The 55,565-nt window shown below is 66.8% G+C and carries 50 protein-coding genes and 12 tRNA genes (2 of these 62 running past the window's edge); 11 read left to right on the top strand and 51 right to left on the bottom strand.

Annotated features, from left to right (window positions below; translation table 11 throughout):
• From fabV to ACVCMG_RS01390, 9 genes are all read right to left on the bottom strand, one after another.
• Positions 1–745 carry the 5' portion of an enoyl-ACP reductase FabV gene (gene fabV, locus ACVCMG_RS01430; protein ID WP_447114711.1) on the bottom strand. It extends 458 nt beyond the left edge of the window, so the window shows 745 of its 1,203 coding nt (coding positions 1–745); its start codon is at positions 743–745; its stop codon lies off the left edge, out of view.
• A 222-nt stretch (positions 746–967) separates the two neighbouring features.
• Positions 968–1,171: a cold-shock protein gene (locus ACVCMG_RS01425; protein ID WP_136259031.1), complete on the bottom strand. Its 204-nt coding sequence runs from the start codon at positions 1,169–1,171 to the stop codon at positions 968–970.
• Positions 1,172–1,322: 151 nt separating this feature from the next.
• Positions 1,323–2,084 (bottom strand): S-methyl-5'-thioinosine phosphorylase, encoded by a 762-nt coding sequence (locus ACVCMG_RS01420; protein WP_447114710.1) that lies wholly within the window; start codon positions 2,082–2,084, stop codon positions 1,323–1,325.
• Between the two features lie 138 nt (positions 2,085–2,222).
• Entirely contained in the window at positions 2,223–2,786 is a 564-nt protein-coding gene (locus ACVCMG_RS01415; RefSeq protein ID WP_447114709.1) for a hypoxanthine-guanine phosphoribosyltransferase, read from the bottom strand.
• A complete protein-coding gene (gene nagZ, locus ACVCMG_RS01410) occupies positions 2,783–3,796 on the bottom strand; it encodes a beta-N-acetylhexosaminidase (protein WP_447114708.1) in 1,014 nt (337 codons plus the stop codon). The genes ACVCMG_RS01415 and nagZ overlap by 4 nt, the downstream gene beginning before the upstream one ends.
• Positions 3,790–4,311 (bottom strand): CYTH domain-containing protein, encoded by a 522-nt coding sequence (locus ACVCMG_RS01405; RefSeq protein WP_447098759.1) that lies wholly within the window; start codon positions 4,309–4,311, stop codon positions 3,790–3,792. Before ACVCMG_RS01405 ends, nagZ begins: the two co-directional genes overlap by 7 nt.
• A 114-nt stretch (positions 4,312–4,425) precedes the next feature.
• Complete coding sequence (gene rlmD / locus ACVCMG_RS01400; protein ID WP_447114707.1) at positions 4,426–5,763, bottom strand: 23S rRNA (uracil(1939)-C(5))-methyltransferase RlmD; 1,338 nt, start codon at positions 5,761–5,763, stop codon at positions 4,426–4,428.
• A gap of 148 nt (positions 5,764–5,911) precedes the next feature.
• The gene (locus ACVCMG_RS01395; protein WP_447114706.1) at positions 5,912–6,520 is read right to left on the bottom strand and encodes a YdbL family protein; all 609 of its coding nucleotides are present in this window, start codon (positions 6,518–6,520) and stop codon (positions 5,912–5,914) included.
• A gap of 97 nt (positions 6,521–6,617) precedes the next feature.
• The gene (locus ACVCMG_RS01390) at positions 6,618–8,651 is read right to left on the bottom strand and encodes a hypothetical protein (RefSeq protein ID WP_447114705.1); all 2,034 of its coding nucleotides are present in this window, start codon (positions 8,649–8,651) and stop codon (positions 6,618–6,620) included.
• Positions 8,652–8,675: 24 nt separating this feature from the next.
• Between ACVCMG_RS01390 and ACVCMG_RS01385 the strand changes: the two genes are divergently transcribed.
• Positions 8,676–9,428 carry a response regulator gene (locus ACVCMG_RS01385; protein WP_447114704.1) on the top strand — a complete coding sequence of 251 codons (753 nt, stop codon included), beginning with the start codon at positions 8,676–8,678 and terminating at the stop codon, positions 9,426–9,428.
• 170 nt (positions 9,429–9,598) lie between these two features.
• Here the strand turns inward: ACVCMG_RS01385 and recO are convergent, their stop codons facing one another.
• From recO to ACVCMG_RS01330, 11 genes are all read right to left on the bottom strand, one after another.
• Positions 9,599–10,348, bottom strand: coding sequence for a DNA repair protein RecO (gene recO / locus ACVCMG_RS01380; protein WP_447114703.1), 750 nt, complete (start codon positions 10,346–10,348; stop codon positions 9,599–9,601).
• 94 nt (positions 10,349–10,442) lie between these two features.
• Positions 10,443–11,375: a GTPase Era gene (gene era / locus ACVCMG_RS01375; RefSeq protein WP_395118821.1), complete on the bottom strand. Its 933-nt coding sequence runs from the start codon at positions 11,373–11,375 to the stop codon at positions 10,443–10,445.
• Positions 11,376–11,453: 78 nt separating this feature from the next.
• Positions 11,454–12,113: a ribonuclease III gene (gene rnc, locus ACVCMG_RS01370; protein WP_447114702.1), complete on the bottom strand. Its 660-nt coding sequence runs from the start codon at positions 12,111–12,113 to the stop codon at positions 11,454–11,456.
• Between the two features lie 3 nt (positions 12,114–12,116).
• Entirely contained in the window at positions 12,117–12,500 is a 384-nt protein-coding gene (locus ACVCMG_RS01365; protein WP_395118825.1) for a DUF4845 domain-containing protein, read from the bottom strand.
• Positions 12,501–12,688: 188 nt separating this feature from the next.
• Positions 12,689–13,579, bottom strand: coding sequence for a signal peptidase I (gene lepB, locus ACVCMG_RS01360; protein ID WP_395118827.1), 891 nt, complete (start codon positions 13,577–13,579; stop codon positions 12,689–12,691).
• 103 nt (positions 13,580–13,682) lie between these two features.
• Positions 13,683–15,476, bottom strand: coding sequence for a translation elongation factor 4 (gene lepA, locus ACVCMG_RS01355; protein WP_395118829.1), 1,794 nt, complete (start codon positions 15,474–15,476; stop codon positions 13,683–13,685).
• A gap of 176 nt (positions 15,477–15,652) precedes the next feature.
• Complete coding sequence (locus ACVCMG_RS01350) at positions 15,653–17,122, bottom strand: Do family serine endopeptidase (protein ID WP_447114701.1); 1,470 nt, start codon at positions 17,120–17,122, stop codon at positions 15,653–15,655.
• Positions 17,123–17,289: 167 nt separating this feature from the next.
• Complete coding sequence (locus ACVCMG_RS01345; RefSeq protein ID WP_447114700.1) at positions 17,290–17,949, bottom strand: sigma-E factor negative regulatory protein; 660 nt, start codon at positions 17,947–17,949, stop codon at positions 17,290–17,292.
• Complete coding sequence (rpoE, locus tag ACVCMG_RS01340) at positions 17,946–18,539, bottom strand: RNA polymerase sigma factor RpoE (RefSeq protein ID WP_395121396.1); 594 nt, start codon at positions 18,537–18,539, stop codon at positions 17,946–17,948. The genes ACVCMG_RS01345 and rpoE overlap by 4 nt, the downstream gene beginning before the upstream one ends.
• Positions 18,540–18,684: 145 nt before the next feature.
• Positions 18,685–21,240: a putative bifunctional diguanylate cyclase/phosphodiesterase gene (locus tag ACVCMG_RS01335; RefSeq protein WP_447114699.1), complete on the bottom strand. Its 2,556-nt coding sequence runs from the start codon at positions 21,238–21,240 to the stop codon at positions 18,685–18,687.
• Positions 21,241–21,250: 10 nt separating this feature from the next.
• Positions 21,251–21,745 carry a hypothetical protein gene (locus ACVCMG_RS01330; RefSeq protein ID WP_395118837.1) on the bottom strand — a complete coding sequence of 165 codons (495 nt, stop codon included), beginning with the start codon at positions 21,743–21,745 and terminating at the stop codon, positions 21,251–21,253.
• Between the two features lie 285 nt (positions 21,746–22,030).
• Here ACVCMG_RS01330 and ACVCMG_RS01325 point away from each other — a divergent pair, with 285 nt between their 5' ends.
• Positions 22,031–24,088, top strand: a complete 2,058-nt coding sequence (locus ACVCMG_RS01325; protein WP_447114698.1) for a 3-hydroxyacyl-CoA dehydrogenase NAD-binding domain-containing protein — start codon at positions 22,031–22,033, stop codon at positions 24,086–24,088.
• Positions 24,089–24,154: 66 nt separating this feature from the next.
• On the opposite strand, the gene ACVCMG_RS01320 is transcribed toward ACVCMG_RS01325, so the two are convergent.
• The 5 genes from ACVCMG_RS01320 to ACVCMG_RS01300 form a co-directional block, all read right to left on the bottom strand.
• Entirely contained in the window at positions 24,155–24,724 is a 570-nt protein-coding gene (locus ACVCMG_RS01320; RefSeq protein ID WP_395118841.1) for a DUF2058 domain-containing protein, read from the bottom strand.
• Positions 24,725–24,762: 38 nt separating this feature from the next.
• Positions 24,763–24,987 carry a SlyX family protein gene (locus ACVCMG_RS01315; RefSeq protein ID WP_395118843.1) on the bottom strand — a complete coding sequence of 75 codons (225 nt, stop codon included), beginning with the start codon at positions 24,985–24,987 and terminating at the stop codon, positions 24,763–24,765.
• On the bottom strand, positions 24,987–26,327 hold the full coding sequence (locus ACVCMG_RS01310; protein ID WP_395121397.1) for a UDP-glucose dehydrogenase family protein: 1,341 nt from the start codon (positions 26,325–26,327) through the stop codon (positions 24,987–24,989). The genes ACVCMG_RS01315 and ACVCMG_RS01310 overlap by 1 nt, the downstream gene beginning before the upstream one ends.
• 131 nt (positions 26,328–26,458) lie before the next feature.
• Positions 26,459–27,217 carry an FKBP-type peptidyl-prolyl cis-trans isomerase gene (locus ACVCMG_RS01305; RefSeq protein WP_395118845.1) on the bottom strand — a complete coding sequence of 253 codons (759 nt, stop codon included), beginning with the start codon at positions 27,215–27,217 and terminating at the stop codon, positions 26,459–26,461.
• A gap of 195 nt (positions 27,218–27,412) precedes the next feature.
• Positions 27,413–29,179: a cation:proton antiporter gene (locus tag ACVCMG_RS01300; RefSeq protein ID WP_395118847.1), complete on the bottom strand. Its 1,767-nt coding sequence runs from the start codon at positions 29,177–29,179 to the stop codon at positions 27,413–27,415.
• A gap of 170 nt (positions 29,180–29,349) precedes the next feature.
• Here ACVCMG_RS01300 and ACVCMG_RS01295 point away from each other — a divergent pair.
• The 3 genes from ACVCMG_RS01295 (at position 29,350) to ACVCMG_RS01285 (ending at position 29,683) form a co-directional block, all read left to right on the top strand.
• Positions 29,350–29,425, top strand: a tRNA-Ala gene (locus ACVCMG_RS01295).
• 69 nt (positions 29,426–29,494) lie between these two features.
• Positions 29,495–29,570, top strand: a tRNA-Glu gene (locus ACVCMG_RS01290).
• Positions 29,571–29,606: 36 nt separating this feature from the next.
• Positions 29,607–29,683: transfer RNA gene (locus ACVCMG_RS01285), tRNA-Asp, on the top strand.
• 111 nt (positions 29,684–29,794) lie between these two features.
• Here the strand turns inward: ACVCMG_RS01285 and ACVCMG_RS01280 are convergent.
• On the bottom strand, positions 29,795–30,223 hold the full coding sequence (locus ACVCMG_RS01280) for a DUF1249 domain-containing protein (RefSeq protein WP_395121398.1): 429 nt from the start codon (positions 30,221–30,223) through the stop codon (positions 29,795–29,797).
• Between the two features lie 84 nt (positions 30,224–30,307).
• Complete coding sequence (gene ppsR, locus ACVCMG_RS01275; RefSeq protein ID WP_395118849.1) at positions 30,308–31,123, bottom strand: posphoenolpyruvate synthetase regulatory kinase/phosphorylase PpsR; 816 nt, start codon at positions 31,121–31,123, stop codon at positions 30,308–30,310.
• Positions 31,124–31,348: 225 nt separating this feature from the next.
• On the opposite strand from ppsR, the gene ppsA reads away from it, so the two are divergent.
• Positions 31,349–33,721, top strand: coding sequence for a phosphoenolpyruvate synthase (gene ppsA, locus ACVCMG_RS01270; RefSeq protein WP_447100229.1), 2,373 nt, complete (start codon positions 31,349–31,351; stop codon positions 33,719–33,721).
• A gap of 256 nt (positions 33,722–33,977) precedes the next feature.
• Here ppsA and ACVCMG_RS01265 read toward each other — a convergent pair.
• Positions 33,978–34,067, bottom strand: a tRNA-Ser gene (locus tag ACVCMG_RS01265).
• A gap of 108 nt (positions 34,068–34,175) precedes the next feature.
• Here ACVCMG_RS01265 and ACVCMG_RS01260 point away from each other — a divergent pair.
• Positions 34,176–34,877 carry a PP2C family protein-serine/threonine phosphatase gene (locus ACVCMG_RS01260; protein ID WP_447106206.1) on the top strand — a complete coding sequence of 234 codons (702 nt, stop codon included), beginning with the start codon at positions 34,176–34,178 and terminating at the stop codon, positions 34,875–34,877.
• An 18-nt stretch (positions 34,878–34,895) separates the two neighbouring features.
• Here the strand turns inward: ACVCMG_RS01260 and dnaQ are convergent, their stop codons facing one another.
• From dnaQ to ACVCMG_RS01245, 3 genes are read right to left on the bottom strand one after another with little or no spacing between them, the layout of a single operon-like run.
• Positions 34,896–35,600, bottom strand: a complete 705-nt coding sequence (gene dnaQ / locus ACVCMG_RS01255) for a DNA polymerase III subunit epsilon (protein ID WP_395118855.1) — start codon at positions 35,598–35,600, stop codon at positions 34,896–34,898.
• Complete coding sequence (gene rnhA / locus ACVCMG_RS01250; protein ID WP_395118857.1) at positions 35,597–36,040, bottom strand: ribonuclease HI; 444 nt, start codon at positions 36,038–36,040, stop codon at positions 35,597–35,599. The genes dnaQ and rnhA overlap by 4 nt, the downstream gene beginning before the upstream one ends.
• Before the next feature lie 6 nt (positions 36,041–36,046).
• Positions 36,047–36,748, bottom strand: coding sequence for a class I SAM-dependent methyltransferase (locus ACVCMG_RS01245; RefSeq protein WP_395118859.1), 702 nt, complete (start codon positions 36,746–36,748; stop codon positions 36,047–36,049).
• 238 nt (positions 36,749–36,986) lie between these two features.
• Between ACVCMG_RS01245 and gloB the strand changes: the two genes are divergently transcribed.
• Together gloB and ACVCMG_RS01235 are read left to right on the top strand one after the other, a co-directional pair.
• Positions 36,987–37,751 carry a hydroxyacylglutathione hydrolase gene (gene gloB, locus ACVCMG_RS01240; RefSeq protein WP_447106207.1) on the top strand — a complete coding sequence of 255 codons (765 nt, stop codon included), beginning with the start codon at positions 36,987–36,989 and terminating at the stop codon, positions 37,749–37,751.
• Positions 37,748–38,917, top strand: coding sequence for a transglycosylase SLT domain-containing protein (locus tag ACVCMG_RS01235; protein WP_447114697.1), 1,170 nt, complete (start codon positions 37,748–37,750; stop codon positions 38,915–38,917). The genes gloB and ACVCMG_RS01235 overlap by 4 nt, the downstream gene beginning before the upstream one ends.
• Before the next feature lie 117 nt (positions 38,918–39,034).
• On the opposite strand, the gene ACVCMG_RS01230 is transcribed toward ACVCMG_RS01235, so the two are convergent.
• The 16 genes from ACVCMG_RS01230 to rlmE all read right to left on the bottom strand — a co-directional run bounded on the left by ACVCMG_RS01230 (position 39,035) and on the right by rlmE (position 51,735).
• The gene (locus ACVCMG_RS01230; RefSeq protein WP_447106209.1) at positions 39,035–40,945 is read right to left on the bottom strand and encodes a SurA N-terminal domain-containing protein; all 1,911 of its coding nucleotides are present in this window, start codon (positions 40,943–40,945) and stop codon (positions 39,035–39,037) included.
• A 155-nt stretch (positions 40,946–41,100) separates the two neighbouring features.
• Positions 41,101–41,177 (bottom strand) — tRNA-Asp (locus tag ACVCMG_RS01225).
• Positions 41,178–41,185: 8 nt separating this feature from the next.
• Positions 41,186–41,260, bottom strand: a tRNA-Val gene (locus ACVCMG_RS01220).
• Positions 41,261–41,280: 20 nt separating this feature from the next.
• Positions 41,281–41,553: an HU family DNA-binding protein gene (locus ACVCMG_RS01215; protein ID WP_136258998.1), complete on the bottom strand. Its 273-nt coding sequence runs from the start codon at positions 41,551–41,553 to the stop codon at positions 41,281–41,283.
• A 333-nt stretch (positions 41,554–41,886) separates the two neighbouring features.
• On the bottom strand, positions 41,887–44,367 hold the full coding sequence (gene lon, locus ACVCMG_RS01210; protein ID WP_395118865.1) for an endopeptidase La: 2,481 nt from the start codon (positions 44,365–44,367) through the stop codon (positions 41,887–41,889).
• Positions 44,368–44,536: 169 nt separating this feature from the next.
• On the bottom strand, positions 44,537–45,832 hold the full coding sequence (gene clpX, locus ACVCMG_RS01205) for an ATP-dependent Clp protease ATP-binding subunit ClpX (protein ID WP_136258996.1): 1,296 nt from the start codon (positions 45,830–45,832) through the stop codon (positions 44,537–44,539).
• Between the two features lie 109 nt (positions 45,833–45,941).
• Positions 45,942–46,571, bottom strand: coding sequence for an ATP-dependent Clp endopeptidase proteolytic subunit ClpP (gene clpP, locus ACVCMG_RS01200; RefSeq protein ID WP_395118867.1), 630 nt, complete (start codon positions 46,569–46,571; stop codon positions 45,942–45,944).
• Positions 46,572–46,606: 35 nt separating this feature from the next.
• Positions 46,607–47,899 carry a trigger factor gene (gene tig, locus ACVCMG_RS01195; RefSeq protein ID WP_447099450.1) on the bottom strand — a complete coding sequence of 431 codons (1,293 nt, stop codon included), beginning with the start codon at positions 47,897–47,899 and terminating at the stop codon, positions 46,607–46,609.
• An 85-nt stretch (positions 47,900–47,984) separates the two neighbouring features.
• Positions 47,985–48,070 (bottom strand) — tRNA-Leu (locus tag ACVCMG_RS01190).
• 227 nt (positions 48,071–48,297) lie between these two features.
• Positions 48,298–48,373, bottom strand: a tRNA-Lys gene (locus ACVCMG_RS01185).
• 35 nt (positions 48,374–48,408) lie between these two features.
• A tRNA-His gene (locus ACVCMG_RS01180) sits at positions 48,409–48,485 on the bottom strand.
• 13 nt (positions 48,486–48,498) lie between these two features.
• Positions 48,499–48,575, bottom strand: a tRNA-Arg gene (locus ACVCMG_RS01175).
• A gap of 25 nt (positions 48,576–48,600) precedes the next feature.
• Positions 48,601–48,677: transfer RNA gene (locus ACVCMG_RS01170), tRNA-Pro, on the bottom strand.
• Positions 48,678–48,854: 177 nt separating this feature from the next.
• Positions 48,855–48,931, bottom strand: a tRNA-Arg gene (locus tag ACVCMG_RS01165).
• A gap of 199 nt (positions 48,932–49,130) precedes the next feature.
• Entirely contained in the window at positions 49,131–51,089 is a 1,959-nt protein-coding gene (ftsH, locus tag ACVCMG_RS01160; RefSeq protein ID WP_395118869.1) for an ATP-dependent zinc metalloprotease FtsH, read from the bottom strand.
• Positions 51,082–51,735, bottom strand: a complete 654-nt coding sequence (rlmE, locus tag ACVCMG_RS01155) for a 23S rRNA (uridine(2552)-2'-O)-methyltransferase RlmE (protein ID WP_447100225.1) — start codon at positions 51,733–51,735, stop codon at positions 51,082–51,084. The genes ftsH and rlmE overlap by 8 nt, the downstream gene beginning before the upstream one ends.
• 81 nt (positions 51,736–51,816) lie before the next feature.
• Between rlmE and yhbY the strand changes: the two genes are divergently transcribed.
• Both yhbY and ACVCMG_RS01145 read left to right on the top strand, forming a co-directional pair.
• Entirely contained in the window at positions 51,817–52,113 is a 297-nt protein-coding gene (gene yhbY, locus ACVCMG_RS01150; RefSeq protein ID WP_447100224.1) for a ribosome assembly RNA-binding protein YhbY, read from the top strand.
• Complete coding sequence (locus tag ACVCMG_RS01145) at positions 52,113–52,490, top strand: Mth938-like domain-containing protein (protein ID WP_447098744.1); 378 nt, start codon at positions 52,113–52,115, stop codon at positions 52,488–52,490. The genes yhbY and ACVCMG_RS01145 overlap by 1 nt, the downstream gene beginning before the upstream one ends.
• A gap of 25 nt (positions 52,491–52,515) precedes the next feature.
• Here ACVCMG_RS01145 and ACVCMG_RS01140 read toward each other — a convergent pair whose 3' ends face one another.
• The 4 genes in view from ACVCMG_RS01140 to surE are tightly spaced (at most 41 nt apart) and all read right to left on the bottom strand, a layout consistent with a single transcriptional unit that may run on beyond the window.
• Complete coding sequence (locus tag ACVCMG_RS01140; protein WP_395121402.1) at positions 52,516–53,490, bottom strand: peptidoglycan DD-metalloendopeptidase family protein; 975 nt, start codon at positions 53,488–53,490, stop codon at positions 52,516–52,518.
• A gap of 41 nt (positions 53,491–53,531) precedes the next feature.
• Positions 53,532–54,137 (bottom strand): YqaA family protein, encoded by a 606-nt coding sequence (locus ACVCMG_RS01135; RefSeq protein WP_395118875.1) that lies wholly within the window; start codon positions 54,135–54,137, stop codon positions 53,532–53,534.
• Positions 54,137–54,832, bottom strand: a complete 696-nt coding sequence (locus tag ACVCMG_RS01130) for a protein-L-isoaspartate(D-aspartate) O-methyltransferase (protein ID WP_395118877.1) — start codon at positions 54,830–54,832, stop codon at positions 54,137–54,139. Before ACVCMG_RS01130 ends, ACVCMG_RS01135 begins: the two co-directional genes overlap by 1 nt.
• Positions 54,833–54,835: 3 nt before the next feature.
• Positions 54,836–55,565, bottom strand: the 3' portion of a protein-coding gene (gene surE, locus ACVCMG_RS01125; RefSeq protein WP_395118879.1) for a 5'/3'-nucleotidase SurE. Its footprint extends 65 nt past the window's final position; 730 of the gene's 795 nt are visible here — the last part of the coding sequence; the start codon falls outside the window, past its right edge; its stop codon occupies positions 54,836–54,838.

Raw genomic sequence — 55,565 nt, 5'->3', positions numbered from 1 at the left:
GGTGCTGCTTGGCCTGGCCCAGGGTGCCGTGCCAGTACATCGGCCAGGTGATCTCGGTGCCGATGTAGCTGTAGGCCACCGTCTTGGCCTGCTCGGCGAGCACGCCGGCCTTGCTCAGCGCGTCGATCCACAGCGCCCAGTCCTCGCCGCCCATCACGGTGACGGTGTCCTTGATCTCCTGTTCGGTGGCCGGCTCGACAGTGGCCTCGATCACGGTGTCCTTGTTGGTGTCGACCGAGGTGTTGTGGAACGGCTCGCCGATGGTCTTGAGCGCCGAGCGCACGACTTCGCCGGTGTCGGGCATCTTGCGCACGGGCGAGGCCAGCGAGTAGACCACCAGGTCGATCGGGCCGCCCATCTCGTTCTTGATGATCTCGATGGCCTTGGCGCGGGTTTCGTTGGCGAAGGCGTCACCGTTGATCGACTTCGCATAGAGACCGGCGGCCTTGGCCGCCTTGTCGAACGCGGCGGCGTTGTACCAGCCGGCGGTGCCGGTCTTGTCCGGGCTGCTGGGCTTCTCGAAGAACACGCCGAGCGTGGCCGCGCCGTAGCCGAACGCGGCGGTGATGCGCGAGGCCAGACCGTAGCCGGTGGAGGCGCCGATCACCAGCACGCGCTTGGGGCCTTTGCTCTTGTCGTGGCCGGCGGCCTGGGTGATCGCGATCTGGTCGAGCACGTTGCGCTCGCAGCCGACCGGGTGGGCGGTGACGCAGATGAAACCGCGGACTTTGGGCTTGATGATCACGAGGAGCTCCTGGGGTGTTCGGCAATTCCCCATATTAACCAAGCGACGCGGCCATGCGCTGCCGTAGGGGTCTCGACTCGTGGAGTGGCCCTTCGACTTCGCCGCTGCGCGGCTACGCTCAGGGTGAACGGATGGGGCTTCCGGTTGGAGGCTCGCGCAAAAAAGGAAACCCCGCAGCGAGTGCGGGGTTTCCTTTGCATCATGCGACGCGGGGTCGGCCGATCAGGCGGCTTCGACCGCCGAGGCCTGGGCGCCCTTGGGACCTTGGGTGACTTCGAACTTCACCCGCTGACCTTCCTGCAGGCTGCGAAAGCCCTTGCTGGCGATCGCCGAAAAATGGACGAACACGTCCGCTCCCCCGTCCTCAGGTGCGATGAAACCGAAACCCTTGGCGTCGTTGAACCATTTGACCGTACCGAAAGTCATTGCGTGAACCTCTGGATCCATGGAATGGTGCGCCAGAACTGGTGCGGCTGTTCCCCCCGGCTCGCCGCGCTGGCCGGGGAAAAGTAGCAAGAGGTGAAGCCGCATTGCAATACGAAGAAGTCCGGTCCGTGCACAAATTCACCGGATGCCCTCAGACCCGCAGCAACTCGGCCAGGATGCGCGGCACGTCGGCGGTGGCGGCGGCGAGGTGGGCGAAGATCTCCTCGATGCTGATTTCCGCCTCGTCGCCGCAGCCGGCGGCAAAGTTCGCCACCAGTGCCAGGCAGGCATAGTCCAGCTCCAGTTCGCGCGCCAGCACGGCCTCGGGCATGCCGGTCATGCCGACCAGGTCGCAACCGTCGCGCTTCATGCGGGCGATCTCGGCACGGGTTTCCAGCCGCGGTCCCTGGGTGGCCCCGTAACAGCCGCCGTCGATGGCCGCCACGCCGGCCGCACGCGCCGCATCAAGCAATTGCCGTCGCAACGATCCGGCATACGGCTCGCTGAAGTCGATGTGTTTCACCTCGGCGCCTTCGACATCGCAGTAACTGGTCAGGCGGCCATGGGTGTAGTCGATCAGCTGGTCGGGCACCACGATCACGCGCGGGCCCATGTCACTGCGGATGCCGCCGACTGCATTGACGCCGACCACCCGCCGCGCGCCCAGGCTGTGCAACGCCCACACGTTGGCGCGGTAGTTGACGCGGTGCGGCGGCAGCGTGTGGCTCTCGCCGTGGCGGGCGAGGAAGGCGATGCGCTTGCCGGCGAAGTCGCCGACCACGATGTCGCCGGAGGCCGGGCCGTAGGGCGTGTCCACCGTGTGCCGCTCCGCATTTTCCAGGCCCGGGAAGTTGTACAGGCCGCTGCCGCCGATGACGGCGAGGTCGAGGGGGGTAGCTTCGTGATGGGGCATCGTAATGATCCGTTTTCAGGTTGCAGCCAGAAATTCACCACCGTTCACCTTGAGCGCAGCGAAGTCGAAGGGTGATCGGATGGGGTAGCGCAAGCGCAAATTCGGAGCGCCACACTTGTGCGCCCTGGTCCCGAATCCCTATTCCCCATTCCTGGCCTTCAACGCGTAGATGCCCGGCAGGTTGCGCCCCTGCTCGTAGTAATCCATGCCGTAGCCGAACACGAAGCGATCGGGCAGTTCCACGCCGTTGAAATCCGAGGCGATGCCTTCGACCAGGCGGTCGTGGCGCTTGGTGCACAGGCTGGCGATCAGCACTTTTTTCGCACCGCGCTTGTAGCAGTCTTCGCGCACTTCCTTCAGCGTGTGGCCTTCGTCGAGGATGTCGTCGACCAGCAGCACCACGCGACCGGCCAACGACACGGCGGGTGCACGCAGCCAGTGCAGCGTGCTGCCGGTGGTTTCGCCGCGGTAGCGGGTGGCGTGCACGTAGTCGAACTCCAGGTCGGTGCGGATCGCCAGGGCCAGCTGGCCGGCGAAGATCAACGCGCCGTTCATCACGGTGAGGAACACCGCGCGCTCGCCGCCGAGCACGGCATCGATGCGTGCGCCCATGTCGGCGATCACCGGCTCCAGCGCCTCGCGGGCATACAGCAGGTCGGCCTGCGCCAGGGCATCGGCCAGGGAGGGATGTGCAGTGTTCATGCGTTTCCTTCGGCGTGCAACGCCGTGATGCGGGCGACGAAACGGTCGCGCTGTGGATTGTCCGCGAGGCCGGCCCAGGTGGCGCCAATGGCGCCGCGCAGCGTGGCGAGCGACGCGGGCATGGCGCCGGTATCGGCGGGCAGCGCGGCCAGTGCCTCCTCGACCACCTCGGGGAAGCAGGCAAGCACCAGGTCGCAGCCGGCGTCGAGGTGCGCCCTCACTCGCCCGCCCACGCTGCCGGCCGCGCCGGCGGCGGCCATGCTGATGTCGTCGCTGATCACCGCGCCGGTGAAGCCCAGTTCGCCGCGCAGGACCTGCTCGATCCAGACTTTCGAATAGCCGGCTGGACGGCTGTCCACGGCCGGGTAAATGACGTGCGCCATCATCACCGCTTCGACGCGTGCCTCGATGCATTCGGCGAACGGGCGCAGATCGTCGCGGCGGATCTCGTCCAGGCCGCGCGGGTCGATCGCCGCCACCTTGTGGGTGTCGCCGGTGACCGAGCCATGCCCCGGGAAGTGCTTGAGCACTGCGGCCATGCCGCCCAGGTGCATGCCGCGCACGTAGGCCTGGCCCAGTTCGCCGGCCACCGCGGGATCGGCGTGGAAAGCACGCAGGCCGATAGCCGCGTTGCCACGGGCGAGATCGACCACCGGTGCGAAACTGAAATCGACGCCGCTGGCGCGCAGTTCGCTGGCCATCACCCAGGCGTGCTCCTCGGCCAGGCGGATCGCCTCGTCGGGGTCGCGGTCGTAAACGGCACCGATCGTCGCCAGCGGCGGCAGCCGGGTGAAGCCGTCGCGGAAGCGTTGCACCGGGCCGCCTTCCTGATCGACCGCGATCAGCAGGTGCTCGCCGCCGGCATCGCGGATCGCCTCGCACAAGGCCATCAACTGCTCGCGCGAACGGTAGTTGCGCGCAAACAGCAGCACGCCGGCGACGTCGGGCGCGCGCAGCCAGCGTTTCTCGGATTCGGCCAGTTCCGGCGCGGCCACGCCGATCATCAGCATGCGGCATCCTCGGCGGCGCGCTCGGCCGGCGACCATTGCCGGTACGGGTGCGCGATCAGGTTGACGTTGTAGTAGCGCGTCAGCGCGCTCACCTCGCGGCCCAGCCACGCCGGCCGCGGAAATGAGGCATCGACTGCAGGCAATTCGACCTCGGCGACGACCAGGCCGGCGTTGTCGCCGCCGAATTCGTCGACCTCGAACAGTACGCCGTCGACGCGGACATGATGGCGGACCTTCTCCAGCACGCCGTCGCAGAGGCTGGCCAGCATGACGCGCGCATCGGCCAGCGGTATCGGGTAATCGAATTCGGCCCGCGCGATGCCGGAAGTGGCGGCCTTGATGTTGAGCCACGCCTGCTCACCGGCCAGCCGCGCGCGCACCGAGGCGCGCGCGTGGCCCTCGCGCAAGGCCTGCGCACCGACCAGGTAGCCCTGCGCGATCGGCTCGCTGCGCTCGATCGCGGCGCGCCACTCGTCGGTGGCCAACAGGAATTTGCGTTCGATCTCGATGGGCATAAAAGTCAGGAGTGAACGGAGAGAAGTGAGAAGTGAGAGAGAGCAAGAACAAGAGCGTCAAGCATGCACTGGATTTCTCTCACTTCTCACTCCTCTTCATTCACTCCTCGCTCCTCAGCGCTCGAACAGCGCAATCGATTCGACATGGGAGGTATGCGGGAACATGTCCATCACGCCGGCCGAGGCCAGCCTGAAGCCGTGCCGGTTGACCAGGATGCCGGCGTCGCGCGCCAGCGAGGCGGGATGGCAGGAGACGTAGACGATGCGTCGGGTCGCCTTGTGCGGCAGGTAGTCGAGCACCTTGTCGGCGCCCGCACGCGGCGGATCGAGCAGCAGCTTGTCCCACGGCTGGCGCGCCCACTCGGTGGCGCGCTGGTCCTCGAACAGGTTGGCGACGTGGAAGCGCGCGTTGGCGATGCCGTTGCGCGCGGCATTCTGCGCGGCGCGCTCGACCAGGCCGTGCTCGCCTTCCACGCCGACGACCTCGGCCACCCGCCGCGCGATCGGCAGGGTGAAGTTGCCGAGGCCGCAGAACAGGTCGAGCACGCGATCGGCCGGCTGCGGGTCGAGCAGCTCCATCGCGCGCGCCATCATCAACTGATTCATGCCGGCGTTGACCTGCACGAAATCGAGCGGCTGGAACTCCAGCTCGACGTCGGCGAAGCGCGCGTCCCCACTGGCGATCGTGAAGGCCAGCCGCGGATTTTCCGGCCACAACGGATGCACGCTGCTGATGCCGCCCGGCTGCAGGTAGATCGCGAAACCGTGCTGCCGGCCGAACGCGACCAGCGCGGCCTGGTCGTGTTCGCTGAGCGGCTGCATGTGGCGGAACACCAGCGCCATCAGCTCGTCGCCGGCGGCGAATTCGATCTGCGGGATGTCCTCGGCCGCATCCATGGTGCCCAGCAGCTCGGCCAGCAAACCGACCTTGGGGCCGAGCGCCGGATGCATCACTTCGCATTGCCGGATCTCGGTGACGAAGCGCGGGTTCTGCTCCTCGCGGAAGCCGACCAGCACGCGGCCCTTCTTCGCCACATTGCGTACCGACAGCCGACCCTTGCGCCGATAGCCCCATGGTTCGGCGGTGAGCGGCGGCAACCAGGCTTGTGGCGTGACCTTGCCGATGCGGTCGAAGTTTTCGGCCAGCACGCGTTGCTTGGCGGCGATCTGCGAGGGCGCATCGAGATGCTGCAGCGAGCAGCCGCTGCACTGCGCGAAATGGCGGCATTTCGGTTCGACCCGATGCGGCGAGGCGGTGATCACCTCGACCGTTTCCGCCTCGTCGAAATGCCGGTGCCGCTTGCGCAGCTTCGCCATCACCCGCTCGCCGAGCAAGGCGCCGCTGACGAACACCGTCTTGCCGTCGATCCGCGCCACGCCGCGGCCATCGTGGCCGAGGTCGGTGATGTGTGCTTCAAAGGGTGTGGGCGAGACCGAGTTGGAACGTGACATGGGGCGCAGACAGAAGGGCTGGCCGCCAATTATCACAGATCGGGCCGGACCGCGCCCCCGTAGGGCGGGCACTGCCCGCCGCTCCAGCTTCCGGAGAGCCGGCGGGCAGTGCCCGCCCTACGCGGTAGGGATCACTTTGCGGCGGAAGCTATTTCTTCTGCCAGACGCCGGCGGCGTTCTGGTAGTACCAGCCGGCGTGCGCCTTCTCGATCCATGTCTTGGCGAAGGCGGTGCGGATCTGCGCCTCCCATTCCGGATGGTTGTTGGCGACGGCGATCTCGCGGTACAGCGCGGCGCGGTCGCGGTTCTCCTCGGCCACGGCGGCATTGGCCTGGGCGCGCTGGCTCAGCGGCACCTTCGCCGCGTCGCGCATGGCCACCATGCCGTCGTGGGTGAAGCCGACCGCGCCGCTGTCCAGCAGCTGGCCGAGGATGCCGCCGATGCGCTGGTTCATGCGCGCATGAATGGCGTCGGTGGCGCTGGTGTGGACGCGGAAGTCCGGCGTCTCGGCCGCCTGCGCGGCGGGGATCAGCAGGTCGAGCAGCATGGCCGAGGGGTGCCCGGCGTCGCTCTTCGGCGCCGGCGGCGGCTCCTTCGCGGCCGGCTTGCCGGCGGCGTCGGCCTTGTCCAGCACGCTGCCGATGAACTGGTCGGCGGCCTTCTGCGCCGCGGCTTCGGGGAAGTACACGTTGATCGTGACACAGCCGACCAGCGCCACGGCCATGGTGGTCAGGATGACGTAGACGAGCTTGCGCATGACGTGACTCCGGTGCTGAAAAGTAAGTATGTGCAGAAAACCCGTTCTCGTGACTTTCGATCGCCAGTCCGGGCTTGGAGGTCGAATCGGCAACCGCTCAGTGAATCTCGGGCCCGCTGCCGCTGATGGCGTCCTGCAGCCGCTTGACCAGGGTGGGCCAGTCGACCTCGGTCTGGTGGCCGATCACCTGCAGGCGCGGCAGGCCGCTGCCTTCGACGATAGTGTAGCCACCGTCGGTCGGCTCCAGACCGCTCATCTTGCACACGGTGCCCTGCAAGGTGCAATTGAGGCCGATGCGCTGGTAGCCGAACGTCTTGAACAGTTTCAGCATCGCGCCCTGCAGGCCGGCAGCCACGCCGCCGCCACCGACCGAGGTGAGGTTGTTCACCGCGCGCTGGCTGATCCGTCCGCCGTCGCCGGCGAGCAGGCTGGCCTTGAACGCCACCGGGCTCCAGTCGACCAGGCGCAGGCCCTGGATGCTCCCGTCCAGCCGCCCCGTGATGCTGCCGAAGTCGAACACGCTGGTGATCGCACCGAGATCGAGCTGCTTCAGGTCGATATCCGCGCTGAGCACCGGACTGGTCCCGAACGGTTGCTGCAGGGACAGCCGGGTGATGTCGACGAAGCCGTCGAACACGTGCGCGCTGAGCCCGCCGCCGAGTTCCAGCCGGTCGTCGACCCAGCGCAGCGAAGGCACCGCGCCGGCCAGCGTGCCGGGGAACGCGGGCCAGCCCATCGCCTGGCTGAACGCCTTCATGTCCACGCCGGTCAGCACCAGCGAGGTCGCCAGCCGCTGGCCGGCAGCTGCGGCGGGGGACCAGTCGAACTGGCCGATCTGCAGCTGGCCACCCAGCACCGGCATCGTCAGCGGCTGCTGCAGGCTCAGCATGCCGTCATGGCTGCGCCAGGTCGATTGGGCCGCGCCGTTCTCGATCCGGTAGAAACCCAGCCCGCGCCAGCCCAGCGTGGTGACGGGCCGGTCGCCCTTGGCCGACCAGTCCAGCGCGCCGTGCAGGCCGTCGATCGCCAGGCGCCCGGCAGCGTCGGTCAGGTCGAACCCATCGGTCTTGAACGCGAAGCTGCGCAGGGAATCCTCACGCCAGTCGACACTGGCGTCGATGTCGCCGGCCACCGTGAGGTCCTGCAGGCCCATCGTGTCGAGCCAGGAGCGCCCGTAACGTTCGTACGCCGCCGGGAAGCTGGCGTGCAGGCGGTCCAGCCGCAGGGCGCTCGGCGCGCCTTTGGCATCGAACGCCAGCGCGCCGGAGAGCTGCAGCGCATCGGCATCGGTGAAACGCAGGCGGCTCAGCTCCACCGCGCCGTCCGCAGCGTTGGCATGCAGATTCAACTGCACGGGATGATCGGGCAGCTTGGCGTAGAGCGGACCCAGCAGCAGCTCGCCGCCGCGCAGGCCTGCATCGAGGTCGATCTGTGCCGGGCCATCGCCGTAGTCGAGGTTGAAGCGGCCATTGCCGCTGACGCCCCGCCCGGCAAGCGTGCCGCTGGGCGTGTCGAAACCCACCTCGTGCAGACTGAACTGGCCGGAGGAACGCAGGCCCGGGTCACGCAGGTCCAGTGCCAGCTCGGCATCCACCCGGCCGGCGGTGGTGCGGCCGGACCAGACGGTGCCGAGCAGGCCTTGCAGCCAGCCTGCCGGCAGGTTTGTCACACGGATCTGCGCATGCGTGGGCTGATCCAGCGGCAAGGCGCCGCTGAGCGTGGCCTGGCCTTGCAACACGTCGATCTGCAAGGTGTTGGTCGCCGGGCTCACCTGCACCTGCACCTGCGCATCGGCGAGCGCGCCGCCGGGCGCGCGGGCCAGCTTGAGGTTGCCGTCCAGCACCCAGCCCATGTGCTCGTTGCGGCGCAGGCTGCCGGCAAGATCCAGCGGCAGGCGGCGCCAGCCCATGGCCGGCAGGTCGGCCTTGTCCGCATGCAGCGACACGGTGAGCGCGCCGGCGCCGTCCTCGCCCAGGCGCAGCGTCACCGCCTGCAGTTGAAGTCCCGGCATGCTGATCGACCTGGCCGACAGCAGCACGTCGGCCCGCGCCGGCGCGAACCAGAGCAGACCCAGCAGGAGGCCGCAACACAGCGCGAAGCGGCTCGAAATGTGGCTTGAAGTCGGGCGCATCTCGGGCCATTCTGCCAAATCCAGATGAACGACAAGGATTTCGTCTTGAGCGAGCGCCCGGAATCTTGCAGTTCGTCCCTCCGCCAGGCACCCCGCCCCTACGTTCTGGTCGCCGATGACGACCCCGGCAGTTGCCGCTTCCTCGGCGACGGGCTGCGCTCGCTGGGCGCCACGGTGGAGACCGCCGGCAGCGGCCGGGAAGCGCTGGAGCGCGCCGGTGCGGGCAAGTTCGACCTGTTGCTGCTCGACTGCCGCATGCCCGGCGGCGGCGCCCTGCACGTGCTGGAGCAACTGCGCGCCGATGTCCGCTCCGCCTCCGTCGACAGCACCGCCGTGGCCACCAGCGCGGACATCGCGCCGGCCGACCGCGACGACCTGCTGGCGGCAGGCTTCAGCGACATCCTGCTCAAACCCTGCACCCTGACCGACCTGCGCCGCGTGCTGGCGCTGATCCAAGCCGAGTCGTCGTCCGTGCTGGACGATGGCGCGGCGCTCTGCAGCAGCGGCGACGCCACCACGATGCGTGCGTTGCGCCTGTTGCTGCGCGAGGAACTCGCGCTGCTGCAAGGCGAACTGGACCAGCTCAGCGCCGACCGCGTCGCATTCGCCGAACGGCTGCACCGGCTGCGTTCCTCATGCGGATTTTGCGGTGCCACGGCGCTGGCCGAACAGGCGGTGCGACTGCAGCGGCAACTCCTGCCCGACGGCTCCGCGCCCGCCGCCTTGGCCAGCTTCCGCCGCGTGCTGGCCGCGACGCTGCAGGCGCTGGACAGCTAGGAGCGTGGGCGGTAGAAACTTTCGAGGCGAAAAAGTGGCTGCGTGAGGACAGATTTTCGACGATTCGCCGGCCCATAGTGGTCCTACGGGCAGGAAGCGGCGGAAATATGGACCACGCAGACGCTTTTGCAGCCCGGGAGATTTCTACCGCCCACGCTCCTGGCGCGGACTCACGCCGGCGGCTTGGCGCGGTCGCTGCCCGCGGCGGGAGCGCGGCGCGAGACCGCCATCGACAGCACCCGCCACGCGCGCAACTCGCCACCGCCGAGGTGGAAGCGGATGATTTCGCGCATCAGGTCGCGCAATGCTTTCAGGCCGTGCGGGTCGGGCATGCGGTCGCGCGCCAGTGCCAGCAGGTCGGCGCCGCGCATCGCGCGGGGCGCGTCGGCGGCGCAACGCCGCGCGCCTTCCTCGACCTGGTAGCGATACCACGCGTCCGGCTCGATCACCTCGCCGGTGTCTGCCTCGTGCAGCAACGGCAGGCCGTAACCGGTGGCCTGCAGCAGGTCGCGTTCGAAGCGGCGCAGGCTCCAGCTGATCGATTCGCCCGTGGCCAGCCGCGCCAGCGCTGCGGCATAGGCATCGAACAGCGGCCCCAGCGGGTCCTGCCGCCCGGTCAGGCGCACCACCAACTCGTTGAGATACAGCCCGGCCAGCGCCGCGTCGCCTTCCAGCCGCTGCGGCGTGCCGACCGCCTCGACGGCGGTGAGCGTGGCCATCTCGCCGCGCAGCAGCAGACCCAGCGCCAGCGGCTGGAACGGTTCGAGCTGCGCACGCCGCAACCGTGCACGCTCACCGCGCACGCCCCGCGCCACCACACCCAACCGCCCATGCTCGCGGGTCAGGCACTCCAGCAACAGCGACGTCTCGCGATACGGCCGCGCGTGCAGGACATAGGCGGGTTGCTGGTCGATGCGCATGGGGAAAATCAGGAGTGAGAAACGAGAAGTGAGAGAGGTAGCAGCTGCCGCTCGCTTTCCGCCTTCTCTCACTTCTCTCCTCTCACTCCTCGCTCTAGTCGGTATACCCGAATTTCTTCAGCATGTTTTCGTCGTCGGCCCAGCCTTCGCGGACCTTGACCCACAGGCGCAGGAACACCTTGCGCTCGAACATGCGCTCCATGTGGCGGCGGGCGCCGGAGCCGATCGCCTTGAGCTGGGCGCCGCCCTGGCCGATCACGATGGCTTTCTGGCCGGCGCGCTCGACCCAGATCACGGCGTGGATTTCGGCGACGCCGTCCGGCCGATCCTCGAACTGCTCGATCTCCACCGTGGTGGCGTACGGCAGCTCCTGGTCCAGCCGCAGCATCAACTGTTCGCGCACCATCTCGGCGGCGAGGAAACGTTCGCTGCGGTCGGTGACCTCGTCGACGCCGTAGATCGGCGCGCGTACCGGCAGGCGCTTGATGATGGCCTGCTCCAGCGCCTGCAGGCCCTGTTCCTTCAACGCGCTGACGTAATGGATCTCGTCGTACTGATGGTGCTGCGCCAGTTCGGCCACGAACGGCAGCATCACGGTCTTGTCCTTGTTCAGATCGACCTTGTTGATCACCAGCAGGCGCGGCGCGGACTGCTCGACCAGGGCGGTGTACAGCGCCTCGTCCTCGTCGGTGAAGCGACCGGCCTCGATCACCTGCACCACCAGGTCCACGTCGCCGATCGCCGAGCGGGCGGCGCGGTTGAGACTGCGGTTCATCGCCCGCTTGGCGCCCCGGTGCAGCCCCGGGGTGTCCACGTAGAGGATCTGCCCGGCCTCGTTGGTGTGGATGCCGAGAATGCGATGGCGCGTGGTCTGCGGTCGCGGGCTGATGATGGACAGGCGAAAGCCGATCAGCGCGTTGAGCAGGGTCGACTTGCCCACGTTCGGGCGTCCGGCCAGGGCCACGGTGCCGCAGCGGAAATCCTCATGCGGCAGGCTGCCGTCGGCGATGTCGAGGGGGTCGTTCATGGTGGCAGGCTCGGCGAGTCGGTGGGCAAGTGTAGTGCGTGGAAGGCGCGCGCACGGTGAACCCGCGGCGCCGGCGGCTCAGGATTCGCGCGCCAGTTCCAGCAACTGGCCGAGCACGCTCTCGGCGGCATCCTGTTCGGCGGCGCGGCGGCTGCCGGCCGTGGCAGCGGCGACGATCTGCAGCGGTTCGCTGATGCGGCAGGTCACGTCGAAGGTCTTGGCGTGGTCCTCGCCGTGGCTGTCGACCAGCTCGTACTGCGGCAGCGGCCAGCCCCCGGATTGCAGGTGTTCCTGCAGCCGGGTCTTGGCGTCCTTGGACGAGCGTCGCAGCGCGGCGACGCGCTCGCCGAACAGGTCGCGCACCAGGCTGCGGCAGGTGTCGAAACCGGCATCCTCGTACACCGCCGCCACCAGCGCCTCGAACGCATCGGCAAGGATCGAGTCGCGACGGAAGCCGCCGCTCTTGAGCTCGCCGGGGCCGAGCTTCAGCTCGTCGCCCAACTCCAGCTCGCGCGCCACCACGGCCAGCGCGTTGCCGTTGACCAGTTGCGCACGCAGCCGCGACAGCTCGCCTTCGCTGGCCTTGGGATGCACCTCGTAAAGCAGCTCGGCGATGATCGCGCCCAGCAGCGCATCGCCGAGGAACTCCAGCCGTTCGTTGTTGGGCTTGCCGGCGCTGCGGTGGGTCAGCGCCAACTGCGCCCAGGCCGGATCACTGAATCGGTGACGGAGCTTCAACGTCTACTCGCCGACATTGCCCTGCAGCGGCACGCTCTTGTTGAAGTGCAGCAGGAAGTCGATGTTGTACATGAACGGGATCTGCTTGTCGTAGGCCACGGTCAGCACGCTGGTGCCGCCGGCGTCGCGCTTGATGGTGATGTTGGCCGGCTTGACGGTGGCATCGTCGACGTACTGGAAGCCGAGCTTGAACATCAAATCGCGGCGGATCGAGTCCAGCGACTTGCCATTGGTGCCTTCGGTGGCGATCTGGTTCATCGCCTTGGTCACGCCCATGTACTCGGAATACGACGGCGCCAGTTTCATCGCCATGTAGGCAAAGAAGCCCACTACCACGATGATGAGCAGGAAGCCGATCAGGGTGATGCCCGACTGTTTCGATTTCATAGTCCCCTCGCTATGCCGCCTGGGCGGCCGTCCGATCTGTGGATGTCCCGGTGTCGCCCGCACCCGCCGCACCGGCCCGGCCGGGGCCGATGGCGCCTGCGGATTCTCGCACTTGTTGGCCGCAGGCGGGGAGCGGGCGGCACGATCGCATCACGTTTTCGCGGTCGCGCGCCTGGCCGGAGGATGCGTCAGTGGATGACCGTGCCGATGCGCGAGAAATCCACGCCGCCGGTGCCCCAGCCCTTCCAGCTCATCCAGATCAGGAATGCCTTGCCGGCCAGGTTCTGCTCCGGCATGCAGCCCCACCAGCGGCTGTCTTCACTGTTTTCGCGGTCGTCGCCCATCACCAGATAGCAGTTGTCGGGCACCACCGCAGGCATGTTCGCGTTGGGCACCGGCGGCGTGGGCATGCGGTCGGGCATGCGCGCGATCAGGTGGGTCACCTTGCCCAGGTGCTCTTTCCAGATGGTGGCGCCGTAGGCGAGCAGTTCCTCGTCCGCCGGGCGCGCGTGGTTGCCCTTGAACGGGCCGATCTTCTCGGCCGGCACCGGCTTGCCGTTGATCACGATCTCGCTGTCGCGGATCTGGATGGTGTCGCCGGGCAGGCCGATCACGCGCTTGATCCAGTTCTGGTTCGGCACCGGAACGCTGCAGTCCGCATTGCCGCCGTGCACTACCGTGCCGTCGTCGCGATGGCAGGTGAAGCCGGGCCAGCGGAACACCACCACGTCGCCGCGCTCGGGTTCGCCCAGGTCGAGGATCTTGTTGTTGAACGCCGGCAGGCGCAGGCCATAGGCGAACTTGTTGACCAAGATGAAATCGCCCACGTCCAGCGTCGGCATCATCGAGCCGGACGGGATGCGGAACGGCTCGGCCACGAACGACCGCAGCAGCAGCACCACCAGCACCACCGGGAACAGCGAGCGCGCCCAGTCCACCGGCATCGGGTCGCGATACTCCTCGCCCGCCGCGTCCAGCCGCGCCTTGCGCTTCTTGTACAGGAACAGCCGATCCAGCCCCCACACCACGCCGAACAGCACGGTGAGGCCAAGCAGAATCGCCGCAAAATCAAATTCCATGAGGGGCTCCTTCGGAGCCGGGAACGGGGAGTAGAGGATAGCGAACCGGAAAGCCGCAACGCGCTGCTCTTCCGACTCCCTGTTTCCCATGCTCCATTCCCGGCTATTTATCCACTTTCAACACGGCGAGGAAGGCTTCCTGGGGGATCTCGACCCGCCCGACCTGTTTCATCCGTTTTTTGCCTTCCTTCTGTTTCTCCAGCAGCTTCTTCTTGCGGCTGACGTCGCCGCCGTAGCACTTGGCCAGCACGTTCTTGCGCAATGCCTTCACCGTCGAGCGGGCGATGATCTGCGCGCCGATCGCGGCCTGGATCGCCACGTCGAATTGCTGGCGCGGAATCAGCTCCTTCATGCGCTCGACCAGTTCGCGGCCGCGGCGGTCGGCGTGGCTGCGGTGCACGATCAGGCTCAGCGCGTCGACGCGCTCGCCGTTGATCAACACGTCGGTGCGCACGAACGGGCCGGCCTCGAAGCGGTCGAAGTGGTAATCCATCGAGGCGTAGCCGCGCGAAACGGACTTCAGCCGGTCGAAGAAATCCATCACCACCTCGGCCAGCGGCATCTCGTAGCTGATCTGCACCTGGGTGGCCAGGTACTGGATCGAACGCTGCACGCCGCGCTTTTCCTCGCACAGCTTGATCACGCTGCCGATGTAGTCCGGCGGGGTGAGGATGTTGGCCACGATGATCGGCTCGCGGATTTCCTGGATCAGGCTGGAGTTGGTCGGCAGCTTGGCCGGGTTGTCCAGTTGCAGGATCGAGCCGTCGCTGAGCAGCACCTCGTAAACCACCGTGGGTGCGGTGGTGATCAGGTTGAGGTCGTACTCGCGCTCCAGCCGCTCCTGCACGATTTCCATGTGCAGCATGCCGAGGAAGCCGCAGCGGAAGCCGAAGCCCATCGCCTCGGAGGACTCCGGCTCGAAGAACAGCGCGGCGTCGTTCAAGCGCAGCTTGTCCAGCGCCTCGCGCATCGCCGGGAAGTCGTCCGACGACACCGGGAACAGGCCGGCGAACACGCGCGGCTGCATGGTCTGGAAGCCCGGCAGCGGCGCCGCGGCCGGCTTGCCGGCGTGGGTCAGCGTGTCGCCCACCGGCGCGCCGTGCACGTCCTTGATCGAGGCGTTGATCCAGCCCACTTCGCCCGCCGACAGCTTGTCCAGCTTCTTGCGCTTGGGCGTGAACACGCCGACGTCGTCGACCTCGTGGCTGCGCCCGGTGGACATCACCAGCAACTTGTCGCCGGGCTTGATCTCGCCCTGCATGACGCGCACCAGCGAGATCACGCCGAGGTAGTTGTCGAACCACGAGTCGATGATCAGCGCCTGCAGGCGATCGGTGTCGCGCGGCTTGGGCGGCGGGATGCGCGCCACGATTGCCTCCAGCACCTCGACCACGTTGAGCCCGGTCTTGGCGCTGATCGCCACCGCGTCGGTGGCGTCGATGCCGATCACCGCCTCGATCTCGCCCTTGACCTTCTCGACGTCGGCGGTGGGCAGGTCGATCTTGTTGAGCACCGGCACCACTTCCAGGCCCATCTCCACCGCGGTGTAGCAGTTGGCCACGGATTGGGCCTCGACGCCCTGTGCCGCGTCGACCACCAGCAGCGCACCCTCGCACGCGGCCAGCGAACGGCTCACCTCGTAGGAGAAATCCACGTGGCCGGGGGTGTCGATGAAGTTGAGCTGGTAGGTCTTGCCGTCGCGCGCGGTGTAGGGCAGCGACACCGACTGTGCCTTGATGGTGATGCCGCGCTCGCGCTCGATCGGATTGTTGTCCAGCACCTGTGCTTCCATCTCGCGGTCAGCCAGACCGCCGCAGATCTGGATGATGCGGTCGGCCAGCGTGGACTTGCCGTGATCGATGTGGGCAATGATGGAGAAGTTGCGGATCAATTCCATGGAGCGCGAGCGGCCTTTCGGTCGTGGGGTCCGCCGCCACGCACCATGCATGACGACGCGCCGCCCCGAGGCGACGCCAACCCCGCATTATCGCATGGAACACCCGTCCGGCAGGCATCCGCGAGGGGATCGGTGCCGCCCCGCGACGGGCGGCACCCTTGCCGGGCGAGGTCCGGCTACTTCCCGTCCGGCACGGTCAGGCCGATGAACTGGCTCTGGTCGCCGCGGCGCACCAGCAACAGGACCGTGCTGCCCGCCTTGACGTCCTTCGTGGCCGCCTCGAACTCCGCCACGCTGCCGATCTTGCGCTGGTTGACCATCAGGATCACGTCGCCGGCGCGCAGCCCCGACTGCGCCGCCACCGGACCGGTGATGGCGTCGATCACCACGCCCTGCCCGTCCTTCAGCCCGAGCTGCTTGCGGGTATCGTTGTCGAGCGACTGCACGCTCAACCCCAGCGCGGCCGAACCGCTGCGCGCAGTGGGCGAGCCGGCGCTGCGGTTGTCCACGGCATTGCCGTCGCGCTTGGCCTCGCCGATGGTCACCTGCACGGTCTGCTTCTTGCCGTTGCGCAGGATCTCTACCGGCACCTTGCTGCCCGGCTTGGTCATGCCCACCAGCGGCGGCAGGTCGGCGGCCTGCTGCAGGTCGTGGTTGTCGTAGGCCAGGATGATGTCGCCGGCCTGGAGGCCGGCCTTGCCGGCACCGCTGTCCGGGTCCACGTCGACCACGGCCGCGCCGACGCCGTTGTCGAGCTTGAACGCCTTGACGATGTCGTCGCTGACCGGCTGCACAGTCACGCCGAGCAGGCCGCGCGAGACGTAGCCCTTGGTCTTGAGCTGCTGCACCGCGTTCATTGCCACGTCGATCGGGATCGAGAACGACACGCCGAGATAGTCGCCGGTGTTGGAATAGATCTGCGAATTGATGCCGACCACCTGGCCCTGCAGGTTGAACAGCGGGCCGCCGGAGTTGCCGCGGTTGATCGGCACGTCGGTCTGGATGAAGGAGGTATATGGCTGGTCGCGCTGGCCCAGGTTGCGGCCCACCGCGCTGACGATGCCCTGGGTCACGGTGTAGTCGAAGCCGAACGGCGAGCCGATCGCGAGCACCCACTGGCCCGGTTTCAGGCTGCGCGAATTGCCGATGGTCACCGTCGGCAGCGCACCGCCGGCATCGACCTTGAGCAGGGCGATGTCATAGGTCGGGTCGGTGCCGACCACCTTGGCGGTCAGCGTGCGGCGATCCTGCAGGCGCACGGTGACTTTGTCCGCATGGTCGACCACGTGGTTGTTGGTGAGGATGTAACCGTCGCTGGAGATGATGAAACCCGAACCCAGCGAGGTATGCCGCTGCTCCTCGGGCGAGGGCATCATCGGCATGCCGAAGAAGCGCCGCAGGATCTCGGCGCCCGGGTCGTTGGGCATGCCCTGCCCCGGTCCCATCTGGCCCTGCACGCGCATCGAGCGATTCGGTTCGCCGGTGTACCGGGCCTCCACGTGCACTACCGCGGGGGCGTTCTGCTGCACGATGCCGGTGAAATCCGGCAGCGCCGCGGCAGCCGCCGGCTGGGCCTGCACGCCGCCGACCCCGGCCAGGCCCAGCAGGGCGCAACAGGCCAGCGTACGCAAGATGGAATGACTCATGACTCCTCCTTGGGTTTGAACTGCAGCCGGCGCGAACCGGCGATCAATGACGACACGGCAAGCGGGCCGCGGCACAGTCGAGCGGCCGCACAACACCTTCGGCACAGGCGCCGAGGGGACATCCGCATCAACAGGATTTGCCGCGAACCATCACTCGCCCGACAATCTCAGCGCCGGCCGGCAGCGGCCTGGTGCGAGGCATCCGGTGCCGGGTCGAGCAGCAGCAGATAGCTGCCGTCGTTGTTGTCCAGGGTGCGATAACGATGCATCGCCGGGTAGGTCGACATCCGCCGCGCATCACGCGACTGGCCGTCGTCCAGCGGCGCGCCCAGGGTAGCCGAAGCCTGCTGGCTGAGCAGGCCGGCGGCGTTGCCGCTGAGCCATGGCGGCACCGAAGGCGGTGCTGCCGGCGTGCTCGCCGGCGTCGACAAGGTCACCTGGCTGGTCCCCGCCACCACGGCGGAGTCCACGCGGCCGGCATTGCCCGCCGGCTGGCTGATCATCAACGCCGCGGCGGCCACGCTGGCGGCGATCACGCCACCGCCGGACCAGCGCAACCAGGCGTGCCGTCGCGACGGCGCCGCGGCGGCCACCGTCTCCTGCTCGATCGCCAGCATCACCCGCGCGGCGAAGCCGCCGGAGGCGCGCAGGGTGATCTCGCGGCGCAGGCCGTCGCGGGCAAAGTGGTAGCCCGACCATGCCTGGCGCAAGGCTTCATCGTGATCGAGTCGGCGCAACAGGAAACGCAACTGCTCGACAGGCAATTCGCCGTCCATGCTGGCCGAGAGATTCTCGAGGGCGTCCTGGTGGGTCTGTGCCTGGTTCATGTCGGATCCTCGCGGCCAGACAGCAGCGGCCGCAGCTTTTCGTCGATCGCCTCACGCGCCCGGAAGATGCGCGAACGCACCGTACCGATCGGACAGCCCATCGCTTCGGCGATTTCATCGTAACTGAGGCCATCCACTTCACGCAGGGTGATGGCGGTCCGCAGTTCCTCGGGCAGGGCTTGGACAGTGGAAAACACCGATTGTTCAATTTCCTGGCGCATCAATTCGTGCTCGGGGGTGGCGCTGTCGTGCATGCGCTCGGCCCCGGCCATGAACTCGGCTTCGTCCGCGTCGACGTCGCCGGAGGGCGGCCGTCGCCCCATCGCCACCAGGTGGTTCTTGGCGGTGTTGACCGCGATCTTGTACAGCCAGGTGTAGAACGCGCTGTCGCCACGGAACGATCCGATCGCGCGCCAGGCGCGGATGAAGGACTCCTGCGCGATGTCCTCGCACTCGGCATGGCTGCGCACGTAACGCGAAATCAGCCCGATCAGCTTGTGCTGGTACTTGCGCACCAGCAGGTCGAAGGCGCGCTTGTCCCCCTGCTGGACCCGCTCGACCAGCGCGCGGTCCAGTTCGTTTTCGCCCATGCGGGCCGTGTCCATCGTCAATGCCGTCATCCGCTGAGGGTGCCTGGGGTGAGCTGAACCCGGCGCTCAGACCACGAGCGGCCCACCGAGTTCAGTTTAGCCAATCGTCGCGCCAGCTCCCGTTATGGGGCCGCCTGCGGACCGCTCAAGCCGGTTCGGCCTGCCGCACGCCCAGCAGGCGCTGGCGCTCGGCCAGCATCTTCTCGAAGCTGATCGGCTGCAACGGCCGGCAGAACAGGTAGCCCTGCAGCTCGTCGCAATGGTGGTCGCGCAGGAATTGCAGGTGCTGCTCGGTCTCCACGCCCTCGGCCACCACCGCACGGTTCAGCCGGTGGGCCATCTCGATGGTGGCCCGCACGATCGCCTCGTCGTCCGGGTCCACGCCGATATTGCGCACGAAGCTCTGGTCCACCTTGATGCGGTCGGCGGGCAGCCGGCGCAGGTAGTCCAGCGAGGCGGCGCCGGTGCCGAAATCGTCGATCGCGATGTGACAGCCGAGCCGGTGCAGCGCATTGAGGTTCTCCACCAGGTTCGGCGCCGCCTTGATGCTGATGCTCTCGGTGATCTCCATTTCCAGCAGGGTGGGATCGAGCCCGGTCTCGCGCAGCGCGCGCGCCACCATCTCCAGCAACTGCGGCTCCATCAACTGCACGGCCGACAGGTTGACGCCCAGGCGCAGGCGCAAGCCGTAGCGCTGCTCCCACTCGCGCGCCTGGCGGCAAGCGGTGTGCATCACCCATTCGCCGATCGACACGATCAGCCCGGTCTCCTCGGCCAGCGGAATGAACACGGCGGGGCTGATCATGCCCAGCTCGGGGTGCTCCCAGCGCACCAGCGCCTCCATGCCCACGATGTCCTCGGTCTCGGCATTGACCTGGGGCTGATAGACCACGCGCAACTCGCCGTTGCCTTCGGCGTGGCGCAGGCGCGTCTTCAGCGCCATGCCGTGCTGGCGCGCGTACTCCGGACTGACCTCGTAGATCTGGAAGTTGTTGCGGCCCTTGTGCTTGGCCGAATACATCGCCTCGTCCGCATGCTTGAGCAGGGTATCGGCGTCGTTGGCGTCGTCGGGGAAAAAGCTCACGCCCATCGACACGGTGACCTGCAGCTCCACGCCGTCTTCCAGGAAGATCGGCGACTCCATCATCTGCACGATCTTCTCGGCCACGCGCAGCACGTCGTCGTTCTTGACGATGTGGCGCAGCACGATGGTGAACTCGTCGCCGGCATAACGCGCCACGGTGTCGGAGGCGCGGATGCTGCCGCGCAACCGCTGGGTGACAGTGCGCAACACCCGGTCGCCGGTGGCGTGGCCGTAGGTATCGTTGATGGCCTTGAACCGGTCCAGGTCGACGAACAGCAGGGCAAAGCACTCGCCGTTGCGGATCGCCTCGCGCAGGATCGCCTCCAGCCGGTCGTTGAACAGCAACCGGTTGGGCAACCCGGTCAAGGCATCGACCAGGCCCTCGGCGCGACCCTGTTCGCGGGTGCGCTGCAGCTCCAGCGTGCGGGCGAAACGCGCCGCCGCGCAACGCAGCACCGGCTCGACCACCGCCATCTCGGCGAAACCGCGGCGGCTGCCGGCGAGCACGGCGCCGAGCACGCTGTGCCGCTCGTCGTACATCGGCAAGCCGACGAAGCCGGCCAGATCCAGCTGCTGCAGCAGCGGGTCGACCGCCGCCAGCTTGCCGGCGTCGCTCTGGTACCGCATCGCCTGCCCGCCCAGCACCAGTTGCAGCGAACTCTGCAGGTAGCCCGGCGGCCACTGCGCGTGTTCCTCGCGGCTCAGTTGCAGGACCTGGGCGGGGGCGTCGGCCGTTTCCGGACGGACCGACCACACGGCCAGATAGTCCAGCGCCAGCTCGTCGAACAGCAGTTGCGCGCAGGCGGACTGCGCGTCGACGCCGCTGCTTGAGGCGAACAGGCGCGACAACAGCGACAACGCCGCCTCCGGCCGCAGGTCGGCGCGATCGCTGCGAAACTGCAGCGCCAGAGCCGCGCTGCCGCCCTGCTCGACCCGCCGCACGTTCACCTGACCGGTGTCGTAACCCAGCGACGACTTGCGCCGGGCCGGATGCCAGCGGCGATCCGCGTCGTTGAAAATGGTGGCCGACGTGTCGCCCTCGAGCTGTACCGCCTCGGCCAGCGCCAGCCCGGCCCACTCGCTGGCAGGCAGGCGACTGTGCCGGATCACGCCGGGACTGACTTCGAGCAGGCACTGGCTCTGCAGGTCGACCATCAACCATTCGCTGCCGCTTTCCTCGAAGGCCCATCGCCAATCGCCGGCCGCACCCCAAACCGTCGGGACCGGGCCACCGGCTGCGGTGACCGGCAGGCGCTGCCAGCGCGCGACCAGTTCGGTGGCAATCTGTCCGGCGCAAAGCCAGTCGGCGATCCCCGGCGGCAGGTCGGCCGGGCTGCACGGCGCGCCATCGGCCAGCACCACGATCAGCGGCGCATCGGCGGCGCCCGGCAGCCGGCGCAATTGCTCGCAAGCGGCGCAGGCCTGGGTTTCGTCGCCATCCAGCACCAGCACCATCAACTGCAGCGGTTCCTGCGCGGCATTGCCCTCCAGCAGGATCGCCGCGTGGGAAATGTCGCGCGCCGAATGCAGCCGCGCGTAGCCGGCACGATCGAGCGCGTCGAACAGCGCCCGGCGCAGGTCGCGCTGGGCAGCTACCAGCAGAATGCCGGCATTCATGTGCGCGGCCTCATGTCAGCCAGCGACCATCGCGCAGGCGCAGCTGGCGCGGCTTGCCGTCTTCGGTACTGACCTGGGCGGCGAGGTCGCCCAGGTGGGCCACCAGCGCCTGCGGCGCATCGACCAGCACCACGCGGCGCAGGTGGCCCTTGGGCGCCCGCGCCAACTGGCGCAGCATGGCTGCATCCACCGCCGACAGGGGCAGCTCCACCCCGCGCAGGAAATAGACGCCGAAATGCATGCTCTGCTGCATGTAACGCAACGCATTGCCGAGCCGCTCGCAGTCCGGCACCCGGGCATGGGCCTCGCGCAGGCTGCCCAGCCCGGTGTCCGGCTGCCACAGGTATACCGCCTGGCCGCTGTGCCTGGCCAGCACGCGCACCTGTTCGATCAGCGCTTCGGCGTCCTTGCTTTGCAACACGACCAGGCCACTGGGCGCGGTCAGGATGCGTTCGAATATCTCGGCGCCAGCCTGGGGTACGGCGGAGGCCATGGCGATGGTCATCTGGTTTCGTCCTGCGGCAGGTGCTGAATCCGGACCCGCGGCGAGCGCGGATGCCTTCGAATGGCCGGGAACCGATCGACCCTCGTCGACCCGGTTCAGTTAGCCAATCGCACCTGCGGGAATCGCCCGGGAGCACCCGCGCGTGCGACTGGTTTCGGCGGATACCGTCCGCAACGGTCCGATTTCACACCGCTGTCACCAGCGGGTCAAGCGCACGCGTCACATCTCGCAATCGCGACCACGGAACGGTATGGTTCAGGCCTCCTCCACCATGTGCCGACCCCCATGTTCGAAGGATTGCGATTCAACCACTGGCGGACCCACGAGGACGATGGCCTGGTGACGCTGACGCTCGACCGCGCCGGCAGCAGCGTCAATGCGATCAATCGTGCCGTGCTGGACGAGCTGGATCAGATCGTCGAGCGGCTGGCGATCGACATGCCCGCCGGCGTCATCATCCATTCGGGCAAGTCCGCGGGCTTTGCGGTGGGCGCGGACATCCGCGAGTTCGTGGAATACGCGCGCCAGGACACCGTGCGCGAGAACATCGAGCACGGCCAGCGCGTGTACGAAGCACTGGCCCGGCTCGCCTGCCCCACCGTGGCCGCGGTGCACGGTCCCTGCATGGGCGGCGGCACCGAATTGATCCTGGCGTGCCGTCTGCGCGTGGCGGCCGACGAGGACAGTACCCGCATCGCCCTGCCCGAGGTGATGCTTGGCATCCACCCCGGCTGGGGCGGCACGGCCCGCCTGCCACGCCTGATCGGTGCGGCCGAGGCGATGCCGGTGATGCTCACCGGCAAGCCGCTCTCGGCGCGGCGCGCACTCGCGCTGGGCGTGGTCGATCACCTCGCACGCCCGCAGGAGCTGCTGGCCGAGGCGCGCCTGCTGCTGCGACGCGCGCCGTCGCGACCGTTCGCGCGTCGCGCCAAGGCGTGGGCCAGCAACAGCTGGCTGGGGCGACAGATCCTGGCGCCGATCATGGTCAAGCAGACGGCGGCCAAGGTACGTCGCGAGCACTATCCGGCGCCGTTCGCCCTGATCGACGTGTGGAAGCGCGGCGGCAGCGACATCGGCCAGCGCTTGAAGATCGAAGCCGACTCGGTGGCGCGGCTGGCGCAGACACCCACCGCGCAGAACCTGATCCGCATCTTCTTCCTGCAGGAGCGGCTGAAGGGCCAGGGCGGCGGCGTCGATGCGGCCATCAACCGCGTGCACGTCGTGGGTGCCGGCGTGATGGGCGGCGACATCGCCGCCTGGGTGGCACTGAAAGGCATGGACGTGACCCTGCAGGACCGCGAGATGAAGTACATCCAGCCGGCGCTGGATCGCGCACGCGCGCTGTACGAGAAAAAGCTCAAGACCCCGGAGAAGATCGACGCGGCAGTGCAGCGGCTGCGCGCCGACGTCGACGGCAAGGGCGTCGCCCAGGCGGATCTGGCGATCGAGGCGATCTACGAGAATGCCGAGGCGAAAGAGGCGCTGTACGCCGCCATCGAGCCGCAGCTCAAGGACGGGGCAATCCTGGCCAGCAACACCTCCAGCATTCCGCTGGACGAACTGCGCGGCAAGCTCGCTCGTCCGGCAGACTTCCTCGGCCTGCATTTCTTCAACCCGGTGGCGCAGATGCCGCTGGTGGAGGTCGTGCGCCACGACCGGCTCGACCCGGCCATCGAGAAACGCGCGCTGGCGTTCTGCAAGGCGATCGGCAAGCTGCCGGTCGCGGTCAAGGGCACGCCGGGCTTCCTGGTCAACCGCATCCTGGTCCCGTACCTGCTCGAAGCCATGCGACTGTACAGCGAGGGCGTGCCCGGGGCGGTGCTCGATCGCGAGGCGAAGAAGTTCGGCATGCCGATGGGGCCGATCGAACTGGCCGACACGATCGGTCTGGACGTCTGCGCCTCGGTGGGCAAGGAGTTGGCGCCTTTCCTCGGCCTGGAGCTGCCGCCCGGCATGGACGAACGGCTCGCCGCCGGCAAGCGCGGCAAGAAGGACGGCCAGGGACTGTACGTGTGGCAGGACGGCAAGCCGCAGAAGCCCGAAGTGGACAACGACTACGTGACACCGCCGGACCTGCAGGATCGAATGATCCTGTCGATGGTCAACGAGGCGGTGGCCTGCCTGGCCGACGGCGTGGTCGACGACGCCGATCTGCTGGATGCAGGCGTGATCTTCGGCACCGGATTCGCACCCTTCCGTGGCGGCCCGATCCAGTACGTGCGCAGCGAAGGCGCCGACACGCTGAAGGCGAAGCTGGAGCAGTTGGCCCGCCGCCATGGCGACCGCTTCAAGCCCAAGCATGGCTGGGACCATCCGGCGTTGACGCAAGCGCCGGACCGCTGAATCGCGCGGCGGGCGGTGCCCGCCGCGCTTGCTTCGTGAGGCGGCGGTGCCCGCCCTACTTCGACCTCACCACATGAGATCGTCGGGTACGCCGTCGTCATCCGTGCCGGCGGTGCCCGGCGCCACCAGCAAGGCGACGTGGTTGGCGTCCAGTTCGCGCAGTTGCTCGGCCGTGTCGCGGCTGACCAGCAGGTAGCGACCGGCATGCTGCACCACGCCCAGTTCGCCGGCGTTGAGTGCCGCCAGCTGGGTTGCGTCGACATGGATGCGGCGGATCTTGCCGGCGTATTCGAAGTTGCGCACCTGGTCGGCATCGGCCTTGTTCAACGCCTGGCCATCCAGCAGTTGCTGGATGCGCAGCTTGCGCTCACGCCGCAGCCGGGCTTGCTCGGCCGCCTCGCGCTCGATCCGCTGGCGCTCGCGGGCTTCAGTCCGGGCACGCAGCGCGTATGCCTTGGCCAGGTCGATGTCCTGCTGGCTCTGTCCCGACGGCCGCGCCGCATGCGGCTTGCCGCCCTTGCGTGCGGGCTTGCCGGGCGACGCAGGCGTCGGGCGCTTCGGTTCGTGCGCGCGGTCCTGCTGCACTTGTTTGACGATGCCGCTCTTGAGCAGCTGATCGCGCAGGGAATCGGCCATGCGGGCATTCCGTGATCGGCAGGTGGGAGGGGTCCGGGTCAGTAATGCGGCGGCGGCGGTTCATCGTGCGGATCGTCACCCTGCGCGATGCGCATCGACGCCACCTCGCCGCGCAGGTCGCGCAGGGCGCGTTCCAGCGCAGCGATCCGCTGCGACTGGTCGGCGTCCGCCGTGGTCAGCGCCTGCACCGCCTCGTCGATGAAGGTCAGCTTGATCTCCATCTCGTCGAGCCGGCGGGCGAGCACGTCGTTCGAACTGTTCATCACGACAACTGCAGGCTGCGGCCACGGCCGATGCCGTAATAGGCCAGACCCGCCTCCTCCACCACGGCCGGGTCGTACAGGTTGCGGCCGTCGAAGATCGCCGGGACCGCCAGCGCGGCACGGATCGCCGCAAAATCGGGGCTGCGGAAGGCCTTCCACTCGGTGACCACGGCCAGCACGTCGGCGCCCTGCAGGGCAGCCGCGGCGTGCTCGCAAAGCACCAGATCGGCACGTTCGCCATACAGCCGCCGGGCTTCCTCGCGCGCTTCCGGGTCGAACGCGCGCACCTTCGCGCCGGCGCCCCACAGTTGTTCCATCAGGCGTCGGCTGGAAGCCTCGCGCATGTCGTCGGTATTCGGTTTGAACGCCAAGCCCCACAGCGCGATCGTGCGGCCGCCCAGCTGGCCGTCGAAATGCCGCGAGATCAGCTCGAACAACTTGCCCTTCTGCTGCCGGTTGACCGCCTCGACCGCACCGAGCAGGCGGGCCTCGTAGCCATGTGCGTGCGCGGTGCGTTCCAGCGCCTGCACGTCCTTGGGAAAGCACGAGCCGCCGTAACCGGCGCCCGGGTAGATGAAGCTGTAGCCGATGCGCGGGTCCGAGCCGATGCCCTGGCGCACCAGTTCCACGTCGGCGCCCACCCGCTCGGCGATGTTCGCGATCTCGTTCATGAAACTGATCTTGGTCGCCAGCATCGCGTTGGCGGCGTACTTGGTCAGCTCGGCCGAGCGCTCGTCCATCACCACCATGCGGTCGTGATTCCGGTTGAACGGCGCGTACAGCTTGCGCAGCAGGGCAACCGCGCGCGTGCTGGAAGCACCCACGACGATGCGGTCGGGGCGCAGGCAGTCTTCCACCGCCGCGCCCTCCTTCAGGAACTCCGGGTTCGACACCACGTCGAATTCCACCGTGGCCTGGCGCGCCGCCAGCTCGGCCGCGACGGCTTCGCGCACGCGATCGGCGGTACCCACCGGCACGGTCGACTTGTTCACCACCACGGCGTAACGCTGCAGGTGATGGCCGATCGTGCTGGCCACCTTCTGCACGTACTGCAGGTCGGCGCTGCCGTCCTCGTCCGGCGGCGTGCCGACGGCGATGAAGATCAATTCACCGTGGGCGATCGCCGGCGCCGCCTCGGTGGTGAAGTCGAGCCGGCCACTGGCATGGTTGCTCTGCACGATCGATTCCAGGCCCGGCTCGTAGATCGGGATCTCGCCGCGCTTCAGCCGCTCGACCTTGCCTGCGTCGATATCGACGCAGACCACGTGATTGCCCATCTCGGCCAGACAGGCACCGGTAACCAGTCCGACGTAGCCGGTACCAAAGATCGTTACCTTCATCATCGTTGAGGGTTTTCCTGGAAAGTGAACCGCCTATTCTAACCGCGCCGTCCGACAGCGACACACGGCGCAAAAAGAAGGGGCGCGAATCGCTTCGCGCCCCTTCGGCGAACCTGCTGGCGAACCGTCGGTTACTGCCCGTCGGAACCGCTGGGAGCTGCCGGCGTCGGGCCCGTCTTGACCAGGGTCACGTCGAAGATCAGCGTGGCATTGGGCGGCATGGGCGGCTGCGGCTCGGCACCATAGGCCAGCGACGCGGGAATGAACAACTTGTAGTGTCCACCCACCTGCATCAGCTGCAGGCCTTCGCGGAAGCCCGGGATCACGTTGGCGACCGGGATCGAGGCCGGCTTCGGACCATGCTTGGCGGAGGCGTCGAACACCTGGCCGTCCAGGAACGAGCCGGTGTAGTTGATCTCCACGGTGTCGTTCGGGCCCGGGCGGGCGCCGGTGCCGGCGGTGATCACCTTGTACTGCAGGCCGGAAGCCGTGGTCTTCACGCCAGGGGCGGTCTTGTTCTTGGCGAAGAAGGCGTCGCCTTCCGCCTTGTTCTTGGCTGCCTCCTGGGCGCGCTCGGCCTCGAACTTGGCCTGCACCTTGGTCATGAAGGCCTCGTAGACCTGCTTGGCCTCGGCCTCGCTGACGGTCGACTTCTGGCCCGACAGCGCGGCCTGCACGCCACGTGCCACGGCGGCGGGGTCCATCTCGTCGCGCAGGATCGGCGGCACGCTCTCGCCCATCTTGTAATAACCGAATACGTAGCTGGCCTTGGCCTTGTCGACGGGGGCGGCGGCGCCAGTCTTGGCGGCCTGGGCAAATGCGCCCGCCGTCATGCCCAGCGCAACGGCCATTGCCACTGCCGTCAGCGTGGGACGCAGAAAGTGCTTCATTTGTAACTCCCTCATGAAAATGGAAATGCCGGCATCGCCGGCCGGACCCCGCGTTGGAGGCAGGCCACGCATTGTGCGGTGCCGGCCTGTTCTTGGCAACGATCGCGCCTTGTGACCGTCAGACGGCATAAAGGTTCAGCGTTGCACGGATGCCGGCCGCCGCCTCGCACCCGCCCCCCGCGTGGGGCGTCGTTGTCAATCGGCCCCGTCCGCCGGCGGCTCCGGCTTGTCAAGGGTTTCCTTCAACGCCGCCTGCAACCGCGCATGCATGTGCACCAGGCCCCGCCACAGCACCACCGACAGCACCGCCCCCACCACCAGCAGGAAGATGGCGATGCCGCGCGGTGGCAGGATCGCCGAACCCAGCGCGCTCAGCAGGATGCCCAGCAGCAGCAGCGTGGCCAGCGGAATCACCCGCGCCAGCACACTTCGGATGGCGTGGGTGTAGGAGCGCGCAAAGCTCTCGCGTATGCCGATCTCGGCCAGCAACATGCCCAGCGCGCCGGCCTTGCGATACACCGCGATCAGCATCGGCAGCGACAGGAACAACGCGCAGGCCCAGATCACCGTGTGCCGCATCTCGCGCCCGATGCCCACCGTGGAGAACCAGGTCCAGCCATGCGCATTGACATAGGCGCCGACCATGAACAGGGTCACCACCAGCAGAACGTTCACCGCGATGTGCCACAGCAGGCGCCGCAGGATCGCCGCCAGCGTGGCGTTCTCGTTCACCGGCTTGAGATGTTCCAGCCAGCCGCTGTAGCTGGTGGCCAGCAATTGCACGGAACGTGGCGTGACCCGCCGCAACCCGCTGGCCACGCGGTCGCCCGAGCGCGACAGGTACGGCGACAACGCCATGCACACCACCGAGACCGCGACGGCCACCGGATAGATGAAGTCGCTGATCACGCCCAGTGAAAGGCCGAGCGTGGCGATCACGAACGAGAACTCGCCGATCTGCGCCATGCCGAGGCCCGCCCGCAGCGCGGTGCGCGGTTCGTGCCCGACCACCAGCACGCCGAGGCTGCAGGCCAGCGTCTTGCCGACGACGACCACCCCTGCGATCAACAGCGCCGGCACCGCGTACTGCCACAGCATCGCCGGGTCGATCTTCAGCCCGATCGCCACGAAGAACAGCGCGGCGAACATGTCGCGCAAAGGCTCGACCAGCTGGACCACCCGGCCGGCGCTGCGCGACTCGGCCACCACCGCCCCGGCCAGGAAGGCACCCAACGCCACGCTGAACCCCATCCACACCGCGACCAGGCTGGCGCCGAAACAGATCCCCAGCACGCTGACCAGCAGGGTTTCGTCGCGACCGAAGCCAGCCACGTAGTCCACCAGCCGCGGCAGCAGCAGCAGGCCCAGGATCATGCCGACCACCACGAACAGGCCCAGGTGTCCGATCAGGGTGAACGCCGCCTCCGCCTGCACCGAGCCGCCGATGGCCACCGCGGTGAGCAGGGTCAGCATGATGATGGCGAGCATGTCTTCGGCCACCAGCAGGCCCACCACCAGTTGGGCGAACGGCTGCTGACGCTGGCCCAGCTCGGACAGGGTGCGCGTCGCCACCATGGTCGAGGACAGCGAAATGATCGCGCCGAGAAACAGCGCATCCATGCCCTTCCAGCCGAACAGGCTGCCGATGCCGTAGCCGATCCACAGCATCAGGCCGACCTCGCCCACCGCCACCAGCAACATGCCGACACCCACGTCGCGCAGCTTGCGCACGCTGAATTCCAGGCCCAGCGTGAACATCAGCAGCACCACGCCCAGGTTGGAGATGTCGTCGATGGCGCGCGCGTCGCCGACCAGCACGCCGGGCGTGTGCGGACCGATCAGCACGCCAGCCAGGATGTAGCCCAGCAGCACCGGCTGACGCAGGCGCTGAAACAGGATCGTGGTGGCGCCGGCCACCAGCATCACCACGGCAAGATCACGGATGAACCCGATTTCGTGCATCGCCTTCCTTCGCCGTTGCCCTCGTCGCTGCAGCATAAAGGAGCGTCGGCGAAGATCGCGTCCGCATCGCCGCAGCCGTGGCGCGATGTGATGATGCGCACGCGCAACGGCGTCGAAAAAAAGCTTGACGGGCAAGCAACCCCACCCTATTCTTCTCGGCTTCCAGCGGCGGGGCCATAGCTCAGCTGGGAGAGCGCCTGCATGGCATGCAGGAGGTCGGCGGTTCGATCCCGCCTGGCTCCACCAGGTTTTGATTCAGTGCAAGTCCTTTGCGAGAACCCGCGCATCCATGTGCGGACTTTTCGAAAAATCAACGTCCCCATCGTCTAGAGGCCTAGGACATCACCCTTTCACGGTGGCGACCGGGGTTCGAATCCCCGTGGGGACGCCAAGTTGGACCGCGCAAGCTGGAAGCTGTTGCAACTGCGGAGTGGTAGTTCAGTTGGTTAGAATGCTGGCCTGTCACGCCGGAGGTCGCGGGTTCGAGTCCCGTCCACTCCGCCACCATTCAAAACGAAAACCCGCCTGGCGCGGGTTTTTTGTTGTGGTGATTTGTGCATCCATCCATGGGCGCAAAGATCAGGACGCAGCCATGGATCGCTTTGAATAGAACCGCTATTCCCCACCGCCTTCGTGCGACTCCGGCTGCGGCTCCAGGGTGCCGGTGGAATGCCCCTGCTCGGCGAGGTATTCCAGCCATCGGGCCAGGAATCGGTTCATGCGCAGGCGGTACTGGAACACCGAGTGCACCGGGGAAAACGGGCCCAGCACCTGCCACAGGTGCCGGCCCGGGTGGCAGTGCAGCGCCTCGGCGACATGCGCGTCGGTGTACATGCGCAACTGCGCCGAGGGCGCGCGCTGGCCGGTGTGCGCATCGACGAATCCGTAGGTGAGCTCCAGCTCGACGGTGTACGGGTGGTGCTCCTGCACCTGCAGGTGCACGTCCAGGCCGTCGTCCACGCTCGACACGTAGCGGCCGGCGGGAAGCTCGTGCGGCGCGAACAGCCGCGCGAGGCGGTGATAGTTCTCCGCATACAGACCCATCAGGGTCTCGAACCGTCCCGGCAGCAGGCTGTTTCGATGGTCCAGTACGGCACTCGTGGGCAACGCACAAACTCCGGATGAAAATCAGAACATGGTCCGCTCGATGCCGAAGCGGTCGAAGATCTTGCTGGCGATCTCCTCGATCGACACGTGAGTGGTGTTGAGGCTGGGTATCCCGGCCTGGCGCATCAGCCGTTCGGCCTGTTCCAGCTCCCAGCGGCATTGCGCGATCGTGGCGTAACGGCTGCCGGAGCGGCGCTGCTCGCGAATCTGCGCCAGGCGTACCGCGTCGATGGTCAGCCCGTAGAGGCGGTCCTTGTAGGGCCGCAGCCGCGCGGGCAACTCCAGTTTCTCCAGGTCCTCGTCGGTCAACGGATAGTTGGCGGCGCTGACGCCGTAATGCAAGGCCATGTACAGGCAGGTGGGCGTCTTGCCCGAACGCGACACGCCGACGAGGATCAGGTCGGCATCGGCGTAATTCACGTCGATCCCGTCGTCATGCGACAACGCGTAGTTGGTGGCGTTGATGCGCGCCTCGTACTTGTCGAAATCGACCATGCCGTGCGAGCGATTCACCGCACCGGACCGGCGCGTCTGCAGCTCTTCCTCCAGCGGACCGATGAACGGCGCGAACACGTCCAGCATCAGCGCACCGCTCGAAGCCACGATGTCGCACAGGTTGCGGTCGGCCATGGTGTTGACCACCACCGGACGCTGCCCGGTCTGTGCGTAGTTGGTCTTGATCCGCAGTGCAGCCAACTCGGCCTTGTGCGGGTTGTCGGTGAACGGCAACCGGTGCTTGTCGAACCGGACACCCTCGAACTGCGCCAGGATGCTGTTGCCGATCGTCTCGGCGGTAATACCAGTGGAATCGGAAATGAAAAACACGGTTCGCTGCATGTGAAGCTTCCGCCGGGCCGAGTGCGCAGGCTCGCACCTTAGCGCAAGGGCAAAACGCTGTCCCGTGTTGAACGCGCGTTGACTGGTATCGGGTTGGAATGACATCGCGTGGCACTGGTCTTCTTGTGCTTCGCACCATCCGCGGCGGACAATACCAGTTTCCCGCAGCGCGCCCGCGACCGCTGGTTCCCTGCCCCCCCGTTCCGCCATCCCGAGGAGACACCCTTGAACGACCTGGTGCTTTGGCTCGATCAACTGCGCATGACTGACCTTGGCAAGGTCGGCGGCAAGAATGCTTCGCTGGGCGAAATGATCGGCAACCTCGCCAAACTGGGTGTCTCGGTGCCCGGCGGCTTTGCCACCACCGCCAGTGCGTTCCAGCAGTATCTGGAAAAGAGCGGGCTGGCCCGGCGCATCCAGGATCGACTGGCCACGCTCGACGTCGACAACGTCGATGCCCTGGTCGCGGCCGGCAAGGAAATCCGCGGCTGGATCGTCGACACCGCCCTGCCCGCCGAACTCGAGCAGGCGATCCGCGCGGCCTACATCAAGCTGTGCAGGGACGCCGGTGCCGACGACATCGCGGTTGCGGTTCGTTCCTCTGCTACCGCCGAGGACCTGCCCGACGCCTCGTTCGCCGGCCAGCAGGAAACCTTCCTCAACGTGGTCGGCATCGACGACGTGCTGCACAAGGTGAAGGAGGTCTTCGCCTCGCTGTACAACGACCGGGCCATCGCCTACCGCGTGCATCAGGGCTACAAGCACGAGGACGTGTTCCTCTCCGCCGGCGTGCAGCTGATGGTGCGTTCGGACGTGGGCGCCTCCGGCGTGCTGTTCACGCTGGACACCGAGTCGGGCTTCCGCGACGTGGTGTTCGTCACCGGCTCCTATGGTCTGGGCGAGATGGTCGTGCAGGGCGCGGTGAATCCCGATGAGTTCTACGTGTTCAAGCCGACCCTGCGCGCAGGCAAGCCGGCCGTGCTTCGTCGCAACCTGGGCGCCAAGCAGTTGCGCATGGTCTATTCCAGCGCGCCGGGCGAGCGCGTGAGGACCGAGGACACTCCGGCCGAACTGCGCCACAAGTTCTGCATCAGCGACGACGACGTGCAGGAACTCGCCCGCCAGGCGCTGATCATCGAGAAACATTACGACCGCCCGATGGACATCGAGTGGGCGAAAGACGGCCACACCGGCAAGCTGTACATCGTGCAGGCCCGCCCGGAGACGGTGAAGTCGCGCTCGCATGCGACCCAGCTGGAGCGCTTCAGCCTCAGCGAGAAAGGCAAGGTGCTGGCCGAAGGCCGCTCGATCGGCCAGAAGATCGGCGCCGGCAAGGCCCGCGTGATCCGCTCCCTGAGCGACATGAACAAGGTGCAGGTCGGCGACGTACTGATCGCCGACATGACCGACCCCGACTGGGAGCCGGTGATGAAGCGCGCCTCGGCCATCGTCACCAACCGCGGTGGCCGCACCTGCCACGCGGCGATCATCGCGCGCGAGCTGGGCGTGCCGGCGGTGGTCGGCACCGGCAATGCGCTGGAGCTGATTCCGGATGGCGCCGACGTCACCGTGTCCTGCGCCGAAGGCGACACCGGCACGATCTACGAAGGCATCCTGAAGTTCGAGCGGATCACCGCGGATCTCGGCGACATGCCCGAGGCGCCGTTGAAGATCATGATGAACGTGGCCAACCCGGAGCGTGCCTTCGACTTCGGCCAGCTGCCGAACGCCGGCATCGGCCTGGCCCGGCTGGAGATGATCATCGCCAGCCACATCGGCGTGCATCCCAAGGCGCTGCTGGAATACGCCAAGCAGGACGCCGAAACCAAGGCAAAGATAGACGAGCGCATCGCCGGCTATGCCGGCCCGGTCGAGTTCTACGTCGATCGCCTCGCCGAAGGCATCGCCACCATCGCCGCCTCGGTCTACCCGAAGCCGGTGATCGTGCGCCTGTCCGACTTCAAGTCGAACGAGTACGCCGGCCTGCTGGGCGGCTCGCGCTACGAGCCGCACGAAGAGAACCCGATGATCGGTTTCCGCGGCGCCAGCCGCTACGTCGACCCCAGCTTCGCCGAGGCGTTCGCGCTGGAATGCAAGGCAGTGAAGCGCGTGCGCGAGGTGATGGGTCTCTCCAACGTGTGGGTGATGATCCCGTTCGTGCGCACGCTCGGCGAAGGCCGCAAGGTGATCGAGGTGCTGGCGAAGAACGGCCTCAAGCAGGGCGAGCACGAGCTCAAGGTCATCATGATGTGCGAGGTCCCGTCGAACGCCCTGCTCGCCGACGAGTTCCTCGACATCTTCGACGGCTTCTCGATCGGCTCGAACGACCTCACTCAGCTCACCCTGGGCCTGGACCGCGACTCCAGCATCGTCGCCGGCCTGTTCGACGAGCGCGACCCGGCGGTGAAGAAGCTGCTGGCCATGGCGATCAAGACCGCCCGCGCCAAGGGCAAGTACATCGGCATCTGCGGCCAGGGCCCCAGCGACCACCCCGACCTCGCGGAGTGGCTGATGGAACAAGGCATCGAATCGGTTTCGCTGAACCCGGACACCGTGGTCGATACCTGGTTGCGGTTGGCAAAGAAGAAGGCTGGCTGAGGCCAGCGCGTCCGGTGCGGCAAACATGCCGCGTTGTTTGCAAGGGGGCCGGTCTCGACCGGCCCCCTTTTTCACGTGCGTGACTTGCAAAACGCCCTTTCGGCAAGGGGATTATTCGTCCCGTCCGGGCCAGACCCTTCCGCGCCACGCGCTCCGGGGCCAGCCTGCGGCTGTCCGTATTCGTTCCGGACGAATCCGTCGAACCGGGCGGATCGTGCAATACGCAAAACGCCCCTTTCGGGGCGTTTTGCGTATCTGGCGGAGAGGGTGGGATTCGAACCCACGGTACGCTTGCACGTACGCCTGATTTCGAGTCAGGTACATTCGACCACTCTGCCACCTCTCCGGTCGGGTGCATGGGCGCATGCGAGCCGCGAATCATACGCGAGCAAGGGAACCGTGACAACAACCGTGGCTTGCGGCATGCTGCACAGCTTGCCCTGACACTAGCCCCATGATCGAGCTCGGACACGGAACCCATGTCGGCCTGCGCCGCACGCGCAACGAGGACACCTACCACGCCGATGTCTCGCTCGGCCTGTTCCTGGTCGCCGACGGCATGGGCGGCCACCAGCATGGCGAGGTGGCGTCGGCACTGGTGCGCGATGCGATGGTCGAGCTGGTCAGCGCCGGGTCGGGCCTGATCGAGGCCGTCAATGGTGCGGGCGAGCGATTGCTGGCGCACGCCCGGCCCAGCTTCGACCTGTTGCCGATGGGCACCACGATCGCAGCACTGCGGATCGTCGGCGACGCGTATGAAGTGGCCTGGGTCGGAGACAGCCGCATCTACCTGTGGCAACACACCCTGCGCCGCGTCAGCCACGACCATTCGCTGGTCCAGGCACTGGTGGAAGCCGGCCAGCTCGACCCGGCCCAGGCGGCGCAGCACCCGCAGCGCAACCTGCTCACCCAGGCACTCGGCGTCACCGCCACCGAGCAACTGCGCATCGGCATGGCCCGCGGCACGCTGGAACCCGGCATGAGCTTCCTGCTGTGCAGCGACGGCTTGACCGAGTGCGTCGACGATGCAGCGATCGCCCGTACTGTCGCGCGCAACGACCTCGCCGCGCAGGAATGCGCCGACCAATTGCTGTTGGACGCGCTCGACGGCGGTGGCGACGACAACATCACCGTCGTCCTCGTGCGCTGCAGCTGAAACATCGCGCCGCGCGGCTCAACCCAACCGGCGCCACACGCTCTGTCCGCCCGCGCTCTTGTCCAGCGCATCGAGCCGTCGCTCATGCTCAAGCAACTCGCTTGCCGAGGCGCACAGTACACGTGGACGCACCTGCAGGGTTGCCGGCGGCAGTACCACCGCGTGTTGCGGGGTCGCTGCATCGAACTCCAGATCCAGCCCGACCTGACCCGAGGTCATGGCCAGATAGACGTCGGCCAGCAGCTGCGCGTCGATCAGGCCGCCGTGCAGGTCGCGACGCGAGTTGTCCACGCCCAGCCGCTTGCACAAGGCATCCAGGCTGTTGCGCTGGCCGGGATAGCGCTCGCGCGCCATCGCCAGCGTGTCCAGCACGCTGCACCGATCGGCGATGCAGCCGCTGGCGGCACCGAGGCGCGCCAGTTCGGCGTCGAGAAAGCCCACATCGAACGCCGCGTTGTGGATGATCAGTTCGGCGCCGGCGATGAAGGCGAGGAACTCGTCGGCGACATCGGCAAAGCGCGGCTTGTCGAGCAGGAACTCGTCCTCGATACCGGTGACCTGGCGGGCGCCTTCGTCGATCGCACGATCGGGGTTCAGATACGTCTGGTAGTAGCGACCGGTGAGCCTGCGTTCGACCATCTCGACGCAGGCGATTTCCACCAGGCGATGGCCCTGGCGTACTTCCAGGCCGGTCGTTTCGGTATCCAGGACGATCTGCCTCATGCCCCGCTCCTGATCGACTCGGCCTGCTCGCGCGCGGCGCGGTCGACACGCTCGTTTTCCGCGTGGCCGTTGTGGCCGCGCACCCACTGCCAGCGAACCTGGTGCGTACCCACCGCATCGGACAGGCGCTGCCACAGATCCTGGTTCTTGACCGGCTTGCGGTCGGCCGTGCGCCAGCCGTTGGCGCGCCACTTCGGCAACCACTGCTCGATGCCCTGCATGACGTAGCGCGAATCGGTAGTGAGCGTGACCACGCAGGGGCGCTTGAGCGCCTCCAGCGCGCCGATCGCCGCCATCAGCTCCATGCGGTTGTTGGTGGTGGCGGGCTCCCGGCCGGCCAGCATCCGCTCGCCGCCAGGGGCCCGCAGCAAGGCGGCCCAGCCGCCCGGTCCGGGATTGCCGAGGCAGGCGCCGTCGGTAAATGCTTCCACTTCACTCATGGGTGTTCAGGTATCCCTTGTTGCCTGCAGGGCCGGGTTGGGCCGTGTCCCCGGCGACAGCCTGCCCGCTGCCGGCACCGGCAGTTTCACGGGCTTGATGCGCAGCGGTGTGGCCAGTCGCCGCTGCTTGCGCGCGAGCAACACATAGCCGCCACCCAGCACGCTGTCCATTGTCGTCGAAGTCGCCGGCAGCCCCGGCCAACCGCGTCCGACGCGGCGGGCCAGTTCGATCTCCATGCCTGCATGGCGCAGCACGCGTTCCAGCTGCAGCGGAAGCTGCAGCTTGAGCGTCCGGCCCCGCGCATGCCAGCGCAACCACGGCGACCACCCGCTGACCGGATGCACACCGGTCAACGCCAGCACCCCGCCCGGCGCCAGCACGCGCAGCACGTCTTCCAGCAGCGCCGATGACACCGGCGATACCTCCAGGGCGTGACGCAGCAGGACCAGATCGAACGCGTCGGCCACGAACGGCAGCGGCTGATCCACGGCGGCACGCAGATCGCCGCCATAGCGACCGCCGTCGAGATAAAGACGAACCCAACTCCCCAGCATCGGCAGCGCCGGCGGCGCCTCGTCCGCGGCGACGCCGAGCAACAACGCGTGCGTGCCGAAACAACGCTGCAACTCCGGCGCCAACACCCGCGCCTGGGCATCGCGCAACCGGCGCAGCGGTGCACTGGCGTAGATGTCGTCCTGTGGGTGCATGCAGCGGGGGTCCAGGGGCTGGCGCGAACCTCCAGTTTAGCTGCAGCGGCAACCGATCGCAGTCGCCTGACCTGGCGCACGGATCTGAATGACCGACCCACCTCTTAACACCATGCTAACGAGAAGCTGCCGATGCCCCTTTATAGTCGGGCGCTCCCATGCGGCCGGGCGGCCGCGTCTGCCGGTGACGCATCGGCATCGACGCGCCGTCGGTGTCGCCCGACCATCCGGAACCGCCTTGCACCTTCTCCCTCTACCGGCCCTCACCGACAACTACATCTGGCTGCTTCATGACGATGAAGGCCAGGCCGTGGTCGTCGATCCGGGCGATGCGGCGGTCGTCGAGCAGGCCTTGGCGCAGCACCGGTGGCGCCTGCGTGGCGTGTTGCTGACGCATCATCACAACGACCACATCGGCGGGGCGGCTGCACTGCGGCAACGCCATGACGTGCCGGTATACGGACCGCGTGATTCGCGCATCGAAGGCCTGACGCACGCCGTCGGCGATGGCGACACCGTGGAGTTCTCTGCGCCCGACCTGGTTTTCGAGGTGCTGTCGATTCCGGGACACACCCTCACCCACGTCGGCTACGTCGGCGCCGGCCTGCTGCTGTGTGGCGACACCTTGTTCAGTCTCGGCTGCGGGCGCCTGTTCGAGGGCACGCCGGCCCAGATGCTCGCCTCGCTGGACCGTCTGGCGGCGCTGCCCGGTTCGACCCAGGTTTGCGCCGGGCACGAGTACACCCATGGCAACGGCCTCTTCGCCGATACGGTTGAGCCGGGCAACTCCGCGCTGCGGGAACGGCGGCGCGAAGTGGCGCAATTGCGTGCCGACGGCCAGGCCAGCCTGCCCGTCACGCTGGCCACGGAGCTGGCAACCAATCCATTCCTCCGGGTCGACGCCGACGCCGTGATCGACTGGTGCGCTGCACGCGGCGTCGACGGCAACCGCGTGTCCCGCTTCGCAGCACTGAGGGCGGCCAAGGACGTCTTTCGCGCATGAACCGGACGCCCCGACACCTGCTGCTGCCGCTGGCGCTGTCGACAGCGCTGGCCGCCTGCAGCAACATGCCTTCGCAACCGGCACGCGCACCTGTCGCCGTCGTCGCCCCCGCCAGCACGCCACCGGCGGTTGCCGCCAGTGTCGCGACTGCGGCACCTGTACCGGCGGCCGACCTGTGGGATCGACTGCGCAGCAGTTTTGTCATGCCGGATTGCAATGCCGACCCCGCGGTGCTGGCGTGGGCCGGGCGCTACACGCGCAGCCCGGCGCGGTTCGAGGACACCTTGCGCGAGGCGATGCCGCGCCTGGCCTATGTCCAGCAGGTCGCCCAGCAATACGACGTGCCCGGCGAGTTCGCACTGCTGCCGTGGGTGGAGAGCCGTTACCGCCCGGTGCAGGGACGCAGGCACCATGCTGCCGGCATGTGGCAGATCATGCCGGTGACCGCCCGCTCGATGGGCCTGCGCGTGGATCGCCATTACGATGGCCGGCTGGACATACCGGCCGCAGCGCACGCCGTGATGAAGTTGCTGCGGCAATACCACGACCGCTTCCACGATTGGCGCGTGGCCGACTATGCGTACAACGCCGGCGAGTTCAAGATACGCGGGTTGATCAGCCGCCACGGCATGCCGGCGGACAAGCCGGCGATCCCCGACCTGCCGGTACGCCGCGTCACTCGCGAGCACCTGACCCAGTTGCTGGCGATCGCATGCGTGATACGCGAGCCGTCGCGCTTCCAGGTCAGCCTGCCCAGCCTGCCGGAGTCCGAGCACCTGGTGCAGGCACCGGTGACGCATCCCGTCACGGTGGCGCGCGCCGCCGAAATGGCCGGCATGCCGGAATCGGCCCTGCGTCATCTCAATGCGGCATTCCGCGGCAACAAGCTGGATGGGCGAACGGTTTCGCATCTCATGCTGCCGGCCGGTCACGCCGGTCGGTTCGAGCTCGCCATGCTCGATGCCGCCGCAGCCTCCACCACCACCGCAGCAGACGACGAATCGTCCCGCGGTCCTGACACGCACGTGGTCAGCCCCGGTGAAAGCCTGTGGCAGATTGCGCGCCAGTATTCAACCAGCGTCGCGCACCTGCAGCAACTGAACAACCTGGCCCAAGGCCAGGCGATCCAGCCCGGCCAGGTGCTGAAGCTGGGCGACATCGACTGAAGGTTTGCGCCGCCACGCCACTGACCTGATCCATGGCGACATCGTGCTCTCGAGATCCGCCTTTACCGATGCGCACGGCACGAGCCATGCGCACCGGCGCCAGCCGAGCGAACCCGGCTACAGCAGGTTCTTGTTGATCTTGATCTTGGTCTTGGCGCGCAGCGTCTGGAGCAGCTCGCGCGTCGCCTCGCCGGCATAAGCCTGGGCCATCTGGCGATGCAGCATGTCGCGCTCTTCCGGCGTGATCCTGGAGAGATCGCCGGGCTGCACCTTGTCCACCGCCACCAGCGCGAAGCCACCATCACCCATGTTCACTTCGGCGAAGCTGGGCTTGTCGGGCGCCGACGGATGTGGCAACAGGTAGGCCTCCTTCAGCACCGGCGCCGGCACCTGCAGCGACTGGCCGCGCACGGCTTCGGCCACGCTGACGATCTTGGCGCCGAGCGACTTGGCCACCGCTTCCATGTCCTCGCCCTTGCGCAGGCGCGCCAGCACGTCATCGGCCTGCTTGCGGGCCGCCGCCGTGATGCGCTCCTCCAGGATGCTCTGCTGCACCTTGGCGCGAACCTCGGCCAACGGCTTGACCGCAGCCGGCACGTGCTTGTCGACGTGGATCACGATGGAGTGGTTGTTGCCCAGATCGATCAGACTCGAATTGTTGCCCTGGACCAGCACGTCGTCGCTGAATGCGGCGGCGACCACCTTTGGGTTGGCCGCCAGGCCCTTGCCGTCGGTGCGCGAGAACAGCGGCAGGGTCTGGATCGGCAGATCAAGCGCGGCGGCCGCGGGCTCGAGCGAGCCCGGGTTCGAGTAGGTCTGGTCCGCCATCTTGCCGGCCAGTTCGTTGTACTCGCGATCGCGCTCGGCGGTGGTCGCCTCCTGCAGCAACTGGTCGCGCACTTCGGCAAACGGCTTGGACTCGCCACTGCGCACGTCGCGCAGCCAGATGATGTGGTAGCCGTCGGAGGACAGCACCGGCTTGGAGATCTGCCCCTTCTGCAGCGCAAACATCGCCGAATCGAAGGCGGCGTTGGTCACGCCCTTCTCGAGCCAGCCGAGGTCGCCGCCCTGGCGCCGCGAACCCAGATCCTGTGAATCCTTTTCGGCCAGCTGGGCAAAATTCGCCGGCGTGGCTTCGGCCGCGATCTTGTCCGCGGTGGCCAGCGCAGCCTTCTGCTGTTCGGGCGTGGCGTTGGGGGGCACGTTGACGAGGATGTGCGAAACCAGCCGCTGCTCGGGCTGCACGAAGCGCTGCTTTTCCTCTTCGTAGCGCGCCTTGAGTTCCTCGTCGCTGGGGGCCGCTTTCGGCTTGAGCTTGGCGCTGTCCACCTCGACGTACTTCACCGAAACCCGCTCGGGATTCATGTAATCGGCCTGGTGCGCCTTGTACCAGGATTCGATTTGCGCGTCGGTCACCTCTTTCTCGGCGGGCTCCGGCTTCTGCAGCACGAAGTAACGCAAGTCGCGCCGCTGAGTGGCCAGGCCGAGATAGTTGTCGACGCGCTCGTGGCTGATGATGGCGCTGTCGCTGATTGCCTGCGGCAGCAGTTGCGTGGCCAGCGAGGAGCGGATCTCGTCCTCGAACATGGCCGAAGTCTTGCCGCTGCTGGTGAGGTAAGCCCGGTAGCTGGTCGGGTCGAACTTGCCGTTGACCTGGAACGCCGGGATACCCGCGATGGCGTCGCGCAGCGCCTGATCGGAGACGCGCATGCCCCAGTCGGCATTGGCCTGCAGCAAGAGCTGCTCGTCTATCATCGCGTCCAGCACACGCAGCTTGGTTTCCGTCTTCTCGAACACGGTCGGGTCGAACTGCTCGCCCTGCTGCTCGCTGACTTGCTGCCGCAACTGGTTCATGCGGTTCTGGAATGCGTTCTGGCTGATTTCCTGCTTGCCCACCTTGGCCACGAATGTGTCGTTCTGCGAGGTGAAATAGCTCTCCATGCCAAACAGCGACATCGCCAGCACGGCGAGGCCGAGAACGATGATGGACGGCCATCCGTGCATCTTGTTACGCATTGCCTGCAGCATAGAAATCTTCCCGCAACGTGATTTGGAAGCGCGCGAAGCGCATGATCCACACGAGGCACCGGATGCCTCATCGCTGCATGCCGGGGCGCCATGGCATCGCCGGAACACGCAGGTCTCAAACGACAAAGGCGCCCCACGGGCGCCCTTGCTAAACGTGGCGGAGTGGACGGGACTCGAACCCGCGACCTCCGGCGTGACAGGCCAGCATTCTAACCAACTGAACTACCACTCCGCACAATCTGGTGGGTGCTGTAGGGATCGAACCTACGACCACCGCCTTGTAAGGGCGACGCTCTACCGCTGAGCTAAGCACCCCGAAACCAAGCGCAAGCCGCTTAGTTTAGGGCATCCTTCAGGGTCTTGCCAGCCTTGAACGCGGGCACTTTCGACGCCTTGATCTTGATCGTTTCGTTGGTCCGCGGGTTGCGCCCGGTGCGCGCGGCACGCTTGCGCACGGTGAACGTGCCAAAGCCCACCACCGAGACATCCTCACCCTTCTTCAACGACTTCTGGATGGCTTCCAGGTAGGCCTCCAGCGCACGACCAGCGTCTGCCTTGGTCAGCTCGGCCTTCTCGGCAATGGCATTGATCAGATCGGTTTTGTTCATTGAAAACTCCCTCGTTCGGATTTCGCCCGCGCGATCCGTCGCGGGACGGATGACGCGGGCATGGATGGTTGGCTGGTGCCAGAGCCGTGGCGCAACTCCGCATCGCCTCGTCGTCAGCAAGCGCGGGGGCTGCGGCATCGCCTTTATACCAGTGCCCCGCCGCTATCCGCAACACAAGGCACAGCAACGTTTCCGCCGGTTCGGCATGGTCAAAAAGCGCATGCGCAAGCCGGCTCCCGACACAGCCCCGAACTTCGCCGATCAACGTCGACACGGCTGCATCACGAGCCTATCGCGCGGGCGCCTCCGGCCCGCGCGCCCGCCATCGCGCGATCAATGCGTCAGCGAGTGTCCTTCCGCCGACTCCCCGGCGACGGCTGCCGGCGGCGTCTCGCTCGCCGGCTTGGGCTGCACCGGATGCTCCAGTGCGATGTCGAGCACCTCATCGATCCAGCGCACCGGGTGGATCTCCAGCGATTCGGTGATGTTCGCCGGCATGTCCACCAGATCCTTCTTGTTGTCCTCGGGAATGATTACCGTGGTGATGCCGCCGCGATGCGCCGCCAGCAGCTTTTCCTTGAGACCGCCGATGGGCAGCACGCGACCACGCAGGGTGATCTCGCCGGTCATGGCCACTTCCGAACGCACCGGCACCTTGGTCAGCACCGACACCAGCGCGGTGCACATGGCGATGCCGGCGCTGGGACCGTCCTTGGGGGTGGCACCCTCGGGAACATGGATGTGCACATCGAGCTTCTGGTGGAACTCCGGATCGATGCCAAGCCGGTCGGCGCGCGCGCGCACCACCGAAAGCGCAGCCTGGATCGACTCCTTCATCACGTCGCCCAACTGGCCGGTGTGCACAAGACGCCCCTTGCCCGGCACCACCGAGCCCTCGATGCTGAGCAACTCGCCGCCGACCTGGGTCCACGCCAAGCCAGTGACCAGGCCCACTTCGTTCTGCTGCTCCTTGCGGCCGAAGTCGAAACGACGCACGCCGAGGTAGTCGCCCAGGTTCGCCGCGTCCACCTTGACGCGGCCTGCCGCGACCTTCGACTTGCCTGCAGCCGCTTTCACCCGCGGCGTCCCGGTCTTGGCCTTGGCCTTCTTCACCTGGCCGAGAGTCAACTCCTTGACCACCTTGCGGCAGATCTTGGAAATCTCGCGCTCCAGATTGCGCACCCCGGATTCGCGCGTGTAGTAGCGCACGATGTCGCGCAACGCCTCTTCGGCGACGTCGAGTTCCTCCGGCTTGAGGCCGTTCGCCTTGAGCTGTTTCGGCAACAGATACTTGCGCGCAATGCCGAGCTTCTCGTCTTCGGTGTAACCCGGGATGCGGATGACCTCCATGCGGTCGAGCAGCGGGCCGGGGATGTTCAGCGAATTGGCGGTGGCAATCCACATCACCTCGGACAGATCCAGGTCGACCTCCAGATAGTGGTCGTTGAATGCGTGGTTCTGCTCCGGATCGAGCACCTCCAGCAGCGCCGACGAGGGATCGCCGCGGAAGTCCATCGACATCTTGTCGATCTCGTCCAGCACGAACAGCGGATTCCGTGCGCCGGCCTTGTTGATGTTCTGCACGATGCGCCCGGGCATGGAGCCGATATAGGTGCGTCGGTGGCCGCGAATCTCGGCCTCGTCGCGCACGCCACCCAGGCTCATGCGAACGAACTTGCGGTTGGTCGCCTTGGCAATCGACTGGCCCAGCGAGGTCTTGCCCACGCCGGGCGGGCCGACCAGGCACAGGATCGGCCCCTTCATCACCGACACGCGCTGCTGCACGGCGAGATATTCGAGGATGCGCTCCTTCACCTTCTCCAGGCCGAAATGATCCGCGTCGAGCACTTCCTGCGCCATCTGCAGGTCCTTGCGCACCTTGCTGCGCTTCTTCCACGGCACGCCGACCAGCCAGTCCAGGTAGTTGCGCACGACGGTGGCCTCGGCCGACATCGGCGACATCTGGCGCAGCTTGCCGAATTCCTGCCGTGCCTTGGCCAGCACCGGCTTGGGCATGCCGGCAGCTTCGATCTTCTTCTGCAGTTCCTCGACCTCGTTGGGACCGTCCTCGCCGTCGCCCAGCTCCTTCTGGATCGCCTTCATCTGTTCGTTGAGGTAGTACTCGCGCTGACTCTTTTCCATCTGCGACTTGACCCGGCCGCGGATGCGCTTTTCGACCTGCTGCAGGTCCATCTCGCCATCGACCAGCCCGATCAGCAGTTCCAGCCGCTTGCCCACGTCGGCCGTCTCCAGCACCTTCTGCTTGTCGGCCATGCGCACGGAAAGATGCGCGGCGATGGAATCGGCCACGCGTGAGGGGTCGTCGATGCCGGACAGGCTGGCCAGCACTTCCGGCGGCAGCTTGCGGCTCTGCTTGACCAGTTGCTCGAACAGCGAGATCAGCGTGCGAGAAACGACGTCGAGCTCGCGTTCCTTCGCGTTGTACGCCGGCTCGATGACGCGCGAACGCGCAGTCAGCATGCCGTCGACTTCCTTGAAATCCTCGATCGCGACGCGCGACTGCCCTTCCACCAGCACCTTGACCGTGCCGTCCGGAAGTTTCAGCAGCTGCAGCACGCCGGCCAGCGTGCCGACCTGATGCAGGTCGGCCACCTCGGGGTCGTCGATGTCCGGGCTGGTCTGCGCCACCAGCAGGATCTGCCGTTCGCCTTCCATCGCGCGCTCCAGCGCCCGCATCGACTTGTCGCGGCCGACGAACAGCGGGATCACCATGTGCGGATAGACCACCACGTCGCGCAGGGGCAGTACCGGCAGGGTGTCCAGCGCGACGGGGGCGGGGGCTTGCTTGGCCATGGAAAAGCGATTCCTCGAATTCAAATGGGGTTTCGTCCCGACACTGCACCGGGCCCTTCAGCACGTCAAGTGGAGGCGATCCCGTGCCAGCGCAAGGCTTGCGATGGCCGCAAAACGACGCGGCCCCGGTGAAACCACCGGGGCCGCGCAACGGGCACAGCGGAGTCGATCAGGCCGCGGCGTCGCCGCCGTCGCCCGCCACGCGTTGCTGCAGGTTGCCGCGGTAGATCAGATAGGGCTCGGCCTGCCCCTCGATCACCGCATCGTCGACAACGACCTTGCTGACGTGCTCCAGCGACGGCAACTCGTACATCGTGTCCAGCAGCACCTGCTCCAGGATCGTGCGCAGGCCGCGGGCGCCGGTCTTGCGCTTGAGCGCCTTCTGCGCGATCGCCTCCAGCGCCTCGGGACGGAACTCCAGCTCGACGTCCTCCATCTCGAACAGCTTCTTGAACTGCTTGGTGACGGCGTTCTTCGGTTCGGTGAGGATCTTCACCAGCGCGGCCTGGTCCAGCTCGTCCAGGGTGGCGACGACCGGCAGGCGCCCGACGAACTCGGGGATCAGGCCGAAGCGCACCAGGTCGGCCGGCTCCACGTCGGCCAGCACCTTGCCCAGGTTCTGCGTGCGCTCCTTGCTGCGCACCTCGGCACCGAAGCCGATACCGGTGCTCTCGGAGCGCTGCTGGATGACCTTTTCCAGGCCGGCGAACGCGCCGCCGCAGATGAACAGGATGTTCTTGGTGTCGACCTGCAGGAACTCCTGCTGCGGATGCTTGCGCCCGCCCTGCGGCGGCACCGAGGCCAGGGTGCCCTCGATCAGCTTCAGCAGCGCCTGCTGCACGCCTTCGCCGGAGACGTCGCGGGTGATCGACGGGTTCTCGCTCTTGCGCGAGATCTTGTCGATCTCGTCGATGTAGACGATGCCCGACTGCGCCTTCTCGACGTCGTAGTCGCACTTCTGCAGCAGCTTCTGGATGATGTTCTCGACATCCTCGCCCACGTAGCCCGCTTCGGTCAGCGTGGTTGCGTCGGCGATCGTGAACGGCACGTTGAGCAGGCGCGCCAGCGTTTCGGCCAGCAGCGTCTTGCCCGAGCCGGTCGGGCCGATCAGCAGGATGTTGGATTTGCCCAGCTCGATGTCGTCGCTCTTCTGGCGCGACTCCATCCGCTTGTAGTGGTTGTACACGGCGACCGCCAGCGCCTTCTTGGCGCGCGCCTGCCCCACCACGTACTGATCCAGCGATTCGCGGATCTCGCGCGGCTTGGGCAGCTGGGTATGACCGGCGGCGGCCTTCTCTTCCAGCTCCTCACGGATGATGTCGTTGCACAGCTCCACGCACTCGTCGCAGATGAACACGGACGGGCCCGCGATCAGCTTGCGTACTTCATGCTGGCTCTTGCCACAGAACGAGCAATAGAGAATCTTGCCGCTGTCGCTGGAACGCCCCTGCCGGTCGTCACTCATAACTCTCGATCCTGCTGGTAAATCCGTGTGCGCCGCGAGAATACCACAGGCCTCCGCGTCTGCCTGCAGACGCAGAGCCCATGACGGGACACCGGGTAAAGTCGTCGAATCAGGCGGATTTCACGGAATCCACGGCGCGCTTGTCGAGCACTTCGTCGATCAGGCCGTAGGTCTTGGCATCCTGCGCGTTCATGAAGCGGTCGCGTTCCATGTCCGCCTCGATCTTCTGCAGCGGCTGGCCGGTATGCTCCACGTAGAGGTTGTTCAACCGCTCGCGGATATACAGGATCTCGCGCGCCTGGATCTCGATGTCGGTAGCCTGACCCTGGGCGCCGCCGGATGGCTGGTGGATCATGATGCGGGAGTTCGGCAAGGCGAAACGCTTGCCCTTGGCGCCCGCCATCAGCAGGAACGAGCCCATGCTGCAGGCTTGGCCGATGCACATGGTGCTCACCGCCGGCTTGATGAACTGCATCGTGTCGTAGATCGCCAGCCCGGCAGTAACCGCTCCGCCGGGGCTGTTGATGTAGAAGTTGATGTCCTTGTCCGGGTTCTCCGACTCCAGGAACAGCATCTGCGCCACGATCAGGTTGGCCACCTGGTCGTTGACCTCGCCCACCAGGAAAATCACCCGCTCCTTCAACAGACGCGAGTAGATGTCGTAGGAGCGCTCGCCGCGAGCCGTCTGCTCGACGACCATCGGTACCAGGTTGAGATTCTTGATGGGATCCATGGTCATGCTCGCGGCTTGGGAGTGGACGGGCCTGGCAGTCGTCAGGCGTTGGCTGGGCGCATCACGTCATCGAAGCTCATTTCCTGCACAGTGGTCCTGGCGTGCTCGGCAACCCACTCTGCCACCTGATCTTCCATCACGCGATTCTGCAGCCCCGACATCAACTGGGGGTCGCCGTTGTAGAGTTCAATGACCTTCTCAGGCTCTTCGTAGGTCGAGGCAATCGCGGCCAGCTGCTCGGCGACCCGCTTGCGGTCGATCTTGAGCGCCTGCTTGCGCGCGATCTCGCCCATCAGCAGGCCGGCGATCACCCGCTTGCGGGCAATCGGCAAGGCGGCGTCGATCAGCTGCTGCGGCGGCTGCTGGCCTTCGGGCATGTTGCCCGCCGCCAGGGTGCGTGCCTCCGTCTGCACCATCATCTTGGGCACGTCCAGATCGCCGTGCGCATCGGCCAGCTTGCTGGCCACTTCCGACTTCAGGCGCGCCATCAGCGCGGCCTTGAGTTCGCGTTCCAGGTTGGCGCGAACCTCCTTGCGGAAGGTCTCCAGGCTGCCATCCTCGATGCCGAACAGCTTGGCGAACTCCCCGTCGACCTCCGGCAGCTTCGGCTCCTGCACCTTGATGACGTGGAAACTCACCTTGGCGCTCTTGCCGGCCAGTTGCTCGTTGCGAAAATCCGCCGGGAACTCGATCGCCGCCTCGAACTGGTCGCCGGCCACGTGCCCGGTCAGGGCCTCGTCCAGCGCCGCGAACAGGGTGCCCGAACCCAGCACGCTGCCGGCCCGCTCCTGGCCTTCGGCCGGGAAACGGTAGTCGTCGGCCGTGGCGGCATACTCGAACATCATGAAATCGCCGGCGGCCGAGGCACGCTCGACCTCCTCGAAACTGCGCCGCTGCAGGCGCAGGGTTTCCAGCATGCGGTCGATATCGGCGTCGGTGACCTCGGCCGCGGCGCGATGCACTTCCAGCGCGGAGACGTCGACTTCGGGAAACTCGGGCATGATCTCGAAGGTCGCCGTGTACGCGATCTCCCCGTTCTCGGGACGGCCGGTGGTGTTGATCGCCGGATTCGCGATCGGCTGCAGCTTCTCCTGCTCCACCGCCTCGCGCAGCGTGCTGCCGATCAGGTCGGAAAGCACTTCGCCCCGCACCTGCTCCCCGAAGCGCTGCTTGATCACCGTCACCGGTACCTTGCCCGGCCGGAATCCCTTCAGGCGAACGGTGCGCCCCATCTCCGCGATCCGCGCGCTGACCTGCGTCTCGAACCGCTCCGCGGGAAACTTCACCGTGAGCTTGCGCTCCAGCGAACCGACATTCTCAACCGAAACCTGCATGACGTCTCCTGGTACTACTCTTAAGTGTTGTGACCCTGTCACAGGCGCCATGGCGGGATTCCCCGCCTGCAAAAACGACCGACCATGGTGCGAAAGGGGGGACTCGAACCCCCACGGGGGTTACCCGCTGGAACCTAAATCCAGTGCGTCTACCAATTCCGCCACTTTCGCGATGCTGCCGCCATGGACCGTGCGTGCCGGACGGCCCGGACGACCACCAGTCGTTGCCGAACACCGCCACGGGAACCCTGCGGCAGGCTTGCCCGAGTCGCGGATTCCCTGGTACGAAAGCGGATCATTTTACGGTTGCGCGGCCTTGCAGCACAAGCAGCCCCGTTGACGACCGCAACCGCCCAAAAGCAGACAGGCGCCCGGTTTTGCCGAGCGCCTGTCGTTAGTGGTGGGCCGTGAAGGATTCGAACCTTCGACCAATTGATTAAGAGTCAACTGCTCTACCAACTGAGCTAACGGCCCAGAGACTGGGTCAACCCGGAAAACCGGGGTGGAACTGGGGTGGATGATGGGATTCGAACCCACGACAACCGGAATCACAATCCGGGACTCTAACCAGCTGAGCTACATCCACCATCGTTTGATACTGGTGCGCCCGACAGGATTCGAACCTGCAACCCTCGGCTTAGAAGGCCGATGCTCTATCCGGTTGAGCTACAAGCGCAGTCATCACCAGTAGAACATGTTGCTGGTCGGGGTAGAGGGATTCGAACCCCCGACTTTTGCGTCCCAAACGCAACGCTCTACCAGACTGAGCTATACCCCGGTTTCGAGCCCTCGACACAAGCACCATCGAAGCCTTGAAATGTTACGGGTGACGCTTGGCCCAGTCAATCCGTACAAGCCGCACCATCCACATGAAACTGTCGTTTCCGTCGCCGCGAAGCTCTCGTCGCGATGAAAACGAAACGGGGTGCAAGCACCCCGCTCCACCGAATAAAAATGGTGCGCCCGGAGAGATTCGAACTCCCGACCACCTAGTTCGTAGCCAGGTACTCTATCCAACTGAGCTACGGGCGCACTGAAAAACTTGTCATGCCGTGCTTCGATGCCGGTGCATCGAAGCGCCGAAGCAAGAGGCGGAATTATTCAGACTCCGCGCGCATGCGTCAACCCTTTTCGCAAAATTTCTTCATCTCCGACTCGGAGACACCGCCAGTCAAGGCGGTGATTGCAGGAGACCGCAGGCAGGCGTTCGCACCGTGCCCGCGGGATCGCATCACTCGCCCAGCGACGCGCGATTCTGCGCGGCCGGATCACCAACCTTGCCCACCGGCGCTCCCGCGTCGCTTTTCGGCGGCGGTGGCGGCGGCGTCGAGCCACCCGGGGCGTTCTTGCTCCAGTCCGCCGGCGGGCCGGGCTGGCGCCCGGCCATGATGTCGTCGATCTGGTGGGCGTCGATGGTCTCGTACTGCAACAGCAGCTCAGCCATGGTGTGCAGCTTGTCGAGGTTCGCCGTGAGCAGCTCCTTGCTGCGCGCATATGCGCGATCGAGGATGCCACGCACGACTTCGTCGATCTTGCTTGCCGTCTCGTTGGAGATGCTCTTGTGCTGGGTCACCGAGCGGCCCAGGAAGACCTCGTCCTCGTCCTCTCCGTAGGTGATCGGGCCGAGTTCGTCGGACAGGCCCCACTTGGTCGCCATGTTGCGGGCCATCTTGGTGGCGCGCTCGATGTCGTTGGAAGCGCCGGTGGTGACCTTGTCATTGCCGAAAATCAACTCTTCAGCCACGCGCCCGCCATACAACGAGCACAACTGCGATTCGATCGCCACCCGGTTGATGCTGTACTTGTCGCCCTCGGGCAGGTACATGGTCACACCCAGCGCGCGCCCGCGCGGGATGATGGTGACCTTGTAGACCGGGTCATGTTCCGGCACCAGGCGACCCACGATGGCATGGCCTGCCTCGTGGTAGGCGGTGAGCTTCTTCTCGTCTTCGCTCATCGCCATCGAGCGCCGCTCGCTGCCCATCAGGATCTTGTCGCGTGCCTTGTCGAGATGGCTCATGCGCACTTCGCGCGCGTTCTCGCGCGCGGCGAACAATGCCGCCTCGTTCACCAGGTTGGCCAGGTCCGCGCCGGAGAAGCCCGGCGTGCCGCGGGCGATCGTCATCGCGTTGACGTCGCTGGCGATCGGCACCTTGCGCATGTGTACCTTGAGGATCTGCTCGCGCCCACGCACGTCCGGCAGTCCGACCACCACCTGGCGATCGAAGCGGCCCGGCCGCAGCAAGGCCGGATCGAGCACGTCGGGGCGGTTGGTGGCGGCGATCACGATGACGCCCTCGGTGCCCTCGAAGCCATCCATCTCGACCAGCAACTGGTTCAGGGTCTGCTCGCGCTCGTCATGACCGCCGCCCAGGCCGGCACCACGATGCCGGCCGACCGCGTCGATCTCGTCGATGAAGATGATGCACGGCGCGTGCTTCTTGGCCTGCTCGAACATGTCGCGCACGCGACTGGCGCCCACGCCGACGAACATCTCCACGAAGTCGGAACCGGAGATCGAGAAGAACGGCACCTTGGCCTCGCCGGCGATCGCCTTGGCCAGCAAGGTCTTGCCGGTGCCGGGCGGGCCCACCATCAGCACGCCGCGGGGGATCTTGCCGCCGAGTTTCTGGAACCGGCCGGGGTCGCGCAGGAACTCGACCAGCTCGCCGACCTCCTCCTTCGCCTCGTCACAGCCGGCGACGTCGCCGAAGTTGACCTTGACCTGGTCCTCGCCCTGCAGCTTCGCGCGCGAACGGCCGAAGCTCATCGCGCCGCGCCCACCGCCGCCGGACTGCATCTGGCGCATGAACCAGATGAACACACCGACGATCAGCAGCACCGGCAGCCAGCTGATCAGCAGGCCGATCAGCGAGAAGCCCTCGGAGGGGTCCTGGCGCACTTCCACGCCCTGGTCCTGCATCTGCTTGACCACTGCATTGGTGGAGAAGCCCAGCATCGGCGCGACAGTGCGGAAGGCACTGCCATCCTTCAGCTTGCCGCTGATCGTGGCGGGCTGGTCGGCGCTGATCGTGGCGCTGGAGACGTTGCCGCTGCTCACGTTCTGCACGAACGCGCTGTAGGCCAGGTCGGATGAACGGCTGCTGCGGGGGTTGAAGCTTTCAAACACGGTGAACAAGACCACCGCGATGATCACCCAGAGCAACACGTTTTTCGCCGTTTCATTCATGAACAGTACTCGCCAGTGGCACCGCGGCAGGTTTGCGCCCGGTCGCCAGTGCATACACCTCACGCGAACGCGCGCGCGAGGCCTTGGGTTTACGCATCGTCACGCGACTGAAGTCTGCGCGCAAGCAACGCAGATAATCGTCAAAACCGACTCCCTGGAACAACTTGATCAGGAACGAGCCGCCCGGCTTGAGCCACTGCCTGCTGAAATCCAGCGCCAACTCCGCCAGTGCCATCGCGCGAATCTGGTCGGCAAGCGCCACTCCACTCATGTTGGGGGCTATATCGCACAGTACAAGATCCAGCCGGTGCCCCTCCAGGCGGGCCTCCAGCTGGCGCAGCACCGACTCCTCGCGGAAGTCGCCCTGCAGGAAATCCACCCCGGCGATGCTCTGCATCGGCAGGATGTCCAGCGCGAACACCTTGCCGCTGTCGCCCAGCCGGTTGCGCACCAATTGCGACCAGCTGCCCGGCGCCGCGCCCAGATCCACCACGTTGATGCCCGGCTTGAGCAGCTTGTCGCGCTCGATCAGCTCCTCCAGCTTGTAGACGGCACGCGAACGCAGCCCTTCGGCCTGTGCCTTTTTGACGTATTCGTCGTTGAAATGTTCACGCAGCCAGACTGCGCTGCTTTTGCTGCGGGCCATGTCTTGAGGGAATATCTGATCGGGAGGAGGCCGTTGCATGATACCCTGTGCAGTCCCTTGATCGTGAACCTGGCCTGCCCCATGCCGCTTACACCCTCGCAGATCCGCTACCTGCGCGGCCTCGCCCACGACGTGAAACCCGTCGTGTTGCTGGGCAACAAGGGCGCCACCGAAGCTGTCGTGAAGGAGCTGGGACAGGCGCTGGACATCCACGAACTGGTGAAGGTGAAGCTCTCCGGCGGCGACAAGCAGGAGCGGCAGGCGCAGATCGACGTGCTCGCCAGCGGCACCGGCGCGGAGACGATCCACCAGATCGGCCATGTCGTGGTGCTGTTCCGCCGCAACGCCGACGAACCGGGCATCGCCCTGCCGCGCTGATGGACCTGTCACTGGAACAAGCCGATGGCTATCTGCTGGTGCGTCGGGTTGACGCACGCAGTGTCACCCTGCTCGACCGGGTCGTCGAACACAGCTTCCTGCTCACCCCCGCCGGCATCACCGAAGCATGGCCGGTCACGGCCGCAGGCAGCCTCGGCGTCGACGACGTCCCGGTGCTGCTGGCATTGAAGCCCGAGGTGGTGATCCTGGGCACCGGCGAGCGTCAGGTGTTCCCGGCCGCGGCGTTCATGGCCGGCTTCCTGCGCAAGGGCATCGGCATCGAGGTGATGGACAACGCGGCCGCCGCGCGTACCTACAACCTGCTGGCCGGCGAGGATCGCCAGGTCGTGGCCGGCTTCATCCTGCCTCCCGCCTGATCGGGAACGTTCCGCGCCGCCGCGATCAGCGTGGCGGCAGGTAGCTGAGCGGGTCCACCGGATTGCCATTCTTGCGAATCTGGAACTCGAGCTCGTTGCGGGTCGCGCCGGTGGAACCCATCTCGGCGATCTGCTGCCCGGCCGTCACCCGCTGGCCTTCCTTCACCAGGCGCCTGCGATTGTGCCCGTAGGCCGACAGGAAACTGTCGTTGTGCTTGATGATGACCAATTCGCCATAGCCGACCAGGCCGTTGCCGCTGTAGACCACCACGCCATCGGCGGCAGCCCGCACCGGGTCACCCGAATTGCCCGCGATCTCGATGCCGGGAATGGCATCGCTGCCGTTGAAGCGCCCGACCACCGACCCGCCTTCGACGGGCCAGCGCCAGCTCACCCCACCGACATCACGCGCCGGGCCGGCGACCACGGGCTTGGCCACGGGTGGTACTTTCGCCGGCGGCGTGACGGAAACGCCGGCCACCGGCACGGCATCCACCGCCGCCGGCGCATGCGCCACCGGTGTAGCGGAAGGAATGGCGGGCCGCGCTGCGGCCGTCGCCGCCGTGGCTGGCACGGCCTCGGTGACCGGTTCGAACACCGGAGCCGCGGCCGACGTGCCCGGCGCCCGAGGGGAACCGGCGGCCGTGCCCGGTGTGCGCGCCACGGCCGGTTTCGTCGCCGCCGACGGCGACAACGTCAAGCGCTGCCCCGGCCAGATCGTGTAGGGCGCCGCGATGGCATTCCACTGGGCGAGGTCGCGAAAATCCACGCCGTTGCGGAAGGCGATGGAATAGAGCGTGTCCCCTTTTGCCACCACGTAGCTGCCACCCGGAATCGGCGTGCGCGCCACGCGGGAGGACAGCGCGGCGGCAGGCGACGGGTAGCTGCCCGCGGCGGGCTCGATCACCACCGAACTGCGCATGGTGCCGCAGCCGGCCAGCAACGCCGCCGCGACAACCAGGCAGGGAAAGCGAACTGAATGATCCATGCGGTCCAGCATACCGAGGCGCGCCGCCATTTTCATGCGCACCGCGCCGCCAGTCAGCGCGGCCACAGCCACCACGCCAGCAGCACGACGAGCAATACCAGCGCGCCCCGGCCGATCCACTCGATGTTCTTGTGCAACATGCGCTCGGCGCGCTCGCCGAACAGGCGGATCAACAGCGCCAGCAGCCACACGCGCTTGCCGCGGCCGACCGCCATGCAAGCCAGGAACGGCAGGACCGGCACGCCCACGATGCCGGCCGCCCAGGTGACGAACTTCATGGGGATCACCGGCTGCAGCGCCGCCAGCATCAATGCGCCCAGCATGGTCAACCAATGCTCGTTCATGTCCACGCGCAGATTGTTCACCCAGGCGGTGATGACCTCCTGCATGTGCATGCTGAGCAGCGGCTTCACCGACTCGTAGGCCCAGTGGCCCAGCGCATAGCCGACCACCGAGCCGAGCAGGGAAAACAGCAGCGACATGTTGGCGTAGAAGAACGCCTTGAGTCGCTTGGCCAGCATCATCGGCGCAAGCATCACCTCCGGCATGATCGGGAAGATGAACGCCTCGAAGAAGCTCAACGCACACAGGTAGTGCAGCGCGCGCGGTGCGCGAGCCCAGACCAGTGCGCGGGCGTAGAGCGGCTCGAACAGGCGCATCAGCCGATGCCGCCCAGCAGCGGCACGAAACTCACCGGGCCGAGTTCCTCCAGCGCGAAATCGCCCTTGCCGTCGCCGCGCATGCGGATCAGGTTCTGCCGACTCGGCGATCCCACCGGCGCCACCAGCACGCCGGCGGGATTGAGCTGTTCGAGGATGCGGGTCGGGATGGTGTCGCCCGCGGCGGTGAGGATGATCGCGTCGAACGGTGCCTCGTCCGGCCAGCCCAGCTTGCCGTCGTCATAGCGCGAGCGCAGGTTGGTCAGGCCGAGCTGGCGGAAGCGGCGCCGCGCCTGGCGCAGCAGCGCCTCGATGCGCTCGACCGTGTACACCTCGCCGACCAGGGACGACAGCACTGCTGCCTGGTAACCCGACCCGGTGCCGATCTCCAGCACCCTGCGCGGCATCTCCTTCTGCCCCTCGAAGTGCTCCAGCAACGCTTCCGTCATGCGCGCCACCACCCACGGCTGGGAGATGGTCTGGCCGTGGCCGATCGGCAGCGCATCGTTCTCGTAGGCGTGCAGTTGCAGTGCCTGGTCGATGAAATGATGGCGCGGCACCGTGCGGATCACCTCGATCACGCGCGGGTCGCGGATGCCTGCATCCTGCAGGGAGGCGGCCAGCCGGTTGCGGGCGCGCTGCGAGGTCACTCCCTCGCCCTTGAGCTGGGCTGCAGGCAACGGATAGGTGATCATCGGTCAGGCCGCCTCGCCCTTGCTGCGGCGGCCGGCCATGCCGTCGCTCAGCGTCTTCATCCAGCTGCTGACCTTGTCCAGCGCCTGGAAACGGGTCAGGTCGACGTGGATCGGCGTGACCGAGACGAAGCCGCGACGCACCGCGTTGAAATCGGTGCCGGGGCCGGCGTCGTCCACCTCGCCGGCCGGTCCGATCCACCACATCGGTCGCCCGCGCGGATCAGTCTGCGCGATGCACGGCGCGGCACGGTGGCGCCGACCCAGCCGGGTGACCTCGAAGCCGGCGATCTCCGCCCAGGGCCGGTCCGGCACGTTGACGTTGAGGATGGTGTCTGCGGGCAGCGGATCGACCAGCAGACGTTGCATCAGCAGCAGCACCGCCTGCGCCGCGGCGTCGTAGTGCACGCCCTGGTGGTCCTCGCTGACCAGCGAGACGGCGATCGCCGGCAGACCGAGAAAGCGCCCTTCCATCGCCGCCGAGACCGTGCCGGAATAGATCACGTCGTCGCCCAGGTTGGCCGAGTTGTTGATGCCGGATACCACCATGTCGGGTTCTTCGTCGAGCAGGCCGGACAGCGCCAGGTGCACGCAGTCGGTGGGCGTGCCCGCCACACGGTAGTAGCCCTGGCCCATCGACAGTACGCGGATCGGCGCGTCCAGCGTCAGCGAATTGCTCGCCCCCGAGCGATCGCGATCCGGTGCCACCACGGTGACCTCTCCCACCGCCTGCAGG

It is taken from the genome of Rhodanobacter sp. UC4451_H18 (assembly GCF_052978225.1).
The sequence above is the reverse complement of the archived record's forward strand: the minus strand, read 5'-3'. Positions and strand labels throughout refer to the sequence as shown.

What these genes read in the sequence shown, in the direction of transcription:
- ACVCMG_RS01425 (WP_136259031.1), bottom strand. Translation starts at nt 1,171, where the DNA reads ATGACTTTCGGTACGGTCAAATGGTTCAACGACGCCAAGGGTTTCGGT.
- ACVCMG_RS01420 (WP_447114710.1), bottom strand. Translation starts at nt 2,084, where the DNA reads ATGCCCCATCACGAAGCTACCCCCCTCGACCTCGCCGTCATCGGCGGC.
- ACVCMG_RS01415 (WP_447114709.1), bottom strand. Translation starts at nt 2,786, where the DNA reads ATGAACACTGCACATCCCTCCCTGGCCGATGCCCTGGCGCAGGCCGAC.
- nagZ (WP_447114708.1), bottom strand. Translation starts at nt 3,796, where the DNA reads ATGCTGATGATCGGCGTGGCCGCGCCGGAACTGGCCGAATCCGAGAAA.
- ACVCMG_RS01405 (WP_447098759.1), bottom strand. Translation starts at nt 4,311, where the DNA reads ATGCCCATCGAGATCGAACGCAAATTCCTGTTGGCCACCGACGAGTGG.
- rlmD (WP_447114707.1), bottom strand. Translation starts at nt 5,763, where the DNA reads ATGTCACGTTCCAACTCGGTCTCGCCCACACCCTTTGAAGCACACATC.
- ACVCMG_RS01395 (WP_447114706.1), bottom strand. Translation starts at nt 6,520, where the DNA reads ATGCGCAAGCTCGTCTACGTCATCCTGACCACCATGGCCGTGGCGCTG.
- ACVCMG_RS01390 (WP_447114705.1), bottom strand. Translation starts at nt 8,651, where the DNA reads ATGCGCCCGACTTCAAGCCACATTTCGAGCCGCTTCGCGCTGTGTTGC.
- ACVCMG_RS01385 (WP_447114704.1), top strand. Translation starts at nt 8,676, where the DNA reads ATGAACGACAAGGATTTCGTCTTGAGCGAGCGCCCGGAATCTTGCAGT.
- recO (WP_447114703.1), bottom strand. Translation starts at nt 10,348, where the DNA reads ATGCGCATCGACCAGCAACCCGCCTATGTCCTGCACGCGCGGCCGTAT.
- era (WP_395118821.1), bottom strand. Translation starts at nt 11,375, where the DNA reads ATGAACGACCCCCTCGACATCGCCGACGGCAGCCTGCCGCATGAGGAT.
- ACVCMG_RS01365 (WP_395118825.1), bottom strand. Translation starts at nt 12,500, where the DNA reads ATGAAATCGAAACAGTCGGGCATCACCCTGATCGGCTTCCTGCTCATC.
- lepB (WP_395118827.1), bottom strand. Translation starts at nt 13,579, where the DNA reads ATGGAATTTGATTTTGCGGCGATTCTGCTTGGCCTCACCGTGCTGTTC.
- lepA (WP_395118829.1), bottom strand. Translation starts at nt 15,476, where the DNA reads ATGGAATTGATCCGCAACTTCTCCATCATTGCCCACATCGATCACGGC.
- ACVCMG_RS01350 (WP_447114701.1), bottom strand. Translation starts at nt 17,122, where the DNA reads ATGAGTCATTCCATCTTGCGTACGCTGGCCTGTTGCGCCCTGCTGGGC.
- ACVCMG_RS01345 (WP_447114700.1), bottom strand. Translation starts at nt 17,949, where the DNA reads ATGAACCAGGCACAGACCCACCAGGACGCCCTCGAGAATCTCTCGGCC.
- rpoE (WP_395121396.1), bottom strand. Translation starts at nt 18,539, where the DNA reads ATGGGCGAAAACGAACTGGACCGCGCGCTGGTCGAGCGGGTCCAGCAG.
- ACVCMG_RS01335 (WP_447114699.1), bottom strand. Translation starts at nt 21,240, where the DNA reads ATGAATGCCGGCATTCTGCTGGTAGCTGCCCAGCGCGACCTGCGCCGG.
- ACVCMG_RS01330 (WP_395118837.1), bottom strand. Translation starts at nt 21,745, where the DNA reads ATGACCATCGCCATGGCCTCCGCCGTACCCCAGGCTGGCGCCGAGATA.
- ACVCMG_RS01325 (WP_447114698.1), top strand. Translation starts at nt 22,031, where the DNA reads ATGTTCGAAGGATTGCGATTCAACCACTGGCGGACCCACGAGGACGAT.
- ACVCMG_RS01320 (WP_395118841.1), bottom strand. Translation starts at nt 24,724, where the DNA reads ATGGCCGATTCCCTGCGCGATCAGCTGCTCAAGAGCGGCATCGTCAAA.
- ACVCMG_RS01315 (WP_395118843.1), bottom strand. Translation starts at nt 24,987, where the DNA reads ATGAACAGTTCGAACGACGTGCTCGCCCGCCGGCTCGACGAGATGGAG.
- ACVCMG_RS01310 (WP_395121397.1), bottom strand. Translation starts at nt 26,327, where the DNA reads ATGAAGGTAACGATCTTTGGTACCGGCTACGTCGGACTGGTTACCGGT.
- ACVCMG_RS01305 (WP_395118845.1), bottom strand. Translation starts at nt 27,217, where the DNA reads ATGAAGCACTTTCTGCGTCCCACGCTGACGGCAGTGGCAATGGCCGTT.
- ACVCMG_RS01300 (WP_395118847.1), bottom strand. Translation starts at nt 29,179, where the DNA reads ATGCACGAAATCGGGTTCATCCGTGATCTTGCCGTGGTGATGCTGGTG.
- ACVCMG_RS01280 (WP_395121398.1), bottom strand. Translation starts at nt 30,223, where the DNA reads ATGGGTCTGTATGCGGAGAACTATCACCGCCTCGCGCGGCTGTTCGCG.
- ppsR (WP_395118849.1), bottom strand. Translation starts at nt 31,123, where the DNA reads ATGCAGCGAACCGTGTTTTTCATTTCCGATTCCACTGGTATTACCGCC.
- ACVCMG_RS01260 (WP_447106206.1), top strand. Translation starts at nt 34,176, where the DNA reads ATGATCGAGCTCGGACACGGAACCCATGTCGGCCTGCGCCGCACGCGC.
- dnaQ (WP_395118855.1), bottom strand. Translation starts at nt 35,600, where the DNA reads ATGAGGCAGATCGTCCTGGATACCGAAACGACCGGCCTGGAAGTACGC.
- rnhA (WP_395118857.1), bottom strand. Translation starts at nt 36,040, where the DNA reads ATGAGTGAAGTGGAAGCATTTACCGACGGCGCCTGCCTCGGCAATCCC.
- ACVCMG_RS01245 (WP_395118859.1), bottom strand. Translation starts at nt 36,748, where the DNA reads ATGCACCCACAGGACGACATCTACGCCAGTGCACCGCTGCGCCGGTTG.
- ACVCMG_RS01235 (WP_447114697.1), top strand. Translation starts at nt 37,748, where the DNA reads ATGAACCGGACGCCCCGACACCTGCTGCTGCCGCTGGCGCTGTCGACA.
- ACVCMG_RS01230 (WP_447106209.1), bottom strand. Translation starts at nt 40,945, where the DNA reads ATGCTGCAGGCAATGCGTAACAAGATGCACGGATGGCCGTCCATCATC.
- ACVCMG_RS01215 (WP_136258998.1), bottom strand. Translation starts at nt 41,553, where the DNA reads ATGAACAAAACCGATCTGATCAATGCCATTGCCGAGAAGGCCGAGCTG.
- lon (WP_395118865.1), bottom strand. Translation starts at nt 44,367, where the DNA reads ATGGCCAAGCAAGCCCCCGCCCCCGTCGCGCTGGACACCCTGCCGGTA.
- clpX (WP_136258996.1), bottom strand. Translation starts at nt 45,832, where the DNA reads ATGAGTGACGACCGGCAGGGGCGTTCCAGCGACAGCGGCAAGATTCTC.
- clpP (WP_395118867.1), bottom strand. Translation starts at nt 46,571, where the DNA reads ATGACCATGGATCCCATCAAGAATCTCAACCTGGTACCGATGGTCGTC.
- tig (WP_447099450.1), bottom strand. Translation starts at nt 47,899, where the DNA reads ATGCAGGTTTCGGTTGAGAATGTCGGTTCGCTGGAGCGCAAGCTCACG.
- ftsH (WP_395118869.1), bottom strand. Translation starts at nt 51,089, where the DNA reads ATGAATGAAACGGCGAAAAACGTGTTGCTCTGGGTGATCATCGCGGTG.
- rlmE (WP_447100225.1), bottom strand. Translation starts at nt 51,735, where the DNA reads ATGGCCCGCAGCAAAAGCAGCGCAGTCTGGCTGCGTGAACATTTCAAC.
- yhbY (WP_447100224.1), top strand. Translation starts at nt 51,817, where the DNA reads ATGCCGCTTACACCCTCGCAGATCCGCTACCTGCGCGGCCTCGCCCAC.
- ACVCMG_RS01145 (WP_447098744.1), top strand. Translation starts at nt 52,113, where the DNA reads ATGGACCTGTCACTGGAACAAGCCGATGGCTATCTGCTGGTGCGTCGG.
- ACVCMG_RS01140 (WP_395121402.1), bottom strand. Translation starts at nt 53,490, where the DNA reads ATGCTGGACCGCATGGATCATTCAGTTCGCTTTCCCTGCCTGGTTGTC.
- ACVCMG_RS01135 (WP_395118875.1), bottom strand. Translation starts at nt 54,137, where the DNA reads ATGCGCCTGTTCGAGCCGCTCTACGCCCGCGCACTGGTCTGGGCTCGC.
- ACVCMG_RS01130 (WP_395118877.1), bottom strand. Translation starts at nt 54,832, where the DNA reads ATGATCACCTATCCGTTGCCTGCAGCCCAGCTCAAGGGCGAGGGAGTG.